This window comes from Deinococcus yavapaiensis KR-236 (assembly GCF_003217515.1).
Classification (GTDB): domain Bacteria; phylum Deinococcota; class Deinococci; order Deinococcales; family Deinococcaceae; genus Deinococcus_A; species Deinococcus_A yavapaiensis.
Genome location: NZ_QJSX01000015.1, coordinates 56,012 through 111,093, shown reverse-complemented (window position 1 = coordinate 111,093; position 55,082 = coordinate 56,012). Strand labels below are relative to the sequence as shown.

Here is a 55,082-nt window from a genome sequence, read left to right as displayed (position 1 = left end):
GAAGCTCAAGAAGAAGGATGTCGAGAGCGCTTCGGCGTTGATCGTGTCGGCTTACAGCCTCATCGGTGGACCTCAACGCGAGTACGCCGTCAAGGCGATCGCGCACGCCAAGAAGGCGGCTGTGCCCGTGTTCATCGATCTTGGAACCGGTGCCGTGAACGCCGCGGGTCAGCGCCTGATGGATTCCGTCGTCAGTGCCGACTACATCCTGCTCAATCAGCACGAACTCTTGCACCTGACAGGCACGCACTCGATCAGCACCGCCCTCGCGGCTTTGCAAGAGCGCGGCGCGGGCAAGGTGATCGTGAAGGTCGGCGCGATGGGAAGCATCGTTTGGACGCCCGACGAAACCGAACTCGTCGAGTCGATCGAGATCGAAGACGTCGTGGACACGACCGGAGCGGGCGACACGTTCGCAGCGGTGTTCGCTCATGCCGTTCTGAGCGGCATGAAGTTGTCGAAGGCCGCGAAGGCAGCCAACGCGGCGGGTGCGCTCGCCGCCACGAAAGTCGGAGCGCAGTCGAGGCCAATTACCGAGGCCGACCTCGCCATGGCTCTCGCTTGACGCTTCGAATGACGCTTCGAATCCGCTGGCTGTAGGCGCCTGGCTCAATTGTGTGCCCGCCGACGGAGTTTTATGCTCCATGGGTTAAGAAGCTGAGGGATTTGTCGTGTGACTTCACACGGCATTCACGTCTCATCTTCACGAGGTCGTGCTTTCGAAAGTCAATTGTCCCTCGCCTTCCAAAAGAAAGCTTGTGATAGTATTTGCCCGAGCTTGACAGACTCTAAGCGTCAGGCTTTCAGCAAATGTGAGCGGGCTTTGCCGAGACGCATCTCACTCCCTCGGGTGGGGTGCCCTTCGCCACGAAGCTTGTGGAAGAACAGGAAAGGAGGAGCAGTTTGGACGCTTCGAGTCGAATCCTAAGTGAACTTGCCAGCCGCGAACTCGCGCTCGACCAACAAATCGAAGCTGCGAAGGCGGAAGCCGACCGTGAAATCGAGGCGGCACGCGCTCGCGCCGCGCACATCGAACAAGAGGCGAACGCGCAATTGGCCGAGATGCAAGCCGAGTTCGAGCAAGTTCTCGCGGCCCGCACGGCGGAAATCCGCGAGCGCGCCCACGTCGACGCACAACGTGAAGTGCAAGCCGCCACCGAGCGCAGCGAACGGAAGCTGGAGCAAGCGGTCGTCATGATCCTGAAGGCGGTGCTGCCGTGATCGACAGAATGCAGCAAGTCGTGATCGTCGGTCGCAAACGCGACAACAAGGCGATCATCTCCGCCCTTCAGGACGCGGGCGTGCTGCACATCGTGCCGATTTCGTCTGGCCCCCTTTCGACGGGCGCGCTCACTGGCCCAGAAGCCGAGGCGCGCAAGACCGCCGAACGCCTCCTCGCCCGCGCTGAAAGCACCTTGTCGGAACTCGGCGCCTACCGGACGTCCACGTCGAACACGCCGAGCCGCGAATCGTTCGCGAGCATCATCGAAGACGCGGCCGCTCCCGCTGGCAACGTCGCGCGCCGCTTGAACGAGCTCAACAGTGACATCGACGCGGCACTCACCTTCGGTGAGGTCGTCAGGACGCTCGCGAACCTCGCCGGCGTCCTCGATCGATCGCGCCGCATCGCCCTGTTGCCTTTCACGGCGCGCGAGGACGATGACCTTAAAGCCCTCGACGCCGTCTTGAGCGATCAGCAAAGCGGCAACCTCGCGGGACGCTACGCGCTCGAAACCCGCAAAGTCAACACGGGCAAGACCGAAGTGTACGCGGGGTTGCTCGCCGTGCTGCGCGAAGACCGCGACAAGGCTCGCGCCGCCCTCGGCAAAGCGCGTCTCGGCGAGTTGCGCCTGCCCGGACGCTTCGACGGGATGCCTTTGTCGGACGCTGCGGCCGAAATGGAGCGCCTCTCGCGTGAAGGCAAGGAGACGCGCGGCGCCCTCGAAGAGGAACGCCGCCGACTCGCCGAGGCGAACGGCCCCACGCTCTTCGCCGTTCGCGACGCGCTCGCCGACGAAGTTGCCGTGTACGACGTTCAGTCGCTCGGTGCGCGAGGCAAGTACAGCCTCGCGCTCGAAGGCTACGTCCCGACGGACCGCGTGCCCGACCTCAAGGCCGCCCTCGACAAGTTCGGCACCGCCGTCAGCTACGAGATGCACGATGTCGACGTTCTTCACGACGAGCGCGTGCCGGTGCAGCTCAAGAACAACTCGTACGTCAAGCCGTTCGAGATGGTGCTCGGCATGCTGAACTTGCCGCGTTACGGCACGTTCGATCCGACGTGGGTCATCGCGCTGTTCTTCCCGTTCTTCTTCGGCTACATCATCGCCGACATCGCGTTCGGCCTGATGTTCCTCGCGGCGGGCATGTGGTTCTTGGGTAAGGCGCGCCGAGGCGAAGGCTGGGACCTCAGCTTCTTCGGAACGTATGTGCAGCCCGACGCGCTGCGCAGCCTCGGCTTCATCACGAACATGATGGCCGCTTGGTCGATCGTCTGGGGTCTTCTCACCGGTGAGTTCCTCGGCACCCTCTTCGAGCACCTGCACATCTTCTACATCAACGACGGCCGTCACAGCGGGCTCATCCCCATCGTGTGGCCTCGCATCGAGACGGAGTTCGCCAACACCGCACTCCTGTTCGCGCTCGCCTTCGGCATTCTGCAAGTGCTGTGGGGCTGGGCAATTCGCGTGAAGCTGAGCCTCGACCACGGCGATCGTCACCACTTGTGGGAAGCGCTGGGCATGCTAGGCGGCCTCGTCGGCCTCATCATGCTGGCCTTCGTGTCGAGCGCAGGCAAGAACCTTGGCGCGGCGACGAACTTCGGCAATCCGCTCGTCCTCGTGATGTACGCGGGCTTCCTCGTGTTCGTCGTCGGGGTGATCGTGTCGAAGGTCTGGCTCATGGTCGTCGAACTCATGTCGCAAGGTGGCGCGATCGTCAGCTACGCTCGTCTCTTCGCCGTCGGCCTCGTGTCCGCGCAGCTCGCCAAGCTGTCCACCGATCTCGGCTGGAGCATCTTCCAAGCGGGCGCCGCGAACAACATCGTCTTCGGCATTCTCGCCGCGATCCTCGGAGCGGCCATCGCGCTCGCCTTGCACGCGCTCGCGCTCGCCTTGACCCTCATCGGGCACATTCTGCAACCGTTGCGTCTTCACTTCGTCGAGTTCCTCAACCCGACCGGGTACCACAACGAAACCAGCCCGAAGTACACTCCCTTCCGCCGCCTCAGCCCTGCTGGGAGCAAAAAATAATCCTCTAGGAGACCGTATGAACAAGAACACCAAACGCATGGCCGCCATCCTCGTCCTCGCCCTCGCTGGTGCCGCCCTCGCTCAAGAAGCGGGTACGGCCGAAGCGGGCTCCACCAACCTCGGCGAAGGCCTCACGGCGATCGGTCAAGGTCTCGCGCTCGGTCTCGGCGCCGTGGGCACGGGCATCGCGCAGTCGCGCATCGGTTCCGCCCTCGTCGGCGCCGTCGCCGAAGATCCCGGCCAAGCAGGCCGCCTCCTCATCTACTTCCTGCTCCCGGAAACCCTCGTCATCTTCGGCTTCCTGGCGCTCTTCCTGATCTGATATGGCGCTCGATCAGCTTCTCGAAAACGAAGCGCGCGCCGAGATCGAACGCATTCGCGCTTCCGGGCGCGAGCAGGCCGAGGCCATCGTGCGCGCTGCGAGCGAGCAGGCCCAAGCCACGCTCGACAGCCGCAAGCGTCTGCTCGACAGCCAACTGCAGGCCGGAGTCGTGCGCGCCCAATCGAGCGCCACGCTCGAAGTCAGCGCCGCGCGCCTCAACGCCTCCGACTCGGGCATGAAGCGCGCCTTCGAAATCGCCGAACAGCAACTGCAAGGCGTGACGGGCTTGCCCGAGTACCGAGAAATCCTCTCGCGACTCATCGCCGAAGCACGTGAAGCGATCGGTGACATCGAAGCGCTCGAAGTGAATCCCGCCGACGTCGCGCTCGCGATGGAACTCGCGCCCGGCTTGGAGGTGCGTCCCAACCCGGCCGTCTCCGGAGGCGTACGCGCGGTGGGCAAGAGCGGCAAAAGCGGCATCACGAACACGCTGCTCGGCCGTCTCGCCCGCGTTCGCGACGCCATCGCGCCGCAAGTCGCCCAGGTCTTCGCCGAGTAAGGACGCCGCATGCCCGACGACTTCAGCTACATTAACGCCCGCGTGAAGGTTATGCGGACCAAGTTGCTCGACGGGCGGCGTCTCGACGCGGCCCTCGAAGCGAGCAGCTTCCAAGAGTTCCTGCGCGTCCTGTCCGAAAGCGAGGTGTCCGCCGATCTCGGCGACGCCACGACCGAAGGCGCGGGACTCACCGAACTCGACGAAGCGCTTTCGCGCAACTTCTTCAACACCGTCAACAAGGTGTACCGCCTTGCCGAAGGTGACTCGAAGACCGAGATCGGCGTCCTGCTCGGACGCTGGGACCTCACCAACCTCAAGACCCTCGCGCGGGGCATCGTGTCGGGTCGTCCTGCCGAGAACATCCTGTCGGGTCTCGTGCCCGGAGGAAGCCTCAAGCGCAGCGCCCTGCAAAGCGCGGCGAACTCCGGCGATCTCGGCAGCGCCGCCCAGGCTATCGGCCTCACGGGACACCCGCTCGCTCGCGCGTTCAGAGACGGCGTCGCCGCGTTCAACTCTACTGGCCGCCTGCTCGACCTCGAGGTGGCGCTCGACCAAGGCTACTACCGTCACGCGCTGCGCGTGTCGCGAGAAACGAGCCTCCGCCGCTACCTCGGCCGCGAAATCGACGTCACCAACGCCCTCACGGCCCGCGCCCTGCGCGGCCAAAGCGTCGACGCGTCGCTGTTCGTGGGCGGCGGCTCGGACCTCGACGCGAGCGGATTCACCCGCGCCGTCGCCGGCGATGCCGGAGCCGCCCCCGGCCTGTCGGCGATTCTCGACGCGCCGACCCTCGAGGACGCCGAGATCGCCGCGCGCCGCATGCAAGACGAAGCGGCCCGCAGCGTCGCCATGGGAGATCCCCTCGGTGTAGGTGTCGTCGTGGACTTCTTGCGTCGTAAGGAAATCGAGATCGCCAAGCTCCGCCTCATCGGGCGCGGCAAGTTCTACGGCGTGCCTGCCGAAGCGCTGCGCCGCGAAGTGAGCATCGAATCATGACCACTCCCACTGCCACCGATCTTCACCGCGTCGCCGTCCTCGCCGACTCCGAGACGGCCACGGGCTACCGTTTGGCGGGCGTCGAAGTCGTGGAAGCCACGCCCGAAACTGCCGCCAAGGAGCTCGAAGCCCTCGTGCTGTCCAACCGCTTCGGACTCGTCGCCGTGGACACGTCGCTGCTGCCCGACCCCGGCAAGGCGGTCGAACGCGCGATGCGCGGACGCGACCTTCCCATCCTCCTGCCGATTCCGAGCCTCAAGGACGCCTTCTCCAACGACGCCGTGGACGCCAAGGCGTACATGGGCAAGCTGGTGCGCGACACCATCGGGTTCGATATCAAGCTGTAAGTTGGTCGAGAGTCCAGAGTCAAGGGTCGAGAGCTTCATGGCTCTTCACGCTCCCTCGTCTCTCGACCCTCAACCTTCTGACCTTTCTCCAAGGAGCACTCTTTCATGACGCAAACCCCCCAGAAGTCAGGCGTCGTCGAGCGCATCTCCGGTCCTGCGGTCATCGCACGCGGGATGTACGGCGCGAAGATGTACGACCTCGTGCGCGTCGGCAACGAGCGCCTCGTGGGCGAAATCATTCGCCTCGAAGGTGACACGGCCTTCGTGCAGGTCTACGAAGACACCTCCGGCCTCACGGTCGGCGAGCCTGTCGTCACCACGGGCTTGCCGCTGTCCGTCGAACTCGGCCCGGGGATGCTCAACGGCATCTACGACGGCATTCAGCGCCCCCTCGACAAGATCAAGGAAGCGTCCGGCGACTTCATCGCGCGCGGCATCGACGTCTCGTCGCTGAACCGCACGCAAAAGTGGCACTTCACGCCGACCGTTCAGGCAGGCGACACGGTTTCCGGCAGCCAAATCCTCGGAACCGTGCCCGAGTTTTCCTTCACGCACAAGATCCTCGTGCCGCCCCAAATCTCGGGCAAGATTCGCGAAATCGTCGGCGAAGGCGACTACACCATCGACGACACGATCGCGACCCTCGAAGACGGCACGAAGCTTCGCCTCGCGCACTACTGGCCCGTGCGCGCGCCCCGTCCCGTCGCTCTCAAGAAGGACCCCAGCGAACCCTTCCTCACCGGCATGCGCATCCTCGACGTGCTGTTTCCCCTCGTGATGGGCGGCTCGGCGGCCATTCCCGGTCCGTTCGGCTCGGGCAAGACGGTGACGCAGCAGTCGGTCGCGAAGTACGGAAACGCGGACGTCGTCGTGTACGTCGGCTGCGGTGAGCGCGGCAACGAGATGACGGACGTGCTCGTCGAGTTCCCCGAGCTCGAAGACCCGAAGACGGGCGGTCCCCTCATGCACCGCACGATCCTCATCGCCAACACCTCCAACATGCCGGTCGCCGCGCGTGAAGCGTCGGTGTACACGGGCATCACGCTCGCCGAGTACTTCCGCGACCAAGGCAACTCGGTGTCGCTCATGGCCGACTCGACGAGCCGCTGGGCCGAAGCGCTCCGCGAAATCTCCTCGCGCCTCGAGGAAATGCCCGCCGAAGAAGGCTACCCCCCGTACCTCTCGGCAAAGCTCGCAGCGTTCTACGAGCGCGCGGGCGCGGTTCGCACGCTCGCCGGTGAAGACGGCGCCGTCTCGGTGATCGGCGCGGTGTCGCCCGCCGGCGGCGACATGTCCGAGCCCGTCACGCAAGCGACGCTGCGCATCACGGGCGCCTTCTGGCGTCTCGACGCGGGCTTGGCGCGCCGCCGCCACTTCCCCGCCATCAACTGGAACGGTTCGTACTCGCTGTTCACGCCGATCCTCGAGGGCTGGTACCGCAAGAACGTCGGCGCCGACTATCCGGAGTTGCGCCAACGCATCGCGAACATCCTGCAACAAGAAGCGTCCCTGCAAGAAGTCGTGCAACTCGTCGGTCCCGACGCGCTGCAGGACAACGAGCGCCTCGTCATCGAGGCGGGCCGCATGCTGCGCCAAGACTTCTTGCAGCAAAACGGCTTCGACCCCGTCGACGCGTCGGCCTCCATGCCCAAGAACTACGGCCTCATGAAGATGATGCTGAAGTTCTACGACTCCGCGTCCGCCGCCCTGCAATCGGGCGCGACGATCGACGACATCATTCAAAGCCCGGTCATCGAGAAGCTCAGCCGCGCGCGTTACACGCCCGAAAGTGAATTCGCGGCGTACAGCGGCAACGTGATGAGCGAACTCGACACCGCCTTCCGTGGAGGCGTTCGCGCATGACGAGCTTGCTGAAGAAGGAATACAACGACGTCTCGTACATCTCCGGCCCCCTCTTGTTCGTGAACAACGCCGCGGACATCGCGTACGGCGCGATCGTGGAAATTCGCGACAGCACGAACCGCGTGCGTGGCGGTCAAGTCATCGAAGTTTCGAACGAGTACGCCATCGTGCAGATCTTCGAAGACACGCGCGGCCTCGACCTCGCCACGGCGTCCGTGAGCCTCGTCGAAGACGTGGCGCGTCTCGGTGTCAGCCGTGACATGATCGGCCGCCGCTTCGACGGCCTCGGCCGTCCCATCGACGGTCTGCCCGCCGTCGTCGCCGAAAAGCGACTCGGCATCAACGGTCAGGCGATGAATCCCGCGTCGCGCGCGAAGCCCGAGGAGTTCATCCAAACGGGCATCTCGACGATCGACATCAACACCAGCCTCATTCGTGGCCAAAAGCTTCCGATCTTCTCCGGCTCGGGTCTGCCGCACAACGAACTCGCCGCGCAGATCGCGCGTCAAGCGAAGGTGCCCGGCCACGAAGGCGACTTCGCCGTCGTCTTCGCCGCGATGGGTCTGACGCAACGCGAAGTGTCGTTCTTCACGCAGGAATTCGAGCGTACCGGCGCCCTCGCGCGCTCGGTCCTCTTCTTGAACAAGGCGGACGACCCGGCCGTCGAGCGTTTGCTGACGCCGCGCATGGCGCTCACGACCGCCGAGTACCTCGCGTTCGAGCACGATTACCACGTCCTCGTGATCCTCACCGACATGACGAACTACTGCGAGGCGCTGCGTGAAATCGGCGGGGCGCGCGAAGAAATTCCGGGTCGCCGCGGCTTCCCCGGCTACATGTACACGGACCTCGCGTCCTTGTACGAGCGCGCGGGCGTCATCGAAGGCAAGAAAGGCTCGGTCACGCAGCTTCCGATCCTCTCGATGCCCGACGACGACATCACGCACCCCATTCCCGACCTCACCGGGTACATCACGGAAGGTCAGATCGTCGTCGACCGCACGCTGCACGGCAAGGGCGTCTACCCGCCCATCAACCCGCTGCCGTCGCTGTCGCGCCTGCAAGGTAACGGCATCGGCAAGGGCAAGACGCGCGCCGACCACAAGAACGTGTCCGACCAGCTGTTCGCGGCGTACGCCAACGGCCTCGACTTGCGCAAACTCGTCGCGATCACCGGTGAAGACGCCCTCACCGAGACGGACAAGCTGTTCTTGCGCTTCGCCGACGCGTTCGAGAGCTACTTCATCGGGCAAGGCAACGCCGACCGCTCCATCGAGGACTCCTTGACGGTCGCGTGGGGCATCTTGTCGCAACTGCCGCAAAGCCAGCTCACCCGAATCGGCAAGGACGCCATCGACAAGTTCTACGGCACCAAGCTCGACGAGATGTGGCGAGGCAACCGGATCTAAGGAAACGAGGATGCTAGGGTGTGAGGGATAGGCTTCCTCGCACCCGTCATCCCCGGAGGTACTCATGGCCGGACAAATCAGCCCCACCCGAACCGCGCTCCTCGCCTCCAAGGCGCAGCTCAAGCTCGCCACGAACGGCGCGGAACTCCTCAAGCGCAAGCGCGACGCCCTCATCGGCGAATTCTTCGCGCTCGTCCGTGACGCCCTCTCTGCCCGAGAGGAACTCACGCGCGTCACGAAGGGCGCGTACACCTCCCTCTTCTCCGCCAAAGCGTGGGATACGCCCGAAGCCGTCGAGAGCCTCAGCCTCGCCAGCACGGGTGAAATGAACGTCCACATGCAGATTCAAAGCGTGTACGGCGTGAAGGTTCCCCGCATCAACTTGCCGGAAGCGAAGAACTCGGCGAACTTCTCGCCGATCACGGTCGGTCCGCGAACGATTCAAGCCGCCGAGGATTTCCAAGGCGTCATGCAGGCGATCATTCGAGTCGCTGCGACGGAGACGAAGCTTCGCCGCATCGGCGAGGAAATTAAGAAGACGTCGCGCCGCGTGAACGCCCTGGAGCAAGTCGTCGTGCCCGGCATTCAAGACGACATCCGCTTCATCCGCGGTGTCTTGGACCAACGCGAACGCGAAGAGTCCTTCCGCCTCAAGAAGATCAAGGCGAAGCTCGAACGCGAAGCCGAAGAAGCCGCGACGATCGGCGTGCAAGCCGGAAGCTACGCGAACACGGCTGCGGACTGATCCGAACGAAAAAAGGCGACCCTCATGTAAGGGTCGCCTTTTTCTCGTGACGATCCGCCTTACGAAACCCCAGCTTCCAGCACGTCCACGGTAGCCTTGGTCGGATCGATGACGACCTTCGCACCGAGCGGAAGCGTGAGTTGCGGAGACGTATGGCCGAAGTCCATGTTCGCGACGATCGGCAAGTCTTCACGCCCGAACTCCCAAGCGACGCGCTTCACCCAGTCGTACAAACGGCTCGTCATATCGGGCGTGTACGCCTTCGGGCGCGACATCAGCAGTCCCGACGCTTTGCCCAAGATGCCTTGCGCTCCGAAGTTCCGCAGCCAGTAGCCGACTTGCGAGGGAGGCGGAACGTCCTCGCTCGTCTCCAGGCACAAGATCGCGCCGTCCCACAGCCGAGCCTCGGGCCAACCGGGCGTGCCGTTGAGCATGTCGAGCACCTCCAGACACCCACCCACGAGGTGGCCCTCGACGCGCTTTCGGCCGCCGAGCCACACCCAACCGTCGCTGGGCTGAAAGGAACGAGGCTGCTCCTGACGTGCCTCGTCGCGCCAGTCCACGTGCTCTTCCGTCCACTCGCTCGCCGCTTCGAGACCGAACGGTCGGGCGTCGAACAAGGCTCGCCTCACGCCTCTCGCCACGAAATCGCGGATGCCGGCGTTCTCGGCGAGGTCGGTCAGAATCGCCGGACCGTAAAAGGCGTGCACACCCGCCCTGAGAAACTGCATCAACGTGATCGTCGTGTCCGAGAAGCCCAGCATGACCTTCGGAAAGCGGCGGATGAGGTCGAGGTCGAGGTGCGGCAGGAGTCGAACCGAGTCGTCCCCGCCGATGACGCTGAAGATGCCGCGCACCTCGGGATTCTCCAAGGCCCAGTGAAGGTCGTCCGCTCGAGCTTGCGGATGACGGTGCAAGTACTCGGCGCCTCGCAACGCGTTCGGAGCTTCGACGACTTGCAATCCGAACGCGTCTCGGAGTTGCCGCTTGCCCGCTTCGTAGCGGTGCGGCACCTCGGTGACGAACCCGCTCGACAAGCTGACGCTCGCGACGGTATCTCCGCGCTGTAACCGGGAAGGCTTGATGAACTCGGGCATGTCGCACTCTACCGACGGCGATGCCCAAGTTCATCGGCACGATGGCGCATGGGCCGTCACGAGGTCAGACGATCGAGGTAATGCCGTACCCAAACGCTCGCCGAACGATCCGAGAGCCACTCGTCGAGCGTCCACCACATGTACCTCAAGGCGGTGTAGCGGGCGGCGACGCGGTAACGCTCCTCGAAGTCCGAGGGCGACACGAGCACGTCGCGGCGCTCCAGAGCGCCGCGGTAACGCGCCGCCAACTCGGGCGTGTGAAACAAGTGGGGAATGTCGAGATACAGCGTTCCCACGTGCGCGGCGCCCCAATCGATGAAGTGGACCTCGCCGTCGCGCAGCAACTCGTTCGACGGGTGCAGGTCCGTGTGCGTGAGGGTGCGCGCGCCCTCCTCGGCGTTCAAGGCCGCCATCTCGTCGACGATCGTCGCGGCGGCGTGTTCCACGACCGGTATGGCGCTCGCGAACTCGGCTCGGAAGTCGTCGTTCGACAACGCACGCTCCCACGCGGGACGCCAGAACCACTCGTGGATGCAGCGTTCGAAGTACGCTCGGTCGATCGTGGGGAGCCAGTCGAGGTCGTTCGTGCGGTCTAGGAAGGCCGCATGAATGCGGGCGAGGCCGCGCGCCTCGCTGTCGAACACGGCGAGGTCGATCGGTGCGAGCGAGTTCGGACGTGTCACGCTGCCCAAGTCCTCCATGCACGTCCACGCCACGTCGTTCGTGGAGAGGTCGAAGGTGTGACTGAAGGGCACGAGGTCGGGAACGACTTCGCCCAGCAAGCGAAGGACACGGCGCTCGGCGAGGGGAGCGCGCTTCGTCACGAGCCCCACGGTCCGAGGAGGCTCGTGCGCGTTCGTTCGAACGAGCAATTCGTGATGCACGACGTCGGAGGTGGACGCTTGAACGGGACGCCTTCGCGTCTCGTGACGAACGATGTCGGCGTGCGGCGAGACGAAGCGGCGCACGGTCGCTTCGAGTAGAGGCCGCGCTTCGTCCGCGTCTTCCGAATTCGGTGGCATGCCGCACTCTAGAGTCCGCCGAGACGATCGCGAATCGGCACGATGGCGAATGCGACTTAAGGACGAGACGCGGGCCGTCCGTCCGGCCGAGGGCGCGGCGCGGCGCACGCACGACAATCGAGGCACAAGGAGATGCTCATGTCACGAACGAACTTCATCGGATTGGCCGCCCTCGGAATGCTCGCCCTCTCTGCCTGCTCTCTCGTCGACGGGTCGGCGGTGCGCACGCAGCGGCAGGCGTTGGACTTCTCGGGCGTGCGGGAAGTCCGCGTCGAGACTTTCAACGGATCCGTGACCGTCACGAGTGGCTCGAAGCGCCCGACCGTCACGGCGGAAGTGCGCGGGGAAGCCGAGATGAGCGTGGCACGCGAAGGCGCCACGCTCGTGGTGCGCGGCGTGAAGAAGAACGTATGGGCGATGAACCGAGGCGTGAGCTTTCGCCTCGCCTTGCCGAAAGACATCGTATTGAACCTCGAGTCGAGCAACGGCGACATCGAAGTCACGGGTCCCGCGAAGGACGTCACGGCGAAGACGAGCAACGGCAGTGTCGACGTGCGCGCCGCGCACGGCGAGCTGCGGGCCGAGACCAGCAACGGACGCGTCACCATCGAGGACGTCGCCCTGGCCGCCGATTCGCAAAACGTCGTCGTGTCCTCGAACGGCAGCGTTCGCATTCGCGGCCTCGAAGCCGAAGGTGGCTTGAACGTGACCGGGAAGACGAGCAACGGCAGCCTCGTCGTGAACCTGCCGACCTTCGAAGTCGACACCGAACGTCACGCTTTCACGGCCCACAAGGTCGGCCGGGGAGCGGCGACGCTGAACGTCGAAACGAGCAACGGCAGCCTCGACGTGGGCTCGTGAGCCTTTCGTCGGACGCGTGAAGGACCGCCGTTCGTTACCCTGAGGTCATGAGTTCTTCCGAGTTCGTCATCAAGACGCGCGCCCTCACGCGGCAATTCGGCGGTAAGGTCGCCGTCGATCATCTCGACCTCACCGTGAAGCGCGGTGAGGTCTTCGGCTTGCTGGGCCACAACGGAGCGGGCAAAACGACGACGGTGCGCCTTCTCAACGGCGTGCTCGCCGCGTCCTCGGGAAGCGTGCGCGTGTTCGGCCTCGACCCCGTCGAGCGCGGTGACGTCGTACGGCGCCGCACGGGCGTCCTGACGGAAACGCCCGCGTTGGAGGAGCGCTTGACGCCCCGCGAGAACCTCGGCATCTTCGCCGACTTGTACGGCGTGCCCATCGGAGAGGTGAAACGCCGGGTGGACGCGGCTCTGCGAACGTTCGACCTCGCCGAGGTGGCCGCCTCACGCGTATCGACGTTCAGCAAGGGCATGAAGCAGCGCCTCGCCATCGCCCGCGCGACCTTGCACGCGCCGGAAGTGCTGTACCTCGACGAGCCGACGTCCGGACTCGATCCGGTGAGCGCCAAGAGCGTGAACGACGCGATCGTGCGCTGGAGCCGCGACGAGGGCCGTACCGTGTTGCTGTGCACGCATGACTTGCGCGACGCCGAGCGGTTGTGCGACCGCGTCGCCGTCCTGTCCCGCGGCAAAGTGGTGCTGAGCGGTGTGCCTGCAGAGCTCAGCGCACGCTACGAAACGCGCCGCGTCGAGATCACCGTGCACCCCGAAGACGTGCAGGGTGCACTCAGAGCGCTCGCTCGCTGGAACGTCGAAGCGACGGGCGCGGCGAACCTCGCCGTGGAGGCGGGCCGCGTGGAGGTGCCCGCCGTGCTGTCGGTCTTGCTCGGGGCGAGCGTGCGCGTGTACGAGGTGCATCCGCACGCGCCGACCTTGGAGGACGTGTACTTCGCGGTGCACGGCGTACGGGAAGCGGTGGTCGCGTGAGCGCGCCTCCGTTCGATTGGCGGGCGGTGCGGGCGATCGTGCGCAAGGACCTTTCGGCGGTCTTGCGCAGCAAGCCCGTCATGTTGCCCCTCGTGCTGCTGCCCGCCTTGCTGTTCGTCGTGATTCCGCTCGCGGTAGTGCTGCTTTCGCCGCTCGTGACGACGCCCGCCCAGGCGAACCTCGGCGATCTGCAAGCCTTTCTCGACCGCTTGCCGAGCGTGCTGCGCAGCGATTTGCTGTCGCGCCCTCCGTCTCAGCAAATCCTGCTGATCGCCACGTCGTATCTGCTTTCACCCCTCATGCTGCTCGTCCCGGTGATGGTCGCGAACGTCATCGCCGCCGACAGCTTCGCGGGCGAAAAGGAGCGTCACACCTTGGAAGCCTTGTTGCACTCGCCCGTGTCCGACCGCGACCTCTTCACGGCGAAGGTGCTCGCCGCGTGGCTTCCGGCGCTCGGTGTGACCTTGCTGGGCTTCGTGCTGTCGACCATCGTCGTGAACGTCGGAGGTTGGCCTGTCATGAAGAGCGTGTTCTACCCCAACGGCACGACCCTGCTCGTCGCGTTGTGGGTCGCGCCGGGCGTGGCGGCCTTGGGACTCGGCGCGACCGTCCTCGTGTCCGCACGCGTGAGCACCTTTCAGGAAGCGTTTCAAACGAGCGGTCTCGTCGTGCTTCCGATCGTGCTGCTGCTCGTCGGACAGTTCGCGGGGATCGTCGCGCTCAGCCCCGTCGTCGCCGCCGTTTTCGGCGCGGTGGTCTGGGCTCTCGGCTTGCTGCTCTTGACGCGGGGCCGCAAGACGTTTCGACGCGAGGAGCTCTTGAGCCGCGGTTGACGACCGTGACGCGACGCGAAGGGGGCCGAGTCCGAGTGACTCGGCCCCCTTCGCCGAACGCTCACACGAGAACGCGAGGACCGACTTCCACGCGCACCAAGGTGCCGCGCCCGAGCGAACTCGTCACGCTGCACGTTCCTCCGACGGCGGTCGCCCGTTCGCGCATAGTCTTCTGGCCGAGGCTGCCTTGTCGCGCGACGCCCGGATCGAAGCCCATGCCGTCGTCGTGCACTTCGAGAACGACGACCGAGCCTTCTTGCCAGAGACGCAACTCCACGCGTGACGCGCCCGCGTGCTTCACGGTGTTGTGCGTCGCTTCCTGCGCGATTCTCAGCAAGGCGACCTTCGCGTCGATGCCGAGGTCGGGCTCGTCCCCGAGATCGAGCGACACTTCCAAACCGTGCCGCGCTTGCAGGGCGGACGCGAGTTTGGCGAGGGCCATCGAGAGTCCTTCTTGCTCCAGCGATTCGGGGCGAAGCTCGAAGATGAGGGCGCGCATCTCGGCGAGAGCCGCTTCGGCGAGCGACAGCATGTACTTCACGGAGTCCGGGGCCTTCTCGGGCGAGCGTTCCAAAAGACGCAGCGTCGTGCGGCCGCCAAGGGCGATGCCGTACAGCGCTTGCGATACCGAGTCGTGCAGTTCGCGCGCCAACTTGTGGCGTTCTTGCAACGCCGCGCGGTCCCCGGCGTCGGCGAACAGGCGGGCGTTTTCCACGGCGACCGCCGCTTGGCCCGCGATGCCCTCCACGAGGTGCATGTCCGCCTCGTTCACGTCGCGGTCCTGCGGGTAGTACGCGGCGAGCGTGCCGAGCAGGCGTCCGCCGTACACGAGCGGAACGCTGACCACGGTGTCCCACGCGGCGTCGCGCATGAACGGATGCAGCGGAGCGTACTCGGGCGTGGCGAGCGCGCTCGCGCGCGTGCCGCGCCACACGACGGTCGCGCCGTCGTGCAGCGTCTGCTGCATCATGCCGCGCCCTTTCATGCGGCGCGCGAGCTCCGCGTCCGCCGCCTCGAAGCCGGGAGGCAAGCCGAACGTACCGCCGTACTTGCTGTCGCCTTGGTCGTCGAGGAGCACGGCCGCCGCCACCGCGCCCGTGACTTCCACGACGCCGCGCGCGAGGTTGTCGAGGGTTTCGCGCAGATTCGCGCCGAACGTGAGGTCCTTCATCACGGCGAGGACGGCTTCGAGTTCGCGTGTGCGCTCGGCGACGCGGCGTTCGAGCAACCGGTAGGCTTCCACGCGCTCGGTGATGTCGGTGTGCGAACCGGCGAAGCGCAAGGCGCGCCCCGCTTCGTCCCGACTCGTCGCGCCTCGAGACAAGACCCAGCGCCACGAACCGTCCTTGTGCCGCAGGCGATGCTCGAACTCCAACAAGTCGCCGCCCGACGCGAGGTGGGCGTCCACGCTGCGCGTGACGTGGTCGCGCTCGTCCGGATGCAATTGGTCCCGCCAACTGCTCAGGGTGTTCGCGAGTTCGTGGTCTTCGTAGCCCAAGATGGCCTTCCAGCGTGGCGAGAAGTACACGTCGTCCGCGCCGAGGTTCCACTCCCACAAGCCGTCGTTCGAGCCGCGCACGGCGAGTTCGTAGCGTTCCTGGCTGCGGCGCAGTTCTCGGCCGCGTGCCTGCAGGCGTTCGAGCATGGTGTTGAACGCGTCGCCGAGCGTGCCAAGCTCGTCTCGCCGTCGGGCGGGCACGCGAACGTCCAAGTTCCCGGCGGTCACGGCGCGCGCCGCCCGCGTGAGGCGAGCGATGGGCCGCAGCAGTCCGACGTGTGCCAGCAGGGCCGTCACGGTGAGGCCCACGACGAAGAATCCCAGCACGAACGCGCCCGTGAGCGTCAAGGTGCGGTCGGCGTCGAGTTCGATGGCCGTCGCGACGTCACGCCGAGTCGCCGTCACCTCCTCCAAGGGCGAGACGAGCACGAGCGTCCATCCGAGGGTCGGCAGGGGCGCGAAGGTCACGACGAGCGACGAGCCGTGCGCGTCGATCACGCGGGCGCCAAGGCCGCCTCGAGCGAAGGTGTCCTTGAGGTCGCGCAGGGCCGATTCCGCGTCGTTCACGAGGGAAAGTCGCAGCAGCTCGCGAGGCGCCTTCGGAGGCGTTCGGCCCAGCAGCAACGTCAAGGCGCCCTCGGGCGCGGCGAGCACGCGCCCTTTTCGGTCGAGCAGCATCGCCGATCCGCCGCGCGTGGGATTCAGGCCGCGCAGGCGCGTCGTGAGGCGGTTCAAGCTGACGTCAACGGCGATCATGCCGCGAAACACGCCGTCTTTGTACAAGGGGGCGCTCGCCGTGACGAGCAGGCCGTGTCCGGCGTCGTCGAGGTAAGGCGGCGACCACACGAGAAGGCGGGCGGGGTCGCGTTCCGGGCGGACGTTCATGAACGGCGCTTGATGCGCGATGTCGAGGTCGGGCGGCAAGACGCGGTGCAAGCCGAGAGGCGGATAGTAGCGCGTCATGGACTGCGCGTTCGTGAAGTAGAGCGCCACGCCGTCCGAGTGTTCGGACAGCAAGGCGGGAAAGAGGGCGTCGAGATTCGCCGTTTCGAGCACGTCACGCCGCGTCGAGGCGTCGAGGGTGACGCCGCGCGGAAGCCACACGTCGGCCGCGCGGTTCGGTCGGGCGTCGTACCAAGCGCCGCTGGCAGCGCGGCGCAGCGTCGGCGCCCGAGAAGCGTCGAGGGGAAGGTTCGCCCACACGTTCGCCGCGAGGCGCGCGGTTTCCCCGACGGCGAGAAGGCGCGTTTCGCTCGCTTGCGCTTCCGACTCGGCTTGCTGCAGCAAACGGCGCGAGATTTCATGTTCCATGCCGACGTTGGCGCGTTCGGCGGCGCGGTCACGCGCGCTCAGAAAGCCGCGCGTCACCGTGTACGCCACGATCGTGCCGAGGGCCAACATCAAGATCGCGACCGTCAGCAGGACGCGCGCGGCAAGCGTCCCGATCCCGACTCGCACGTCGGCGTCAGTCAAGTCCGACCAAACCCTCCTTGAACGCGAAGATCGCCGCTTGCGTGCGGCTCGCGAGGCCGAGCTTGCTCAAAACGTGCGTGACGTGCGTCTTCACCGTGCGCTCCTCGATTGCCAAGTCGCGCGCGATCTCCTTGTTGGCGCGTCCGCGCGCCACGAGCCGTAGGATCTCCGTTTCGCGTGGCGTGAGGGCTTCGCGCATCTCGGGCGTGCGAACTTCGCGCGCGAGGCGCTTGGCGGCTTCCGGATGCAGGCGTACTTCTCCGCGCGCCGCCGCTTGGATGGCTTCCTCCAACGCGTCCGAGTCGGTGTCTTTGAGCAGGTAGCCCGTCGCGCCCGCTTGCACGGCGTCGACGACCTTCTTGTCTTCGAGAACGCTCGTCAAGGCGATGACTTCGACGTCCGGGAAGCGCCGCTTGAGCTCTCGAATGGCCGTGACGCCGTCCATGACGGGCATCAGGAGGTCCATCAGGACGACGTGCGGGGCGAGCTTCTCGACGAGATCGAGGCCTTCTTGGCCGTTGCGCGCCTCGCCCACGACTTCCACGGCGTCCGACGTTCCCAGAAACATTTTGATGCCTTGCCGAACGACCGCGTGATCGTCCACGAGCAAGACGCGAACAGGTGAAAAGTGGGTCACGGCGTACATTCTAAACCGTCGCTGAACGCTCTTCGCACAGAACGAGCACGTTTCCATCCGGTCCTCGCAGGGTCGCGCGCCCTTCGCGCGGTGTTTCGAGCCACGCCACGCCGGGATTTCTCGACAAGGCCTTATAGGTGCTCGCGAGGTCGGTCACGCCGACGTTCACGTCCGTGAACTGCGCGCGCTCGTCGTCGTGAAGCTCCAACTTCGCCTCGCCCGCTTCGAAGCGCATCAAGACGCGCCGATTCGACGTCGATTCGACTTTCAGTCCGAGCGCCTCGTAGTAAGTGACGGCGGCCCGCAAATCCGGAACGTACAGGGTGACGTGATGAAGGAAGCGCAGCATCGAAAACCTCGTCCTCAGCATGAGGGGCGAAGTTCGCGGGCGCGTCGGACGAAAGTCGCACGTGAAACGCCCTCTTCGGGCGCCACGCTAACGTGCGCTTCAGGAAAGACGTGTTAAGGTTGGGGAGTCACAAAGTCTGTGGACGCCGCGCTGATTCGCCAGGCGACCGTTCATGTTCATCGGAGGTGCGTTTCTTGCAACTTTCAGGCAGTCATACCCTCAACGCCACCCGCGAGCAAGTTTGGGCGGCTCTGCAAGACCCGGCGGTGCTCGCGCGCTGCGTCCCGGGCGTCAAAGACCTTTCACCCGACGGTCCCGACCGCTTCAGGGGCTCCGTGGACTTCCAAGTCGGCCCCGTGAAGGGCACGTACCAAGGCTTCCTCACCATGCGCAACGCGACGCCTCCCGAATCCATGACCCTCGACTTGGAGGCGAAGGCGCCCGTCGGCATCATTCGCGCGACCGGGGTCATGCAACTTCAACAGCAAGGAAACGCGACGGTGCTCACGTGGACGGGCTCGCCCCAACTCTCGGGCATGCTCGCCACGCTCGGCGCGCGCTTGCTGCCGAGCGTCGCTCAGCAGATGGCGGGCAAGTTCTTCTCGAAACTCGAAGTCGAAGCGCAACGCAAACCGGGAGGTGTGACGGTATGAGCCAAAAGGTGTCCATCGGCGTGTCCGTGAACGGCGTGATGCACCGCGACGAGGTGGAAGCTCGCCAACTTCTCGTGCACTACCTGCGAGACTCGCTCGGGCTCACGGGCACGCACGTCGGCTGCGACACGTCGCAGTGCGGCGCGTGCACGGTGCACGTGGACGGCCAGGCGATCAAGAGCTGCACGGTGTTCGCCGCGCAAGTCGACGGATGCGCCGTCACGACCGTCGAAGGAATCGGATCGACCACCGACATGCATCCCCTGCAAGAAGGCTTTTGGGAGATGCACGGCTTGCAGTGCGGCTTTTGCACGCCCGGCATGATCATGAGCGCGGCCGACTTGCTTTCGCACAACCCCGATCCCAGCGACGACGACATCCGGCACGCGCTCGAAGGCAACTTCTGCCGCTGCACGGGCTACCACAACATCCTCAAAGCCGTACGCTACGCCGCCGACAAGATGGCCTCCCGGGAGACCAACCCCGAGACGGCCGCCGCCGACGACTGAGAGGAGAGAGGCATGAGCGAGACCGGGAAGTATTTCGGCAAAGCGATGAAGCGCGTGGAGGACCCGCGTTTCGTCACGGGAACGGGACGGTACACGGACGACATGACTTTGCCGGGCATGGCGCACGCGGCGATGCTGCGCAGTCCGTACGCGCACGCGCGCGTCACGCGGCTCGACACGTCGGCCGCCCTCGCGCATCCGGGCGTGCTCGCCGTCATCACAGGCAAGGAGTTGCTGGAGGCGAAAGTCGGCTCGATTCCGACAGGTTGGCTGCTGCCCGACCTCAAGATTCCCGCGCACTACGCCATCGCACCGGAAGTGGCGCACCACGTCGGCGACATCCTCGCGTGCGTGATCGCCGAGGACCGCGCGACCGCCGAGGACGCCGTCGGATTGATCGACGTCGATCTCGAACCGATGGACGCCGTGGCGCTTGGATCGGAGGCCTTGGCGCAAGGAGCGCCGCTCGTGCATCCCGAGGCGCCCGGCAACGTCGCCTTCGAGTGGCAGATCGGCGACCGTGAAGCGGTGGACGCGAACTTCGAGCGGGCGTACAAGACCGTCAAGCTGAACTTGCGCAACCACCGCCTCGTGCCGAACGCGATCGAGCCGAGAGCGTCGATGGCGTCGTATCAACGCGCGGGCGACGAGTACACTCTCTGGACGACCTCGCAAAATCCGCACATCCACCGCCTGCTCATCGCGGCGTTCATCCTCGGGATTCCCGAGCACAAACTGCGCGTGATTTCGCCCGACGTGGGCGGCGGCTTCGGATCGAAGATCTTCCAGTACCAAGAGGAAGTCATCGTTTTGTACGCCGCGAAGAAGGTGAACCGGCCCGTGAAGTGGGCCGCGCGCCGCTCCGAGGCGTTCGTGTCCGACATGCAAGGGCGCGATCACGAAACGGTCGCCGAACTCGCCGTGGACGAGAACCACAAGGTCCTCGGGCTGCGCGTCAAGACCGTGGCGAATCTCGGCGCGTACCTCACCACCTTCGCGCCCGCCGTTCCGACGTACTTGTACGGAACGCTTCTGAACGGCACGTACAAGTTCCCGGCGGTTCACTGCGAGGTGACGGGCGTCTTCACGCACACCGTGCCCGTCGACGCCTACCGTGGGGCGGGCCGTCCCGAGGCGACGTACGTCGTGGAACGCATGATGAGCCGCATGGCGCACGAACTCGGAATCGATCCCGCCGAGTTCCGACGACTGAACTTCATTCAGCCTGACGAGTTTCCGTACCAAACGCCCGTCGCGCTGGTGTACGACTCGGGCAATTACGAGCCCGCCTTGGACCAAGCGCTGGAACGCGTGAAGTACGCCGACTTGCGCCGCGAGCAGGAGGAAGGGCGCAAGCAAGGCCGTTACATCGGCATCGGCTTTTCGTCGTACCTCGAAGCGTGCGGCCTCGCCCCGTCGAAACTCGTGGGGATGCTCGGCGCGCAGGCGGGCCAGTGGGAAAGCGCCGTCGTGCGCGTCATGCCCACCGGCAAAGTCGAGGTGCTCACGGGCTCGCACAGCCACGGTCAAGGCCACGAGACGGCTTTCGCGCAGATCGTCGCCGACGACCTCCAAATTCCCATCGAGGACATCGCCATCATCCACGGCGATACGGGCCGCATTCCCTACGGATGGGGTTCGTACGGCAGTCGAAGCGCGGCGGTCGGCGGCAGCGCTTTGAAGCTCGCGACCAGCAAGATCCTAGACAAGGCGCGCAGAATCGCCGCGCACTTGCTCGAAGCGGCGCCCGAAGACGTTGAGTACGAAGGCGGCAAGTTCTTCGCCAAAGGCGTGCCGAGCAACGCCAAGTCCTTCTTCGACGTGGCGCTCATGGCGCACCTCGCGCACAACTTCCCCGAGGACATGGAGCCGGGCCTCGAAGCGAGCTACTTCTACGACCCGAAGAACTTCGTCTATCCGTTCGGAACCCACATCGCCGTCGTGGAAGTCGACGCGGACACCGGCAAGACGAAGCTGATCAAGTACGTCGCCGTCGACGACTGCGGCCCCATGATCAACCCGCTGATCGCCGAGGGGCAAGTGCACGGCGGCATCGCGCAGGGCGTCGGGCAGGCGCTGCTGGAGAACACGGTCTACGACGAGCAAGGCCAGCTCATTTCCGGCACGTACATGGAGTACGCGATGCCGCGCGCCGACGACCTTCCGTCGTTCGAAATCGGGCACACCGTCACGCCTTCTCCGCACAATCCGCTCGGCGTGAAGGGCATCGGCGAGGCGGGCACCATCGCCTCGACCGCTGCCGTCGCGAACGCCGTCATCGACGCCCTCGCCCCGTTCGGCATCGACCACCTCGACATGCCGTACACGCCCGAGAAGGTGTGGCGAGCCATGCAGGGCGCGCGCGCGGAGCAAGCGGCGGACGACTGACCCCTGTGTCGCTTCGCGCGGAAAGTGGCGCGAAGCGACTCGCGAGCACCAAGTTCCAGAAAGCCTCCCACTCAAGGAGAGGTCCCCCGAACGGGGGGAGGGGTTATGTACACCACCGAATTCGATTACCAACGTGCGAACAGTGTCTCGGAAGCTTTGGCGATGCTCGCGCAAAATCCCGATGCGAAGCTGCTGGCGGGCGGACACAGCCTCGTTCCCGCGATGAAGCTGCGGCTCGCCTCTCCGTCGGCCCTCATCGACGTGTCGCGCATTGCGGACCTTCGCGGTATTCGCGTCGAGGGCGGCACCGTCGTGATCGGCGCGATGACGACGCACCGCGACGTGGAATTCAGCGAGACGCTGGCGGACGTCGTGCCGATTCTGCCGGAAGTGGCTCGGCTCATCGGTGACCCGATGGTGCGCAACAAGGGCACCGTCGGCGGCGCCCTCGCTCACGCGGACCCGGCGGCGGACTACCCGGCGGTGATGCTGGCGCTCGGCGCGTCCATGAAAATCGCGTCCTCGGAAGGCGAACGGGTCGTGCCCGCCGACGAGTTCTTCCTCGGCATGTTTCAAACGGCGGTGGAGCCGGGCGAGATGCTGGTCGAGATTCACGTGCCCGCGCGGTCGTCCGGCGAAGGGCAGGCGTACGCCAAGTTCCCGCATCCCGCGTCTCGGTACGCGATCGCGGGCGTGGCGGCCGTCGTGAAGGCGTCGAGCGGCGCGGTGACGCAAGCGCGTGTGGCCATGACGGGCGCGGGCGAGCAGGCCGTTCGCTTGACGAAGGTGGAGGCCGCCTTGCAAGGGCAACCGCTTTCGGCGGCATCGATCGCGGCGGCCGTGGCGAGCGCCGTGTCCCCCGACGACCTCATCGGCGATTCCTTCGCGTCCGCCGAGTACCGCGCGCACCTCGTGTCCGTGCAAGCGCGAGACGCGCTCACGCGGGCCTTCGAGCGTGCCAACACCTGAACGCCGCTTCGAGACGGCGCGCCCCCTAGGGCGCGCCGTCTTCGCGTCCCGAATTCAAGGGCAGGAGAGGACCGTCGAGTTCGCCACGCCGTCTTGCAAGGCCGCGTACGCCGCGTCGCCGCGCCACAGCGCCCACGTCGAACCGTCCGGGCAAGTCGTCAGCACGCCGGTGTTCCCGTCGGTGAAGCGCACCGTGAAACTCGGCGTGCCGCCCCCGACGATCGGGCGGACGGTGATGCCGTCGATGGCACTGCCGACGCGGTCACCGTACAAGTTGCCGAGCTGGGCCGCGTAGTCGGCGAGGCTCAGGCCGTCCGTGGCAGGCAAGCGCCGCAGCACGAGGCCCGAGAGCACGGCGCGTCCCTTCGAATCGGCCACCGTGAAGCGGTCGTCGTCTCGCGTGGCGCGGTACGCGCTGGGATAGCGGAAGGTGAGGTCATTCGCCACGTACGTCTCGGTCAACTCGCGCGCCGTGAACGTCCGCGTGAAGTCCACGTCCCGTCCGACGCGGGCGTCGCCGCTCGCGATCTGCACCCGAGCTTTCGCGCCGAGCAGCAAGACACTTCCAGCGCGGCTCGGCACGCGAAACGACCAAGACAGGCGTCCTGCCGCGTCCGCCTTCGTCTTTCCGAGCGGGACGCTGTCACCGTTCACGTCCAAGCTGACGTCGAGCGCGGCGTTCGGCGCGAAGCCCACTCCTTTGACGACGGCGCCCGTGTTTGGCACGAGTCGGTTCGGCACCAGGGTGACGCGAGGCGGCGGCGTCTTGTCCCAGCTCGTGACGCGCCACGCGCCCGCGTCGAACGCCAGCAGGACGAACGCGCGGTTCTTGAGCACGAGCGTTCCTTGCGGCACGTCGTACGTGATCTTGTACTCGCGTTCCAAAGGCGTCCAGAAGGTCGGGCGGTACGGTTCGAGCGAGTTGATGCGCAATCCCTTCAGGGCCGTGAGCGTCGTGCGCCACGCCGGCGAGGCGAAGTCGCGCGAGAAGTTGGCGAGCGCTCCGTCGAGGCGACCGGCGGCAAGTTGGGCGAGCGTGCCGCGCAGAACGACGTTGGGCTCCGGCGGCAAGGAAGGCGTTTTGGGTGCTGCTTGCGTGACGCACAACAGCAGCGAGCACGCGAGCGCGAGCCGTTTCATGTCCTTACTCTGCCGTTCGCGTCCGAGTGCTTGTTGAGGCGAGGTGAAGCTTTCCTGAAGGATCCGCGATGCCACGCAGGAATACGCATCCTGGCCTAGTCTCCGCTTTCCTCTGCTACGCTGAAATTCACCGAAGGAGGTGACCAAGATGGAAAACAACCTGAAGATCCTCACCAAGACGGCCCCGAACTTCTCGCCCTCTCGCTTCAGGAGCGTGCCACTTGTTCAACTTCTTCCAACCGTCGCCGTGTAGGCGCCCATGGGGCCCATAGTGCCCCGACTTCAAGACCTCGACTTCGACGGCTTCTCGGACGCCGCCAACGAACGCCGAAGTGTCAAGACGCGTCGCCCCCGTGCCACGCGCCGCTCGGTCCACGCGTTGGAAACGCAAGGAGAGCACGACGACGTCGTCTTCAACGATCCGAGCCTCGCGGCGCTGCACGCCAAGGGTTTGCTGGAGGAACTGCTCGGCGAGCTCAAGAGCGGTAAGGAAGCGGTCGTGTACCTCGCGCGCACACCCTTCGGGCCCGCCGCGCTGAAGTTGTACAAGGACCTCGCCGTCCGCTCGTTCAAGCAAGACGGCGTGTACCGCGCGGGCCGTTACATCGGCGACGACCGCATCGAGAAAGCCATCCGCCAGCGCACCTCCACGGGCGTGGACGTGCAGCAAGCCTTGTGGGTGATGCACGAGTATCGAGAGATGTGGACGTTGTACGAAGCGGGCGTGCGTGTGCCCAAACCGTTCGTCGGGCCGGGACCGAAAGAATGCGCCGAGGCAGGTCGGGCGGTCCTGATGCAACTCGTCGGTACCGACGACCGCCCCGCTCCCCGCTTGTCCGACGCCCGCCTTTCGCGAGAGGACGCCCTCGACGCTTGGCAGCAAAGTCTCGATCTGCTCGCCGCCCTCGTTCGCCTCGGCCGTGCGCACGGCGATTTCAGCACCTACAACCTGCTTTGGCACGACCGACTCGTGTACGTGATCGACTTTCCGCAAGTCGTTCACAAAGCCGAGAATCCCGCCTTCGACGCCTTGCTCGCCCGTGACGTGAAGTCGCTGTGCACGTCCTTCTCGCGCCACGGGCTGCATTTCGATTCCGCTTCCACCTTGCGTGACGTTCTGCGCCGCGCGAAGCGCTGACTTCAGGAGACCGATATGCCGAACTGCTCGACCACCATCCGCCTTCCTCTTCGCTTCGCCGCAGCGCGCGGCCCACCTCGAAAGAGCGACGAGCCTTCAAGTCCTCACGAACTTGGCGAGCTGCCGAATCACGGCGAGGTGATACGCCACGTGCGTGACCTCGGCAATCGCTCCACCGACTTCGTCCACGTCCCAGACTTCGCGTGACGCCACTTGGCGCCGCAACTCGTGGTACTCGTCGTGCAGGGCGCCGCGTAACTCGCGCCATGCCTCCTCGCTCACCTCCTGCACGTCCCAACTCCGCTCCCAATCCAGGGCCATCGTCTCGCCGCGAAGCGCGGCGTTCGTGGCGGCGAGGTGAAAGCGAACGTGTTCCGCGTGCGCCGCGACCGAGCTGCCCAAGGGCGTCGGCTGGGAAGCGCTTCGCGCCGTGAAGTTGTTGAGCGTGGCGAACAGCCCCGCGTTGACGTTCTGGTCGAGGTAGTACGACCATTCCTGCTGCGCGCCCTCGAAGGTTTCGGCGAGGACGTTGAGAAAGCCATCCCAGTAGACGTCGTTCACGGGGAGCATCATAGAGGCCGCTTCGCCCGAACGGCGAATACGACTCACCCTTCGCGGAATCATGATGACTCGCGCGAGCGTAGGGCGTGGCGCATGCCCGGACGTCCTTGGCGCTTCGCGTGTGTACCCACGTCTGCCGGCGCCGCGTTCGAAGCGACCCCAGAAGTCCGTGAGATCCCTTGAAACGTCAAATGCCGAGCCCACCGCGCGGGTGGACGTCCACCCGCACGCGCCCGGCGAAGCGCGTGTCGAGGGCGGAGAGCAGCGTGTCGAGCCGCGCCTCGTCGCGTACACGCAGCAACAAATGGTACGGATAGGCGCCCTTCAACTTCGGAATGGGGGAAGGCGAAGGTCCCAGCACCTCTCCTTCCTGAGCGCCCCCGCCGTATAGCGCCGCCGCGACGGCCTCGGCGGCACCTCGCGCCCGCTCTTGGTCGCGCGCCGTCACCTCGATGTGCGCGAGGCGCGCGTACGGCGGGTACTTCAGCGTTCGGCGCGCGAGTTGCTCCAACGAGGGGTAGTGCGCGGCGTCGTGCCCGTCTACCACGCTCACGAGGGCCGGATGCGTCGCTTGAAAGGTCTGCACCAAGAGCATCGGCGCGCGGCTCGCGTGCCACTCCAGCAGTTGCCGCAAGAGGCGGTGGTACCGCTCGGACGCGCGAAAGTCCGAGACGTTGAGCCACGTGTCGGCGAGCGTCACGCCGATGAGGGCCAAGTCGGGCGGCGCGGCGCGTGTGAGAAGCGCCTGCGTTCCGACGATCACGGCGCTTTCGCCCGCGTCCACCTTGGACAGATCGTCTTGGCGGTCCTTGTCGAAGCGCAGCACCGGAAAGTCAGGCAGCACCTTGCGAACTTCCGAGGCGATCCATTCCGTGCCCGGCCCCTTGGCTTGCCACATGCGTTCTCCGCACGCCTCGCAGCGTTCGTGCAGCCGCTCACGGTAACCGCACTGGTGGCACGTGAGCTGGCGCGTTTCCTGGTGGAAACGCAAGGGGACGTCGCAGTGCTTGCACATCGGGGTGTGCTCGCACGACGGGCAGCGAAGCAACGCCGAGTAGCCTCGCCTCGGCGCGAGGAGAACCGCTTGACGGCCGCGCTCGGCGACTTGCCGCAGCACCTGCACGAGGTCGTGCGACAAGGGATAGCCTTGTCTGCCGGGCCGAAGGTCCGCGCGCGAGAGCGGGCCGAGCTCGGGCGCGGCGATCGGAGCGCCGAAATCCACGACGTGCACGCGCGAAGGTGGCGGCGGCAGCACGACGCCCGGCACGTTCAGCACTTCGGGGCTGGGGACGCAGCCCGTCCACGCGAGAATGCACTCGGCGCTCGCCGCCATGCGCCGCGCGACTTCCGGCACGAAGACGCTTCCACCTCCGCGCAACTTGTGCGCGTCGCTGCCCTCCTCGTCCACGACGATCAAGGCGAGGTCCGTCACGGGCGCGCACAAGGCGGCGTGCGTGCCGATCACCAGACGAGCCGCGCCCGACCGAACGAGCTCCCACGTTCGCTCGCGCTGCTCGCCGCTCAGCGCGCCCGAGAACAGCACGGCTCGCCCGCGCTCCTCGCTCGAAAGGCCCGACAGGTGCGTCCACGCCCGCGAAAGGGTCATGTGGTCGGGCGCTATCACGATGACGGAACGGCCGATGTCCAGCACGCGCGCGATTCTGGCCGCGAGCAGTCGGTACCGCTGCGAAGCGCGGCCTCCGTGAACGCGCCACTCGTCCGCTTCGGGCACCGTGTCGAGGATCGGCTTGGGCGTCTCGCCGATCGGCGGCAAGTCGGGCCACGGGGCGGGAACGTCCACCCGCTCGGCCCATCCGCGGTTCAGCACGCCCGTCACGACGGACGAACTCACCCGCGCGAGTTCAGCCCACTCGCTGAGGGTCGCCACGCTTTCACGTCCGCGCAGCCAATCCCATGCGACCGTCTGCTTCGGCGTGAGAAGCTCGCGGCCCGCCTCCAGCGCGCGAATCACGCTGACGGTGCGTCGTGCGGGCGTCACGCGCTCTTCGAGCAAGCCTTGAGCGCGAATCGCGTCGAGCAAGCCCGAGTCCATGTTCAAGCCGTTCGTCCACGCCGCGCTCGGCACGTCGCCTCCGAACACGTCGAGATTCGCTCCGTCCACGGCCCGCACACGGTGCGCGAGCTTGGCGTCCAGCCCGACGCAGACGAGTTCGCACAGCAGCACTCCCAAGGGCACCCGCGACAGCTTCGACTCGGCGAGCAGGGCCGACACGAAGGCCGAGTGCAGCCAAGGTCCGCCCTCGGCCGCGTCCAGCAGGGTCACGGCGTCGCGCAGGCGGTGCGACGCACCGTGACCCTCCCCGACGACCACGCCGATGCGCAACTCGCCTTGCCACGGCACGACCACTCGGTGCCCCACGGGAGGCTCGCCGACGAAACCGTGCGGTACGCCGAAGTCCAGCGGGCCGAGCGGTAAAGGCAGCGTGACGGACCACGCGGAAGCGTGCATGAATCAGTACGCCCGCGTGTGAACCGTCGCGCCGCGCGCCTCCAGAAGATTCGTCACCGCGCCCACCGCCGCCTTGATGCCGCTGGTGACGATCACGCCGCCGAAACGATCGAGCTTCACGAGCGTCCGCCCGTCTTCCTTGGGAAGAATCGCGACGAGCGCTTCTTGCGTGAGGTCCTCCTCCTCGACGTGCGCGAGAATCGCCCACTCGTCGCGGCGCGCGGCGCGGTAGGCGTCGAGCAGGACGACGGTCGTGCTTCCGTGACGAACGACGGTCTTCTCGAAGTCCTTCAGATCGAAGGTGGACGGCAAGGTCAAGATGGCGTGCGGCAAGTCGTTCGAATCTCCTTCCACGGCGAGGCCCGGCACGACCGGGCGCGAATGGACTTTGAACTTCGCGTGCTGTGCGCCGAGCCCGAGGTCCTTCCACTTCAGCGCGTACTTCGTGCGCAACGTGGCGGGCGGCGGCTCGGTGAGCTCGACGTCGAACCAGCCGCTTTCGCGTCCTTCTCGCACGCCGAACTCGAAGTACTCCTCGTGGTCGGTCGTGAACCACACTTCTCCGCCCGCCGCGAGTCGGCTCGCAGCGAGGCCGAAGAACGGACGGCGTAGCAAGCGGTGCTCCTCGTGCCCTGCCTTCGGCCACGGATCGGGAAAGTTCACGACGATGCGCGCAAGGCTTTGCGGCGGCACGACCGAGCGCAGCAAGGTCATGGCAGGCATCTTCGTGAGGTGCGCGTTCGAAAGGCCGCTCGCCTTCAGGCGGCGCTGCGCTTTGAGCAGGCTCACGCCCGAGAGCTCCACGCCGAGGTAGTTCACGCTTCGCTCGACCGTGCCTTGCTCGGCCCAGAAGCGCCCGTCGCCGAAGCCGATCTCCAGCACCCACGGCCCGTCGGGATTGTCGGGGTAGAGGCGCGCGATGGAATCGGGAAAGCGGAAGTCCGACAACCTCAGGATCACGAAGTCACCTCACGAGCGCCGAGCTGCGCGGCGAGCGCGGCGGCCTCCGCGAGGACGCGTTCGTAGGACGCGTCGCCCGGACGGCAACGGCCCACGGCGTACACGCCTTCGAAGCGCGTGCAGGCGAAGCCCGACAATTCGCTCGAAGCGAAAGTCTCGTACGCCACCGAGTACGGCACGCTGCCGTCCTCGCCGCTCCACATGTCACGCCTCGCCGCGAACGCCACACCCGACGCGGCGAGGTCGCGCCACAAGAAGTCGTACGCGATCTCGCTGAGACGACCGGCCTCTTCGGTGAACTCGCCCACCGACAGCCGCCCGCTGAGAAAGCTTCCGACGGCCAGCACGACGACGTCCGCCTTCAGCGTCGGCCCTTCCCAGGTGTGCAGGACGTGCGGCGAGCCGCTTTCCAGCCTCGTCACGCACGACTGCAAGAGGTGGATGCCGCTCGTGCCCTCCAGGATTCGCTTCACCTCGCGGTGAAGCGCCCAGTTCGTATCGTCGGGCGCGGCGGCGAGGCGCGCGTGTTCGAAAAGCGAGTCGATCGGAAAGGCGCGCGGCACGCGGGCATGGAAGAGGTTGCCGACGCTGTCGAGCGATTGGGTCACGAGCAGGACGTCGAACCGCTCGCGGGCGAGGCGCCACGCGAGTTCCGAACCTGCCAAGCCCGCTCCGACGATCGCGATGTCGTAGCGATGGCCGGGTTGCGGTAGAGAGCGAGAAGACGAGGACGGCAGCATGGGGGAGCAGTCTAACGCCGTGTTTCACGAAGCGGTCATGCCTGGCTCACTTGACAAACTGCCGCGTTTCGGCGCTTGCTCACCCGTCTCGACTGCGCGCGCGTCGTCGCTCACCCAGTCGCTCCACGATCCGGCGTACAAGCGCGTCTCCTTGCCGAGCGACCGTCCCGAGAGTTCGAGCGCCACGAGGTTCACGCACGCCGACACGCCGCTGCCGCAGTACACCGTCACCGGGCCGTCGGGCACGAGTCCCAGGCGTTCACGCTGCTCGTCGGCCCGTCGAAAGCGCCCACGGTCGTCGAGCGCCGTCGCCCAATCGAGGTTGTGCGCGCCCGGAACGTGCCCGGCTTTCTTGTCGATGGGCTCCACGTCTCCGCGAAAGCGAGCGGGCGCCCGCGAGTCCAGCAAGGTGCCCGGCAAGCTCGGCACGTCCTCGGCCCGCACCAGCCACTCCTCGTGCGGCCGAGCGGTGAAGGTCGCGCGAGGATGCTCGACGGTGGAGCGCTCGACGTCGCCGCCGCTTTCCTGCCACGCGGGCCAACCACCGTCGAGCACGGCGACGTCGTCGTGCCCGAGCCAGCGCAGCAACCACCAGGCGCGCGCGGCGAACATGCCGTTGCCGCCGCGCGGATCGTCGTATACGACGACACGGTGTCCGTCGCCGATGCCGAGGGCTTCCAGCCGCTTCGCCAAGGTGAACGGTTCGGGCAGCGGGTGACGTCCTCCCTGACCGGACCTCACCTTCGGGCCGCTCAAGTCGCGCTCCAAGTCCAGGTAGACCGCACCCGGAACGTGACCTTCGCGGTACGCGCCGTGCCCTGCCCCGGAATCGCCGAGGGCGAATCGGCAGTCGCACACTCGCACGTCGGGCTCTTGGAGGTGCTCGGCGAGCCACGCCACGGACACGATCGGTTTCGGCAGCATGCCCTCAGCTTACGAGGCGCGCGGGCAAACTTCCTGAAATCGACTTCACACCTTCTGGCCGACGTGCAGAGCCGCGACGCCGAACGTCAGCAGACGGTAGCGCGCTCGAAAGCCCGACGCGAGCATCATGTCGGCGAGACGAGCGGGCTCCGGAAACGCCATGACGCTGGCAGGCAGATAGGTGTACGCGCCCACGCTGCCCGACACGAGCCGTCCGATGGTCGGAAGCACGTGGCGGAAGTAGAAGCGGAACAGCGCGCCGAACGCTCCTCGCGGCGGCGGCGGGAACTCCAGGATCACGAGGCGACCGTTCGGCCGCAGGACCCGATGAAATTCGGCGAGGCCGCGCTTGTAGTCGGCGAAGTTGCGGAAGCCGAACGCGCACGTCACGACGTCGAACGACGCGTCCTCGTACGGCAGGTTCAGGGCGTCGCCTTCCTCCAACTGCACGTCCAGGCCTCGCGCGGCGGCCTTTTGGCGACCGATTTCCAGCATTTGCGGAACGAAATCGCACCCGATCACCTCGGCGTCGGGCGCGGCCCGCTTGAGTTCGAGCGCGAAGTCCGCCGTGCCCGTCGCGACGTCCAAGACGCGCTTCGGGTGGAGCAGCAACGCTTCGCGGGTCGCCGCGCGCCGCCAGCCTTGATCCACGCCGAGGCTCAGCACGCGGTTGAGAAGGTCGTACTTCGGGGCGATCTCGGCGAACATGTCGCGCACGGGATCGGCTTTGTCGAGGCGTTCGCCGACGGGCGGCGTGGAGGCGCGGAGCCGCATGAGAAGCAGCCTAGCATGTGCGCCAGGTACGCCTAAAGGACGATGAGCGTTCCTCGCCCTTCGGCTGATCCGCTCTCCGCAGCCACTTTGTAGCCTGGAGTCATGAACGCGGCGATCGAACCTCATCATCTCGTCGCCCTGCTCGCGTCGCCTTCCCAGCGCGTGCGGGTCGCCGCCATTCAAGCCTTGAGAACGCGAGGTCAGGAGGCGCTCGACGCCTTGCGTCTCGGAAGCACCCACGACGACGCGAACGTCCGGCATGCCTGCCGCGCCTTGCTGCGCGAAGTGACTCCCCGCTCCTCGTGGCGCGCCGCCTTGCGGTCACGCATCGGGCACGCCCTGCACGTTCCGAACTTCCTCCCACTTCGCTGACAGTGTCGGTGGGAAGTACACTGCGCTCGTGCGCGTTCTCGAAACTTGCCTGTACGTCCACGACCTCGACGAGGCCGAGGCTTTCTACGTGAACGTGCTCGGCTTCCAGGTGTTCGCGCGCTTGGCGGGCCGCCACCTGTTCTTGCGCGCCCAGGACGCCATGCTGCTGCTCTTCGATCCGCGAGAGAGCGTCAAGCCGGGCAGCACGCCGGTACACGCGGGCTCGGTTGGCGGCCACGTCTGCTTCGCCATGGCGCCTCAGGAGGCCGAAACGTGGCACGCACGCCTCGTCGCCGCCGGCTTGTCGGTGACGCGCTACCGTTGGGGCGAGCGTGGCGAGAGCTTGTACTTTCACGATCCGAGCGGCAACCTCCTTGAGCTCGCCCCGCCGCGCATCTGGGGTTTGTAAGCCGGGGCGGTTTGATACAGTCGACGTCGTGCGCCGCCTTCACCTCGTTCGGCACGCTCAAACTCGCCAAGACTCGACCGTCGCCTCGCACGCTTGGCGCCTCACCGACCTCGGCGAGCAGCAAGCCGTCGAACTCGCCGAGCGCGTCGCCACGCTGAGCTTGTCGCGCGTCGTGACGAGCGAGGAACCCAAGGCGGTTCGCACGGGCGCCGTCATCGCCCGAACGCTTCACCTGAAGGCTGAGACTCGTCCGGGCCTCGCCGAGCACGCCCGGACGACCGCGCCGTACTTCGACCGTCCCGAAGACTTCCACGCCGCCATCCGCGCGCTGTTCGCCACGCCCGCCGAGCGTGTCTTCGGAGAGGAAAGCGCGAACGAAGCCCACGACCGCTTCCGAGCCGCTTTGACCGCCTTCATGGCCGAGCGGGAACAAGACGAACTCGTCGTCACGCACGGCACGGTGCTCAGCCTTCTCGTGACGCGGGCCAACGACCTCGACTCCTTCGATTTCTGGCAACGTGAACTCGCCATGCCGATGCTCGTCACGTTGACGTGGCCGTCGTTGAAGCTTGTCTCGATCTTCACGCCTCCGCGCGCGACGAGGAGCGCCGGATGACATGCTTGTCGTCTAGACTGAAGGCATGACGGTCCTCAGCGTGACGGTCGTTCCGCACTTCATCGCGGGGCGACGCGTGGAAGGCGGTCCTTCCGCCCGAGTCTTGGAACCCGCGACTGGCCGCGCCCTCTACGACGTTCCGCAAGGCGGCGCCGAAGAAGTGCGCGCGGCCTTGGACGCCGCCGTGAAGGCATTGACGCAAACGCGGCAACTGCCCGCGCATCGCCGGGCGGATCTCCTGAGGCGAGCGTCCGCCCTGCTCTCGGAGCGCGCCGACGAGTTCGCCCGCGTTATCGCGACCGAGGCGGGTAAGCCTCTCAAGGCGTCTCGGATGGAGGTCGCGCGTTCGGTCGAGAACCTCGCCTTTGCCGCCGACGCCGCCTCGACGCTCGCCGGGCAGACGGTCCCGCTCGACGCGTCGAAGTTCGGCGAAGGCAAGTTCGGCTTCACCGTTCGCGCGCCGAGGGGCGTCGTCGCCGCCATCAGTCCGTTCAACTTCCCGCTCAACCTCGCCTTGCACAAAGTCGGACCGGCCCTCGCGGGCGGCAACACCGTGGTTCTCAAGCCCGCGCCGCAAACGCCCCTCACGGCCTTGATGCTCGCCGAGCTTCTCACCGACGCAGGCTTTCCGGCGGGCGCCGTGAACGTCTTGCACGGCGGCGCGGAACTTGGCGGCGTCCTCGTGAGCGCGCCCGAAGTGGCCATCGTGAGCTTCACGGGCAGTCCCGGCGTGGGCGAAGCCATCAAGAAGGCGTCGGGTCTCAAGCCCGTCGTGCTGGAACTCGGCAACAACGCCGCCAACATCGTCGACGAAAGCGCCGACCTCGACCTCGCCGTGCGCAAGCTCGCCGCTTCGAGCTTCGCGTACCAAGGTCAAGTCTGCATTCACCCGCAACGCCTCATCGTGCACGAGGCGGTGTACGACGCCTTCAAGGAGGCGTTCGTCGCCGCTTCGCGCGCCCTGATCGTCGGCGATCCACTCGATCCTGCCACGGACGTGGGTCCCCTCGTCGACGAACGCGCGGGCGCACGGCTCGCCGAGTGGATTCGAGAAGCCGTCGATCTCGGCGGTCGCGTCGTCTTGGGCGGCACGGCAAACGGGCGTTACCTGCCGCCCACCATCCTCGAGGACGTTCCGCCGCACGCCCGAATCGTGCGCGAGGAAGCTTTCGGGCCCGTCGTCGTGCTGTCGCGCGCCACGACGTTCGATGAAGCGATTCGTCAAGCGAACGACAGTCGGTACGGCTTGCAGACGGGCGTCTTCACGCGCGACCTCGCCAAGGCGCTCGTGGCGGCGCGCGACGTCGAAGCGGGCGGCGTCATCGTGAACGACGCCAGCACCTTCCGCGTGGATCAGATGCCGTACGGCGGCATCAAGGACAGCGGCTTCGGACGCGAAGGCGCCTTGGCGAGCGTCGAGGAGCTCACCTACTTGAAGATCGTCGTGCTCAGCACTTGACCGAAGGCCGCGAGCCCTTCACGACGCGTCCGACGACCCGGGGAGAAGCAACGGCGGCGCTTTCCACAAGTCGCCGTTCTCCAGGGTCGTCGTCGCGTCGTCGTTGTGCATCAGCTGCGGGAAATCCGGGCGCTTCAACAAGGCCAGCGCCGCCCTCACCACGGTCGGGTCGAACTGAGTGCCCGCCTGACGCTGCAATTCCTCGCACGCTTCCTCGTGCGACCACGCCCGTTTGTACGACCGCTGCTGCAACAGTGCGTCGTACACGTCGGCGACCGCCACGATGCGTCCTGCCAAGGGGATGTCCTCTCCGCTGCGCCCGAAGGGGTAGCCGGCGCCGTCCCACCGCTCGTGATGCGTCAAGGCGATCTCCTCGGCGAGTTGCAGCAACTTCGACCTTCCCCCCGACAAAATCCGCGCTCCGATGACGGTGTGCGTCTTCATGTGCTCGTACTCCTCGGGCGTGTACCGCCCGGGCTTGAGCAGCACCGAGTCCGGAATGCCGATCTTGCCGACATCGTGAAGACGCGCCGCGATGCGAAGACGCGTCGCGTCTTCTTGTGACCAGCGCAGTTCTCTCGCGATGAGCCCCGCGAGGTGACCGACGCGCCACGTGTGCTCGCCCGTCAAGTCGTCACGCGACTCGCCTGCGACGGCAAGCCGCGTGACGACTTCCAAGTGCGCCTGCTCCAACTCCTGCGTACGAGCCCGAACGAGCGCCTCGGCTTTCGCCTGCGCTTCTTCGGCCGCCTCGCGCCGAACCCGCTGCACCTCCGCCTCGTGTTTGGCACGCTCCAAATCGAACCGCGCGGTCAACTCGCGGGTGCGCCGATCGCCCTGCTCGTTGAACAGGGCCTTGTCCTGCTCGTGGTACGCCTGGAAGTGGCGCAGCGCGCTGGAGAAATCGCCCGCCCGCTCGAAGACCTCCGCCAAGGCGAGGTGCGCTTCGGCGGCGCTTTTCGGGCTGTCCGCCTCGCCCGCCAACGTCAAGGCCATCGTGAACGACGCGACGGCCGATTCGAAGTGCTCGCGCCGCGCCTGAGCCTTTCCGAGAGCGATCGTCGCCTCGAGCTTGACTTCGAGGTCGCCGATCTCCTCGGCGATCTGCGCGGCTTCCAAGTGGGCGCGCTCCGCCGCGTCGAAGTGAGCTCGAAGGGCCAAGATGCTTCCCAGTCCGTTGAGGGCGTTCGCTTCGCCCCAACGCGAATTGATGGCGTGAAAGAGGCGCTGGGCGTTCTCGAACGATTGCTGCGCCTCCTCGAGATCTTGAAGGCGCACGAGAGCTTCACCGATGTTGAGGGTGACGACGGCCTCGACGTAGTTGTCCTGCCGACTTCGAGCCAGTTCCAAGGCGCTGCGAAGATACTCGTAAGCTTTGCTCGGCTCGTTCAATTGCAAGTAGAGATGCCCGAGATTGGTGAGGACGTTGTTCTCGGTTCGCGCGTCACTGACTTCCTGCCGAAGCAGGTCGTAGGCGCCGATCAAGTACTCCAAGGCGTCGGAGTACTGACCTCGGCTTACATACAGCAAACCGATGTTGCTCGCGATCTTGGCTTCCGCGCTCTTGTCTTCGAGGTCTCGGTACAATTGCAGCGCGCTTCGCAGGCGCGACAAGGCCTCGTCGAACAAGCCGCTGCGGTGATCTACGCCCGCCAGCAAATTCAAAGCGGTCGCCTTGACGGCCCGCAGATCGTTCTCGTCGGCGAGGGTCAGGGCCGCTTGCAACTGTTCTTGTGCCAGCGGAAGTTCGCCGATCGCCAAGAACAAGCGCCCCAAGGTGATCAAGGCTTCGCAACGTCCCTCGTCGTCGTGCAGCGCTTCGAAGTCTTGCACCGCCGAGGTGAGGACGGGAACCGCCCGTTGACTGTCCTCGCTCGTGGCGTACACACGTCCCCTCAACAAGTTCGCGCGCGCCGCTCCGTCGGGTCGTCCGTTGGCGACGGCAAAAGCATGAGCTCGGTCGGCAAGTTCGAGACCGCTTTCCTCTTGTGCCGACACGGCTGCCTCGGCGGCAGCGAGCAGGGCTGCCATCGTGTCATGCGGCCCGAGGTCGGGGAGAGAGGACGAAACGGGATCGGTCATGCAGGCTAAGCTCCTAAAGACGAAGCGAACGATGGCGGGATTTTCCCGTCGTTCGCTTCACCATGATAAGTCGTTCGAGCCGCGTCAGTAAGAGATGGTGCTGGCCAGGAACTGCTGCAAATCGACGCGGCCTTTTCCGAGCATGTCCTTGTACAGGCTGTTCTGCCCGTTGGCGTACACGTCGTCACTCTTGTCCAGAAGGTTTTTGACGAGCTCTTCGGGCTTGACCGTTCGATTCTGCCCGAGGGCCAAGGCCAACGCGCCCGAGATGATGGGCGCCGACATGGACGTTCCGCTCCAAGCGGCCTGAAGGGTGCCCGGGTAGGTCGAGTAGATCCCCTCGCCGGGCGCGACGATCTCCAAGCGGTCCTTCATGAAGTTTGAGAACGACGACTTGGTGTCGAATCGGTTGATGCTGCCCACGCTGACGCCATACGCGTCGAGGCCTTTGAGCGACATCAACTGAGCGGGGTAGGTGATGGCCGCTCGATTGTCGTTGCCCGCCGACGCGATGACGAAACGCCCCGCCTTCGTGGCGCGCTCGACCGCGAGTTGTACCACCTCGTAGTTTTGGGGGCTGCCAAGGCTGAGATTGATGACTTGGGCGTTCATGGCGACGGCGTGATCGATGGCGAGCGCGACGCTGAGGGCGTCGCCACCTCCGTCGGGCCCGAGGACGCGAAGCGGCAGAATCGTCGCGTTCGGCGCGATTTGCAGCACGATGCCCGCCACCGCCGTTCCGTGGCCGTATCCGGCGTTGCCCCGCGTTCCCGCTTCCTGAGGTGACGCGTCGCCGTCGACGAAGTCCTTCCACTCGGAAGCGGGCGCGAGCGAGTACGCGAACGCGGAGTGGGTAAGATCGATGCCCGTGTCGATCACGGCGACTTTCACGCCCGCCCCGAGATTCTTGGCGAGGCTCGATTGGGCGCGTTCCAACTCGATTTGGTTGAACGAGGCCGAGTTTTCCGGCACGGGCGTGAAATTGCCGCCCGACCAGATGCCGACCGAGCCGCCCGACCAAATGCCGACCGAGCCGCCCGACCAGATGCCGACCGAACCTTGCGCGACCATCGTCGCGCTGGCTTCGAAGGTGTTGATGTTTGGCTGCGGCACGTCGGACGTCCCGAGCGCCCGAACGCGCCGCTGCGCCTCGTCTCGTTGCGAGGACGTGAAGCCCACGATGGCGTAGCCTTGGGACGCGTCGAACGTGTAGACCTGACCGCCGAATTTCGCGGCGATGCCTTCAGGGGTGTCGCTTGGCCGAACGGCGACTTGCATGACGTACGCCGGTCGAGCCGAGATCTCGGCACGAGGCACGTCGACCTGAGCGCATCCCGCGATCAACCCGAAGGTCAGCGCGGCGGCAAGGGGACGTGTAAGCGCACTCAATTTCATGAATTCCAGCCTCCAGGCGTCGAAAAGAAGGCAAGCCGAAAGTCCGACTTCTGAACCTCGACATGCTCTACCCTCGAAGTCCTTCTTATAACGATCTTACACGCCTCTTACGCCTCTTTGCAATCAGGCTCATAGAGAGGGGGGCTGCGGGCGTTTCGTCGTAATCTAACTTTTATTTTCCTCGTTTCACGCTCATGAAGCCCTCGGTCGCGCGCTGCGTGAAGCCTCGTTCACGCGACGGTCCGTCGCCGTCCATACCGCCCTCCTACGGTGAGGCATGCCGAACTCCACGACATCGTTGCTGCGCACCGTCGTCGCCACCGGCGCGCTCGCCCTCGCGTCCGCCGCCGCTCGTGAGCTGGTGCGCAAAAAGCCTGCCAAGACGCTCGACGGTAAAATCGTCGTCGTGACGGGCGCTTCTCAAGGCATCGGTCGCGCGATCGCGCTCGCGTGTGCTCAGCGCGGCGCGACCGTCGTTCTGGCCGCCCGGCACCGAGACGACCTCGAAACGGTCGCGCGAGAAGTTCGTGAACTCGCCGCGACGGCGCTCGTCGTGCCGACAGACGTGCGTGACCGCGCGCAAGTGCAGCGGCTCGTGTCGGAGACCGTTCGCGCCTTCGGCCGAATCGACGTCATGGTCAACGATCCCGGCGAAGCTTTCGTCGACTCGATCGAACACTCGGAGGAGACGCGCGTTCGTGACCTCTTCGAACTCAACGTGATGGGAATGCTGTACGCAGTGCAGGCCGCCGTGCCCGTCATGCGCGCACAGGGAAGCGGGCACATCGTCAACCTCGCGTCGGTCGCGGGCCGCGTGGCCTTTCCTTACCAGGGAATCTACTGCGGCACGAAGGGATTCGTGGAGCTCATGACGCAAGCGCTGCGTCAAGAGCTCATGCACGTCGAGAAGACCGGCGTGAAGGTGACGGCGGTGTTGCCGGTGGCGGTGCGCACGCCCTTTTTCGACAAGGCGACGAACGTGAAGGAGGGCGGACGCGGCGCGCACCTCGTGCGGCCCGTGCTGGAGGCGAGCCAAGTCGGGGAGGCCGTCGCGAATGCGATCGAGCACTACCGCCCCGTCGTGTACCCCTACCCGGCCGCGAAGCAGTTCGCGGTGCTGTACGACCTTCTGCCCGGAGTCACGGACAAGTTGATGAGCTTCATGCGCCCCGACGAGCACACGAGCTTCGTCAACTACAAGGAGCGCGGCAGTTTGGCCGACCGCAAGCCGCACACGCCGGTCGTGGAGGGCGGCGGCCTGCACAACTGACGCTCGTCAATCGAATTTCACACGGCCCGCGTCGACGTGAAGCGCGTTCGTCACGAAGTCCGGAAGGTCGCTCGGGTGATGCACGACGAGCGCGACGTGCACGCCTTGAGCGACCCGCTCTCGAAGCAGGACGCCGAGGGCCGTCTTCGTGGTCGCGTCGAGCGACTCGAACGGTTCGTCGAGCAGCAGCAGGCGAGCTTGCCCGACGAGGGCGCGCGCGAGCAGGAGACGTTTGAGCTGCCCGTACGACAGCCCTTCGATCTCACGTTCCAGCAACGCGGCCACGCCGAGCCGCTTCGCGATGTCCTCGATGCGCGCGGCTTGCGACGGCTCGGCGACGGGCGTCCAGCCGACCGTGCCGAACAAACCGGAGGCGATCACGTCTGCACCCGTGACGCGCTCTCGTAACTGAGCGGCCCGCAGCAATTCCGTCTGCGTCTCGGCGGACACGAAGGCGATGTGACGGCGGCGTTCTTCGAGCGACGCGTTTGCCGGCAAGTCGAGCCGCCGCGCCGTCCCGCTCGCCGGGTAAAGCTCGCCCGCCAAAAGGCGCGCGAAGGTGCTCTTGCCCGCTCCGTTCGGCCCGAAGATCGCCCAATGCTGCCCCGCTCGCCACTCGAAGTTCACGCTTTGAAGGACGAGCGTTTCGCCGCGGTACACGTCGGCGTTCTCCACGGCCAGCAGCACGGCGCCGCCTGGCACCGCCCGCATGCCGAGCGGACGTGACGAGGCGCTCGACGGCATCCCTCGTCGCTCGCGCACCGCTTCGCCGCCCACCTCGACGAACCGCGTCGCCGTGCGCGGCACGTCCTCTGCTCGGTGCGTCGTCGCGACGACGGTGAGGCCGAGCCCTTCGACCGCTTCGCGCAAAGCCGCGCGACCCTCGGCGTCCACGCCTTCGAAGAACTCGTCGAGCAGCAACGCTTCGGGACGCGACACGAGCGCCCGTCCCAGCAGAACTCGGCGACGCTGTCCTTGCGACAAGGTGCGCACGTCCCGCTCGGCGAGATGCGAGATTCCAAGTCGGTCGATCGTGCGGCGAGCGGCCTCCTCGTGCAAGGCGAGGCGCGGAAAAGGCGGCAACTTCTCGCCCGTCAAGCCGCTCAAGACGACGTCCAAGGCGCTCAAGACCCACTCGCTCTTGCCGTACCAGTCGGCGAGTTCGGGTGACACGAGGGCGACGCGCTCCCGCGCGATCAAGGGACTCCTCGTGCTCTTGCCGTCGAACGCGTAGGTCCTCGTGCCGCCGCTCGGCCAAAGGTCGCCGCGCAGAAGCTTCAAGAAGGTGCTCTTTCCCGCTCCGTTGGGCCCGGTGACGACCACGACGTCACCTCGCTGCAAACTCCACGTCACGTTGCTCAGCACGTTGCGCCCGTCCAAGGCGACGTTCACGTTCTCCAGCCGCACGAGGCTCGACACGCGCGCCAGTCTACGCTCTACGCTGAATTCATGCACCGCTCCGCTCTGTACGTGCCCGCCGACAACACCCGCGCGCTCGAGAAGGCGCGCATCCTCACGCCCGACGTCCTGATTCTCGACTTGGAGGACGGGGTCGCGCCCGAGCACAAGACGAGGGCGCGCGAGAACGTGCGCGAGGCGCTCGCCTCGCTGCACGGTCGCCGCGTCGTCGTGAGAATGAACGGTCTCGACACGCCGTGGGGCGACGACGATTTGCAACTCCTTTTGGAGCTCGGGCCGCACGCGATCATGTTGCCGAAAGCCGAGAAGGTCGAGGACGTGCGCTCGTTGTCCGTCTCGGTGCCCGTGTGGCTCACCATCGAGACGCCGCTCGGCGTCTTGCGCGCCGAGGAGCTCGCTCGCGAGCGTGGTGTGGCGTGCCTCGTGATGGGCACGTCCGATCTCGTGACGGACTTGCGTGCGAAGGCCGCGCCGAACCGCGAGGCCCTTCTGTACGCCTTGTCGCACGTCGTGCTGGTCGCCCGCGCGTACGGCCGCGTCGTTCTCGACGGCGTGTCCCTCGACGTGCAGGACATGCAGGGCTTCGAGGCGCAGTGCCAGCAAGGCCGCGCGCTCGGCTTCGACGGCAAGACCCTCATCCATCCGTCGCAGATCGAACCGTGTCACCGCGTGTTCGGCCCGACTGAGGACGACGTGGGCCGAGCGCACGAACTGCTCGCCGTGTGGAAGGAGGCTCGGGCGGGCGGAAAGAGCGTTGCCGTGCTGCACGGCCGCCTCGTCGAGAACTTGCACGCCGCCGAGGCGCGCGAGGTCTTGAGGCTCGCCGAGGAATTGGAACGAAACTGACCATTTCTTCACCGTGCTGTCATCACGCCGCCCCGCGCCGTTGCTCTACTGCGGGCAATTCAACACAACGAGGGGGACGTATGACACAGCGCAACGACCACGAGACCCACGACGGCACCGTCGACGACTTCGAGACGACGACGCCGAACCCCGCTGCGCCTGCCAAGTCCGAGACGACGCCGAATTCGTACGAGCGTGGCCTCGGCGGCGAGGAAGGCGGCGCCGGAAGCGGTTGGCACGACAACGGGTCCGGGCAAGATCAGGACCGCTCATGATCCTCCACACCATCAAGACCGAGGGCCTCAGCGCCTTGTCGTACTTCATCGCCGACGAAGAGGCGGGCTGCGCGGCGGTCGTCGATCCGCGCCGCGACGTGGACGTCTACCTCGACTTCGCCAAGAAGCACGGCGTTCGCATCACCCACGTCATCGAGACGCACATCCACGCCGACTTCGTGTCCGGCGCCCGCGAACTTTGCACCCTCACGAGCGCCACCGTGTACGGCGGTCCGGGCGACTACGGCTTCGACGTGCACAAGCTGCAAGACGGCGAGGAACTCACGCTCGGCAAGCTCGAACTGCGCGCCCTGCACACGCCCGGCCACTCTCCCGACGCCATCAGCCTCGTGCTGTCGGGCGGCGGGCTCGGCGCGGAAGGCGAGTGGGCGCTGCTCAGCGGCGATACCCTCTTCAACGCGGAAGTGGGCCGCCCCGACCTCGCGTCGGGCGTCTCCGCCGAGGACGGCGCGCGCCAACTGCACCACTCTCTCACCGAGAAGTTCGGCGCGCTCGACGACGGACTGCTCGTCTTGCCCGCGCACGGTCACGGCAGCCCTTGCGGCGGACGGATCGGCATTCGTGACTGCACCACGCTGGGCTACGAACGGCAGCACAACCCGCACTTCAAAGCGACCGACGAGGCGTCCTTCGTCACGAACCTCACCTCGGACCTTCCGCCGCAACCCTCGTACTACGGGCGCGTCAAGAAGCTCAACGCCTCAGGACCGGGCTACCTCGGCGTGCGGCCCGCCACCCCGTGGCTCTCGCCGCAAGACTTCCGCGAAGCGATGGAAGATCCTGACAGCGTCGTCCTCGACGCGCGCGAAATCGAAGCGTACGCGTCCGCGCACCTCGACGGCAGCCTCAACATCGCCTTGCGAGACGCGTTCCCCATCCACGCGGGCTGGATGCTCGCGCCGCACCACCGCCTGCTGATCGTCCTCGATTCGCCCGACCACGAGGAGATCGTCGAGCGCCACTTGCTGCGGCTCGGCCTCGAAAGCATCTTGGGCTTCTTGCGGCACGGAATGCGCGGCTGGATCGAAGCGGGCTTGCCGTGGCGCCAAGGCGGGCAGATGAGCGTGCAGGAACTGCGCGCCTGCCTCGACGCGAACGACGACGTGCAAGTCCTCGACGTGCGCCGCCCGGACGAGTGGCGTACAGGGCACGTGCCCACCGCGAAGCACGCCTTCCTCGGGACGCTGTGGGAAGACTTGCCGAAGCTCGGCCTCGACCCGGAGCGTCCCGTCGCGGTGTACTGCGGCAGCGGCTACCGGTCCTCCATGGCGGTCTCCATTTTGGAGCGCCACGGCTTCAAAGACGCCCGCAACGTCCTGGGCTCGGTGAGCGCGTGGAAGGCGGCGGGCTTCGACCTCAGCTTGCCGAGCGAAGTAAGCCGCGCCTGAGAAGCGTCGACGCGCACGGCGCCTTGCAAAGCCGACACTCTTGCCGACAACGGAAGAACGACGCCCCATCGGGCGTCGTTCTTCTTCAAGCTCCTCGTTCGCCTTGCGGCACAGGCGTCGGAGGCGACGCATTCGTCTCCTCGTACGGCGTGCCGTCGTTCGCGTCGGCGATCCTCGCGATCCACAAGAAGAGCTGCCCGATCGCGACGGCCATGGCGGGAATCCCGGCGATCATCATCACCCAACCCGAAATCTGCTGATTTTGCAGGGGCGTGAGGTTCCACAAGCACGGCACGTTGACGTACGGCGAGTACAGGACGGCGGGCGAGTACAGCCACACGGCGGCGACGCCCATCATCGGTAAACTCGCGAGAAAGCCGAACCAGCCTCGCCCGCCCACGCCGAGCGGGCTGAGCCGAGGGAGGGGATTGAGGGTGACCGCCCAGGCGAGCGTGCCGCCGAACAGGTACAGCAAGGGCAGCAAGCCGCTCGCCGTGGCGCTCACGAGCGAGGCGTTGAAGCCCACCGGAAGGTTCCAGAACACGATGATCGTGATCCACAGCGCGGCGGCGACGAACGGGTCGAGCAGGAACGCGAGCGTGCGTCCGAGCGGACCGTCCTTCGCGCCGAGTCGAACGAGGTGGCGCGGCACGCCGAGAATCAAGAGGGGTGGGGCGAGTTCGGCGAGCAGCATGAGGCGGCCCATGTAAAGCGCCATGGAGTTGAGGGTGTACGAGGACGCCTCGGATTGCAGCGCGAACAGCGCGACGAAGGCTCCGAGGCCGAACGAGACGGCGCGCCAAGGTCGCCACTGCTGCCTTGCTTGGAGGTCGCGGCGGCTTTTGGCGAATTGCCAGAAGTACGTGCCGATCAGCGCGGCGGCGATTAGCCACACGAGCGGATCGAAGCGCCACGACAGCAAAAGCTGGGCGGCCGTCGGGTTGAGATTGTCGGCATTCATCGCTTGAGTACCTCGCGCAAGTCGTTCACGACCTTGTCGACTTGCGGCATCTGGGTGTAGTCGTACTTCACGCGCAAGCGCCCCGTGCGGTCAATGACGTACGTGGCCGTCGTGTGGTTGATGAAGTAGTTGCTCGTTCCCTCCACGGGCGCCTTGGCGTAGCGAACTTGGTAGTCGTTCGCGACGGCCTTCAAATCGCCCGCCGGAATGTAAAGGCCCGTGACGTCCTTGCCGAAGTAGTCCACGTACTGCTTGATCAGGGCGGGCTTGTCACGCTCGGGGTCGAGCGTGACGAAGACGACGCGCACGTCGTCTCGAACGTCGGCGGGCAGTTGCTGCCGCGCCCGCTCCAGGTACGACAGCGTCAACGGGCAGATGTTGGGGCAATGCGTGAATCCGAAAAAGAGAGCGACGACCTGACCTCGCGTGGACGCGAAGTCGAACGCTCGCCCGTCTTGGTCGGTGGCCGTGAAGGTCGCAGCGACCGGACGCCCCTCGTAAGGCGTGCCGAAGTAAGGAAAGGGGTTTTGCAAGCGGGCGTACACCCACACCAAGCTCAGCAGCAGCGCCACGGCGAGCAGGGCGCGCGTCAGGCTCGTCGCGACGTCGAGCTTCGGCGCGTCACCCGTTGAAGCGGTGTTCACGCTCACACGGGCCTCCGAACGGGCAACGAGACGATCAAGGTGCCCGTCGAGAACGTGAAGGTGACGTTGACACGTTCGCCTTCCTTGGGAACGCGCTTCAAGTCCATCAGCATGACGTGGTTGCCGTCTGGCTTCATCACGAGTTGCCCCTTGGCGGGAATCACGAGCGCGGCGACTTTGCGCATGCCGATCATGCCGTCCGCTTCGTGACCGGGATGCGTCGTCTGCATCAGCAGGGCGTGTCCGGCGAGGGTGGTCTTGACGGCCGTGAGGCGAACAGCTTGATTCGAGGTGTTCTTGAGGGTGACGTACGCGGCGCTCGTGGTACTCCCGGGCGGAACCGCCGCCACGAATCCGGTCGCAAGCCGCACGGACGGCGCGCCCGTCGTGGCGGCGAGCGCGATGCCGGCGAAGGCGAGCGAGACGGCGAGCGGACGAAGATTCATGAAGTCAGACTACTCTGGCACGCTCAGACGAATGCCCCCGCGAGCACCTTACGAAGTCGCGGGGGCGAAGCGCGAGAAGTCACAGCCAGCGCAGCTTTCGGAACAGCAGGCCCACCCCGACGGAGATGCCGAAGGCGAGAACCAGCACGACCCAAACGGCCCACTCCCGTCCTTGAGCGGGCAGGGGGACGTTCATGCCGAAGATGCTGGTGACGAGTGTCGGAATCGCCACGAGGATCGTCGTGACCGTCAAAATGCGCACCACGCCGTTCACGTTGTTGTTGATGACGGCGGCGAACGTGTTCATCGTGACGCCGAGAATGCTTTGCGCGATGTCCGTCATCTCGACCGCCTGCTGATTCTCGATGATGACGTCGTTGAGAAGGTCCTGGTCGTCTTCGTACATGTCGAAGAGGCGCTCTCGCTTGAGCCGCTCCATCATCACCTCGTTGGCCTTGAGGGCCGTCTTGAAGTACACGAGGCTCTTTTCGATGTTGAGAAGGTCGAGCAACTCCTGGTTGCGCGTGGCGCTTTCCAAGCGGTCCTCGGCCGCGTCGATCATCTTGTCGATGCGCCTCAAATCGATCAGGAAGCGCTGCGCGGCCCGCAGGAAGATCTGCAGGGTGAGGCGATTTTTCTTGGCCGTGCGAATTTGCCGTACGAGGCCCGCCGTGACGTCTTGAATGGCCGGGTTGTCCTGCGAGCACACCGTGACGATGCAGTGGTCGGTGTGGAGGATGCCAAGCGGCACCGTGTCGTAGGGAATCCCGCCTTCCTCGTTGAGGCGCTTGGACGTCTGCAACACGACGAGGACGTGTCCGTCGTCACGCTCGAAGCGGGCGCGCTCGTCGGGATCGAGCGGGTATTGCAGCAGGTCGAGGGGCAGCCCCGTCTCGCGGCTCACGTCCAGCAGTTCTTGGGGGGTGGGCGCGATGGCGCTGATCCAGCATCCGTCGATGTACTCGTCGATGAGGTTGAGCTTGCCGCCGATGCTGCGGTAGTAAGTCAGCATGGGGTGACCTCCGCTGCTTGGAGGATGTCGGATTCAGAGAAGATGGCGTGACGCATGAAGCCTCCCGAAAAGGATGGAAACGTGAGGAAGCGGACTCGGGGGCTCTATTTCGCTTGTCACATCCACCACCTCCTTCGGCCTTTAACGGCGCTTCATCTTCAGCCCTCCAATGCTACCCGTTTCGCCGCCGGGCGGCAATCGTACCGAGGTCGCAATTCGGCGAGCTTCGAGCGGATCGCAAGTTCCGCTCAAGGAAAAGGTGAGCGAACACATCGGACGCCTCGCTACCGTAAGAACTTGGAGGACGTGGCATGCGAACGTTTCGGGCGGCTTTTCGGTCGGAGGCGAGACAGCGAATCGGCAGCCTCGGCACGGCGGCGTTCGTCGTGGCGCTTCTCGACGCGTTCATCGCGTGGCAAGTGCGCGCGCCGAACTTGCAAGCGCTCGTCGCGTCGCTCGTCGCGGGGTCGCTCGCACTGTACTGGGTGTTTGGCGGCCTCGGCGTCTTTCCGGCGCGCACGCCGACTCGGGCGCGCGGCGCGACGCTCGTGCTCGTGAAGTACGCTTGGCTGCTCGTGGAACTCGTCGCGCTGACGTTCTTGCTGCTCGGTTCGGCCGCGTACTTCCTGTCGGGCGTCGTGCCGCTCGGCGAGGTGAGCCTGGCGCCGCGCACGCTGCTGCTGCTGGGCGTCACGCTCGCGTGCGCTTTGCTCGTTCCGCCTGCCATCGGCCTCGCGGCGTCCGCGATCGGCCGCAGTTCGCGCTGGTCGCTGCTCAGCGCGTTCTTGGCGTTCGTGCTGCTGTGGTGGGCGTTTTGGCTGCTGCTCGACGCGGCGAGCACGGTCGAATCGCTCGGTTGGATGACGTTTCACTTCGCGCAACTGCCGTTCGAGGTGTGCGCCGCCGAGACGGGCTGCTTCGTACGCGTCAACGCGGCCCTGGTGCTGTTGCAGCCCGTGTTCGCCGTCGCGCTGCTGTGGCTGGCCAGCCGCTCGCTGAATCCGAGGCCCGAGAACCTCGAGGCGCACGCTTGAGCGTCTCACGCGCGGCCTGTATCATGACGTGTTACGAAGCGCGCCAAGCTCGCTGGCGCGCTCGCTGATCGGAAGGTGCGACATGGCAGAAAAAGACATCGACAAATTGCTCGGCATGACGGACAGCAAGTACCGCCTCTCGGTCGTCACGGCCAAACGCGCCTTGCAACTGCGCTCGGGCGCGCAAAGCGTGCTGGCTCCGGAACAGCGGGCCAGGACGCGCAATCTCGTCACGCAGGCGATGCGTGAACTCGCGACGGGCAAGCTCGTCGTCGGGGAAGGCCTCATCGACGAGGACCGCATGACGACGGATTACCAGCGCGCGCGTCAAGCGCAACTGCAAGCGCAACTCAACGCCGAGCGCGACCGCGACCGGGATTGACGTGGCAGGGGAGACCGTGCCTTCCGAGGCGGCTCCTCGCGCGACGGTCATCGTGTCCGGTTCCATGGCGGCCGTGAAGGCGCCGATGGTGCTGCGCCGCTTGAGAGAAGCGGGCTTCGAGACGAGGGTCGTCGCCACGCGCGCGGCCCTCGCGTTCGTCACGCCCCTGTCGCTCGCGACGGCGGCCGATCATGAAATCGCGACGGACGAGACTTGGTTCGAGGCTCGGCCCGACGCGCAGCACCTTCGACTCGCGAAAGCGGACGTCGTCGTGGTCGTCTCGGCGGGCGCCGACTTGATGTCGCGCCACGCGTCGGGCCGAGCGGACGACCTCGCGTCGGCGATCTTGCTCTCGACGCGCGCCCCGATTTTGTGGGCGCCCGCCATGAACCCGACGATGTGGTTTCACGACGCGACGATTCGCAACGTCGCTCAGCTGCGCGCGTGGGGGCACGCGTTCGTAGGACCGCACTTCGGCGCGCTGGGAAGCTCCGGGGAAGGGGAAGGCTTCGGCCGCATGGCGGAACCCGAGGACGTCGCGCGGGCCGCGCGCGACGTCCTGACGCCGAAGGACCTCGCAGGCAGGCACGTGCTCGTCACGGCGGGCCCGACGCGCGAGTATCTCGATCCCGTGCGTTTCGTCTCCAATCCCTCCAGCGGCAAGATGGGCTTCGCCGTCGCCGAGCGCGCCGTCGCGCGAGGAGCGCTCGTCACCTTGGTGAGCGGTCCCGTCTCGCTGCCCGCTCCGAGCGGCGTCACGCTGATGAACGTCGAAAGCGCCGTGCAGATGCGTGACGCGGCGATGAGCGTCTTCGGCGCCGCCGATCTCGTCGTCGCGACGGCGGCCGTCGCCGATTACCGCGCGGCCGAGCCGTCGAACGAGAAGCAGGCCAAGACGCAGGGAGACGCCGTCATTCACCTCGTGCCGAATCCCGACATCCTCGCCGAGATGGGCGCGAGCAAGGAACGCCGCGTGCTCGTGGGGTTCGCGATGGAAACGCACGCGGGCGTGGAGCGCGCCGCCGGAAAGGCGCGCCGCAAGAACGCCGACTTTATTTTGTTGAATTATCCGGCGCGCGAGGGAAGCGGATTCGGCGGTGACGACAACGAGGTGACGCTCGTGCGCCCTTCCGGCGAAAGCGAGGCGTGGCCGAGGATGAGCAAGCGCGCGGTCGCCGAGCGTCTTTTGACGGCCGCGCTTGAGGCGTATATTCAACGAAATAGTGTATAATTATTCGGATCGATGCGAACCGCCCACGCTCGGTGGGCGGTCTTTTCGACCGCGTCACAGGACCGACATGCTCAGCAAAGAACAACGACAAAAGCGCATCCAAGAAATCATCAGCCGCGAGAACATCAGCACCCAAAGCGAACTCGTCGACCGTTTGCGCGCCGAAGGCATCCGCGTCACGCAAGCCACCGTGTCCCGCGACATCAACGAACTGCGCCTCGTCCGCCTTCCCATCGGCAAGAGCAAGCACCGCTACAGCCTCGCTTCCGTACAAACCGAGTTGGACGTCATGGACGAACTCGGCCGTCTCTTTCGTACCTTCGTCACCGACGTCGACCGAGGCGAGAACCTGCTCATCGTCAAGACGGCCGAAGGGCACGCCAACGGCGTCGCCTACGTTCTCGACAAGTTACGCCGCGACGACATCGTGGGTACGCTGGCAGGCCAAGACACCATCTTGCTCGTCGCACGCACGACCTCCGAAGGCGAAGCGCTTCTCGAAGAACTCCACGGCCTCATGCTGGGCTGATCTCATGATGAGTTAAGCTTCGGTCAACCCGCGCGTGATTCTGAAAATCGCGTTGCTAGACTGCGGGCGACTCAAGGAGGAACCCATGGAACTCAAAGCCATTCCCCGTTCGCACAAGGACAAACTTCCGCAAGGCTACATTCCCGCCGTCGCGTACAACAAGGAACGCAGCGTTCCCATCGCGATCGAAGCCCGAGCCTTCGACGTCGTGTTCCGCAGTCAAAGCACGCACGGCCTCGTCGAACTGACGCTCGAAGGCCAAGAGCCCTTGCCCGCCATCGTCAAGTCCGTCCAGATGGACAAGCGCAAGCGTACCGTGGCCCACGCCGACTTCTACCTCGCCACGTACGGCCAAGAGATCGAAGCGCGCGTGCCCGTGCATACCGGCGGCAAGCCTCGCGGCGTCACGGACCAAGGCGGGATTCTGGACGTGCTCGTCCATAACCTCGCCATCATCGCTCCCGGTCCGCGCCGCATTCCCGACGAAATCGTCGTGGACGTGACGAGTCTGGGCATCGGCGACGTCATTCGCGCCGGCGACCTGCAACTTCCCGAGGGCTGCCGCATCGCCATCGACGCGGACGTCGCCATCTTGGCGGTCGTGCAGCCGCAGAAGATGGTCAGCGCCGAGGAAGTGGACCTTGGTGACGCCGTAGAAGGCGGCGGGGACGCGTAAACCGCGACGCCTCGCGCCGAGCCCCCGCTTCCTTCGTGGAAGCGGGGTGTTTCATTGCGCTTCGGAAAGCTGCCAAGGCGTGACGCGTCGTTCCACTGCCCGAACCGTCCAGTCTGTGAGGATGGCGAGAAGCGCCACGGGAACCGCGCCTTGCAAGACGAGCGCGAGGTTCCCGACGCTGAGGCCGGCGATGATCGGCACGCCCAGACCCCCTGTCCCGACGAGAGGCGCGATGGTCGCGGTCGAGATCAGCAAGACGAGCGACGCGCGAAGTCCGGCGAGCATGGCGGGCAAGGCGAGGGGCAAGTCGAGCCTCGTCAGGAGTTGCAAGCCGTTCATGCCCATGCCCCGAGCGGCGTCGCGCGCACTGTCCGACACGCTTTCCAAGCCGGTCAGCGTCCCCCGCACGACCGGCAGCAACCCGTAGAGGAACAACGCGAGCACGGCCGCCGTCGGACCGAAGCCGAAGATGGGAAGCGCGAGGAACAGCACGGCGGTCGGCGGAAACGTCTGGCCGACGGCGACGACGTTGGACGCGAGCGGCAAGAAGGCTCGCCCGGCGCCGCGCGTCACGAGGATGGCGAGCGGCAGGCCGATCAGCACCACGAGCCCGAAGGCGCCGAGCGAGAGGCCGAGGTGCTGCCAAACGAGCGTGAGGAGCGTCGCGCGCTCGAACACGGGCGTCGTGACGTCGTGAAAGAGAGCGTGCAGCGCGGTTCGCCAAAAGTCCTGCCAAGCGAAGAGGGCCCAAGTCAGCGCCCACGACGCGATCAACCACGGCGTCGACGCGGCGCGGCTCATGCGCGCTGTCCGAAGTCGGTGAGCTGCAACGAGCCGATGACCCGACCGTGCTCGTCGGTCACGCCGAGTTCGCCGTCCGCGCCGAGCAACTTGCTGAGAGCGAGGTGCGCGGCGAGCGTCGCGGGCACGGTTCGCTCGAAGGAGCCGCTCGTCGAGCGCATCACGTCGCGCGCCGTCAACTTCGAGAGCCGCTTGAGCTCGCGGTCCTCTCCGACGAAGCTCGCCACGAACGAATTGGCGGGTCGGTGCAGCAAGACCTGCGGAGTGTCGTACTGCTGCACGCGCCCCTCGCCGAGCACGCACACACGGTCGCCGAGCTTCACGGCCTCGTCGATGTCGTGCGTGACGAACACGATCGTCTTGCCGATCGTGCGCTTGAGGTGCAAGAACTGCTCTTGCAGCGCGTCGCGCGTGAGGGGATCGACGGCGCTGAACGGCTCGTCCATCAAGAGCACGGCGGGATCGGCGGCGAGCGCCCGCGCGATTCCGACGCGCTGCTGCTGCCCGCCGGAAAGTTCACGCGGATAGCGTCCTCCGAAGGTGTCGGGCTCCAAGCCGACTCGACTCAGCAGTTCGCGCGCACCTTCGCGCCGCTTCGCCTTCGAGACGCCCGTGATGCTCGGCACGACCTCCACGTTCTCGAAGATCGTGAGGTGCGGAAACAAACCGATGCTTTGAATGACGTAGCCGATGCCGCGCCGCAATTCCACGGGATCGACGCTCGCCGTGTCCTGCCCACCGATCAGGATGGTGCCCGACGTCGGCTCGATCAGGCGGTTCACGAGGCGCAGCAGCGTACTCTTTCCGCAACCGCTCGGCCCGATCAGAATCACGAGCTCGCCTTGGGCGACGTGCAAATCGATGTTCTCCAGAACGGGCGGGCTCGTCCCGTAGCGTTTGGTAACGTTGCGAAGCTCGATCAAGTTCTCCTCCTACGTCCTCAGGCCTTTGGGCGTGGCGAGGCGCGCGATGAACTTCAAGGCCGCGTCGAGGGCGAGGGCGAGGACGACGATCGGCACGGCGCCGAGCAGCACGAGGTCGGACGTGCCGCTTTCCACGCCGCGCAAGATGAAGAAGCCCAGTCCGCCCGCTCCAATCAAGGCCGCGATCGTCGTGAGGCCGAACGTCAAGACGAGGCTGCCGCGCAACCCGTCGAGAATGAACGGCCAGGCGAGCGGCACCTCGGCGCGCATCAAAACTTGGCGAGGCGTCATGCCCATTCCTCGCGCGGCGTCCCGCACACCCTCGGGAACGGAACGCAAGCCCACGAAGGTGTTCGTGACGATCGGCAGCAGCGCGTACAGCGTGAGGGCGACGAGCGCGGGCGCCGAGCCGATGCCGCGCAGTCCCGCGTCTGCGAGCGGAGCGCCGAGCGCGAGCGTCACTCCTTGGCCCGCGACGGCATTGAGCGCCCCGATTCCGAGCAAGAAGGCCGCGCCGAGGCTTCCGAGCGAGGCGAGGAAGGCGCCGAGAACCCGCGCCCTTTTCATCCGCGTGAGCGCGAAGCCGACGAGCGCCGCGCCGAGCGTCACGAGAAGATACGTCCCGACGTTCACGCCGCGTCCCAGCACCGCGAGAATCGGCAGCAGCACTCCGAACAGCGCGAGGCTCGGCACCGTTTGGAAAAAACCCGTCGTGGCGAGAACGGCGCCTTCCAAGCGGCGGTTTCGGGCGGCGGCCACTCCGAGCGGCAGTCCGACGAGCGTGGCGAGCAGGACCGCGACGACGCTGAGCGCCGCGTGCTGCACGAGTTGCTGGCCGAAGGTGTCGGCGACGTTGCGAAGCTCCAGCATAGGCCCCAGGTCGCGCCACGCGCCGAGCAGGGGAGGCGCGATCACCGCCAGCAATGTCGGCACGCCGCCGAAGCGGACGTCACGCGCCGCGCCGAAGCTCACCACGTACACGGCGAGCAGCGACAGCCACGTTCCGGCCGACGGCGAGACCCGAGCGAACGGAGTCGACTCGCTCATCAGCCGGGCGGCTTCGACACCGATCAGCAAGGTCGCCGCGAGGGCCGCGAGCGCCGCCAGAAGCACGGTGGGCCACGCCCTCGTCCGCTTCGGCGTCCACGCGAAGCACAGCGCGAGCAGCCAACTTCCCAACACGATCCACTTCAAGGGCGACGCGAACGCCCAGAACGCCACGCCTTCGCCCGGAACGAGCCGGTTCGCTCGAAACGACAGCCAAGGCGCGAAGACCGCGAAAAGCCCGACGAGCGCTCCGAGCGCGACGATGAAGTTCACGCTTGCGGCCCGCGTCACTTCACGAAGCCGCCCCGCTTCAGAAAGTCGCGCGCGACGTTCGCGGGGCTCTCCCCACCGACGGCGATGCGTCCGTTGAGCGTTTGCAGCGTCGGCGCGGTGAGGCGCGCGAAGACGGGATTGACGATTCGCGCGATTTCGGGGAAGCGCTGCGCGACTTGCTGCCGCATCGTGATGGCAGGCTCGTAGACGGCGACCGCGCCCTTGGGATCGGAGAGAGACACGAGGCCGAGCGCGGCGATCGAGCCGTCCGTACCGTACGCCATCGCCGCGTTCACGCCGCTCGTGCCTTGAGCGGCCGCCTGCTGCGTCTGCGTGGTGTTGCCGCCCGGCACGATCACGAGTTGCTCGGGCTTGAGGGCGAAGCCGTACGTCTTCTCGAAGGCTTTGAGGGCGTCGTCACGGTCCACGAATTCCTGCGAGGCGGCGAGCTTGATCACGCCGCCACCGTTGACGTACTTCGCGAGGTCGGCCATCGTGCGCAACTTGTTCTTGTCGGCGACGGACTTCGTGACGGCGATCGCCCAGGTGTTGTTGGCGGGAGCGCGTCCGAGCCACACGACGCGGTTGACCTTCAAGTCGAGTTGTTTGGCGGTGCTGTACGCGCGCGCGGCGCTTCTCGACACGTTCGGATCGATCTTTTGGCCTTGCTCTCCGAGCAAAAAGAGCGCGGTGCCCGTGTACTCGGGGTACATGTCGATCTCGCCTTGCAGCAGGGCGCGACGCACGACCGCCGTGGGACCCGTGGAGCAGCGGTCGTTCACCTTGAAGTCGTTCGCTTCGAGAAGTTGCTTCGTGATTTGGCACAGCAAGGCGCCCTCGGTGTCGATTTTGGAGCCGATGGTGATAGGGCCTTTGGAGCCTTGCGCGGAGGCGAGCGAGCCGAGAAGCAGGACGGTCAGAAGGGCATGTTTCATAAATTCCTCTCCTAGAGATTCAAAGGTGGGATGAAAGCCTGTGTCGATATCCGATGGTACACCCCGGCGGTCCCGAGAGGATGGCGGCGTGAGACATGGTACGCTCCGCGCATGAACGCCGTTGTGTGCGAATCGTTCGGCCCGATCGACGCGCTCGCCCTGCGCGCCCTTCCCGACCCCACGCCCGGTCCCGACGAGGTCGTGATCGACGTGAAGGCGGCGGGCGTGAACTACCCCGACGCCCTGATGGTGCAAGGGCAGTATCAAGTGAAGCCGTCCTTGCCGTTCGTTCCCGGGGCGGAAGCGGCCGGGGTCGTCTCGGCGGTCGGGGAGAACGTGCGGCACGTCCGGGTCGGACAACGGGTCGCGGCCTTCACGGGCGCGGGCACCTTCGCCGAGAAGCTTCTCGCGCCCGCCGCCAACGTCCTGCCAATTCCGGACACCTTGACGTTCGAGGTCGCGGCGAGCCTCAGCCTCGCGTACGGAACGTCCATGCACGCTCTTTGCGACCGCGCGAAGCTTCAGTCCGGCGAGACGATGCTCGTTCTCGGCGCGGCGGGCGGCGTGGGGCTCGCCGCCGTGATGATCGGCAAGGCGATGGGCGCGCGGGTGATCGCGGCGGCCAGCACGCCCGAGAAACTCGCCGTCGCCGAGGCGCACGGCGCGGACGACGTCCTCGATTACTCCAAGGAAGACTTGCGAGCGAGACTCAAGGACCTCACGAACGGCCTCGGCCCGGACGTCATCTACGATCCCGTCGGCGCCGCGTACGCCGAACCCGCCTTCCGCTCCATCGCGTGGGGTGGGCGCTACCTCGTCGTGGGATTCGCGGGCGGCGACATTCCGAAGCTGCCCCTCAACTTGCCCCTGCTCAAAGGCGCGTCGCTCGTCGGCGTGTTTTGGGGTGAATTCGCGCGGCGCGATCCCGGCGGCAACGCGCGCAACATCACGCGGCTCGCCTCTTGGATCGCCGAGGGCAAGGTGCGTCCCGTCATCAGCGAGCGTTACCCGCTGGACAAGACGCCCGAGGCGCTGAGAGCCTTGCTGGAGCGCCGCGTCGTCGGCAAGGTCGTCGTGACGCCCTGACGCGTCGCATTGCGCGCTGATCTTCAGTTTCCCCTCAAGCGCAAGCGCTATTTTTCACTCATGCACGTGCCTG

56 protein-coding genes (2 of these 56 running past the window's edge) are annotated in these 55,082 nt (G+C 66.1%); 33 read left to right on the top strand and 23 right to left on the bottom strand.

Annotated features, from left to right (window positions below):
- The 10 genes from DES52_RS17335 to DES52_RS17290 form a co-directional block, all read left to right on the top strand.
- Positions 1 to 565, top strand: partial view of a carbohydrate kinase family protein gene (locus tag DES52_RS17335; RefSeq protein WP_110888126.1) — the 3' portion only. Its footprint begins 356 nt before the window's first position; the window shows 565 of its 921 coding nt (coding positions 357-921); its start codon lies beyond the left edge, outside the window; it ends in the stop codon at positions 563 to 565.
- A 338-nt stretch (positions 566 to 903) separates the two neighbouring features.
- Positions 904 to 1,221 carry a V-type ATPase subunit subunit G family protein gene (locus DES52_RS17330; protein WP_110888088.1) on the top strand — a complete coding sequence of 106 codons (318 nt, stop codon included), beginning with the start codon at positions 904 to 906 and terminating at the stop codon, positions 1,219 to 1,221.
- Positions 1,218 to 3,251: a V-type ATP synthase subunit I gene (locus DES52_RS17325; protein WP_110888087.1), complete on the top strand. Its 2,034-nt coding sequence runs from the start codon at positions 1,218 to 1,220 to the stop codon at positions 3,249 to 3,251. The genes DES52_RS17330 and DES52_RS17325 overlap by 4 nt, the downstream gene beginning before the upstream one ends.
- A 16-nt stretch (positions 3,252 to 3,267) precedes the next feature.
- Positions 3,268 to 3,573, top strand: a complete 306-nt coding sequence (locus DES52_RS17320) for a V-type ATP synthase subunit K (protein WP_110888086.1) — start codon at positions 3,268 to 3,270, stop codon at positions 3,571 to 3,573.
- 1 nt (position 3,574) lies between these two features.
- A complete protein-coding gene (locus DES52_RS17315) occupies positions 3,575 to 4,132 on the top strand; it encodes a V-type ATP synthase subunit E (protein WP_110888085.1) in 558 nt (185 codons plus the stop codon).
- Positions 4,133 to 4,141: 9 nt separating this feature from the next.
- Positions 4,142 to 5,128, top strand: coding sequence for a V0D/AC39 family V-type ATPase subunit (locus tag DES52_RS17310; RefSeq protein WP_110888084.1), 987 nt, complete (start codon positions 4,142 to 4,144; stop codon positions 5,126 to 5,128).
- Positions 5,125 to 5,475: a V-type ATP synthase subunit F gene (locus DES52_RS17305; RefSeq protein ID WP_110888083.1), complete on the top strand. Its 351-nt coding sequence runs from the start codon at positions 5,125 to 5,127 to the stop codon at positions 5,473 to 5,475. The genes DES52_RS17310 and DES52_RS17305 overlap by 4 nt, the downstream gene beginning before the upstream one ends.
- 105 nt (positions 5,476 to 5,580) lie before the next feature.
- Entirely contained in the window at positions 5,581 to 7,338 is a 1,758-nt protein-coding gene (locus DES52_RS17300; protein WP_110888082.1) for a V-type ATP synthase subunit A, read from the top strand.
- Positions 7,335 to 8,747 (top strand): V-type ATP synthase subunit B, encoded by a 1,413-nt coding sequence (locus tag DES52_RS17295; RefSeq protein ID WP_110888081.1) that lies wholly within the window; start codon positions 7,335 to 7,337, stop codon positions 8,745 to 8,747. The genes DES52_RS17300 and DES52_RS17295 overlap by 4 nt, the downstream gene beginning before the upstream one ends.
- Positions 8,748 to 8,811: 64 nt before the next feature.
- Positions 8,812 to 9,492: a V-type ATP synthase subunit D gene (locus DES52_RS17290; RefSeq protein ID WP_110888080.1), complete on the top strand. Its 681-nt coding sequence runs from the start codon at positions 8,812 to 8,814 to the stop codon at positions 9,490 to 9,492.
- A 59-nt stretch (positions 9,493 to 9,551) separates the two neighbouring features.
- Here DES52_RS17290 and DES52_RS17285 read toward each other — a convergent pair whose 3' ends face one another.
- Positions 9,552 to 10,589 carry a S66 family peptidase gene (locus DES52_RS17285; protein ID WP_110888079.1) on the bottom strand — a complete coding sequence of 346 codons (1,038 nt, stop codon included), beginning with the start codon at positions 10,587 to 10,589 and terminating at the stop codon, positions 9,552 to 9,554.
- 56 nt (positions 10,590 to 10,645) lie between these two features.
- Entirely contained in the window at positions 10,646 to 11,611 is a 966-nt protein-coding gene (locus tag DES52_RS17280; protein WP_110888078.1) for a phosphotransferase, read from the bottom strand.
- 138 nt (positions 11,612 to 11,749) lie between these two features.
- Between DES52_RS17280 and DES52_RS17275 the strand changes: the two genes are divergently transcribed.
- From DES52_RS17275 to DES52_RS17265, 3 genes are read left to right on the top strand one after another with little or no spacing between them, the layout of a single operon-like run.
- Entirely contained in the window at positions 11,750 to 12,472 is a 723-nt protein-coding gene (locus tag DES52_RS17275; RefSeq protein ID WP_146237346.1) for a DUF4097 family beta strand repeat-containing protein, read from the top strand.
- 47 nt (positions 12,473 to 12,519) lie between these two features.
- The gene (locus tag DES52_RS17270) at positions 12,520 to 13,461 is read left to right on the top strand and encodes an ABC transporter ATP-binding protein (RefSeq protein ID WP_110888076.1); all 942 of its coding nucleotides are present in this window, start codon (positions 12,520 to 12,522) and stop codon (positions 13,459 to 13,461) included.
- A complete protein-coding gene (locus DES52_RS17265; protein WP_110888075.1) occupies positions 13,458 to 14,294 on the top strand; it encodes an ABC transporter permease subunit in 837 nt (278 codons plus the stop codon). The genes DES52_RS17270 and DES52_RS17265 overlap by 4 nt, the downstream gene beginning before the upstream one ends.
- 61 nt (positions 14,295 to 14,355) lie before the next feature.
- Here the strand turns inward: DES52_RS17265 and DES52_RS17260 are convergent, their stop codons facing one another.
- From DES52_RS17260 to DES52_RS17250, 3 genes are read right to left on the bottom strand one after another with little or no spacing between them, the layout of a single operon-like run.
- Positions 14,356 to 17,265: a PAS domain-containing protein gene (locus DES52_RS17260; protein ID WP_110888074.1), complete on the bottom strand. Its 2,910-nt coding sequence runs from the start codon at positions 17,263 to 17,265 to the stop codon at positions 14,356 to 14,358.
- The gene (locus DES52_RS17255) at positions 17,258 to 17,902 is read right to left on the bottom strand and encodes a response regulator (protein WP_281268582.1); all 645 of its coding nucleotides are present in this window, start codon (positions 17,900 to 17,902) and stop codon (positions 17,258 to 17,260) included. Before DES52_RS17255 ends, DES52_RS17260 begins: the two co-directional genes overlap by 8 nt.
- 10 nt (positions 17,903 to 17,912) lie before the next feature.
- Positions 17,913 to 18,251: a VOC family protein gene (locus DES52_RS17250; RefSeq protein WP_170131110.1), complete on the bottom strand. Its 339-nt coding sequence runs from the start codon at positions 18,249 to 18,251 to the stop codon at positions 17,913 to 17,915.
- A 194-nt stretch (positions 18,252 to 18,445) separates the two neighbouring features.
- Between DES52_RS17250 and DES52_RS17245 the strand changes: the two genes are divergently transcribed.
- The 4 genes from DES52_RS17245 to DES52_RS17230 all read left to right on the top strand — a co-directional run bounded on the left by DES52_RS17245 (position 18,446) and on the right by DES52_RS17230 (position 22,770).
- Complete coding sequence (locus DES52_RS17245; RefSeq protein ID WP_170131109.1) at positions 18,446 to 18,904, top strand: SRPBCC family protein; 459 nt, start codon at positions 18,446 to 18,448, stop codon at positions 18,902 to 18,904.
- A complete protein-coding gene (locus DES52_RS17240) occupies positions 18,901 to 19,413 on the top strand; it encodes a (2Fe-2S)-binding protein (RefSeq protein WP_110888070.1) in 513 nt (170 codons plus the stop codon). The genes DES52_RS17245 and DES52_RS17240 overlap by 4 nt, the downstream gene beginning before the upstream one ends.
- Before the next feature lie 12 nt (positions 19,414 to 19,425).
- Positions 19,426 to 21,801 (top strand): xanthine dehydrogenase family protein molybdopterin-binding subunit, encoded by a 2,376-nt coding sequence (locus DES52_RS17235; protein WP_110888069.1) that lies wholly within the window; start codon positions 19,426 to 19,428, stop codon positions 21,799 to 21,801.
- A gap of 105 nt (positions 21,802 to 21,906) precedes the next feature.
- Positions 21,907 to 22,770: an FAD binding domain-containing protein gene (locus DES52_RS17230; protein ID WP_110888068.1), complete on the top strand. Its 864-nt coding sequence runs from the start codon at positions 21,907 to 21,909 to the stop codon at positions 22,768 to 22,770.
- A 54-nt stretch (positions 22,771 to 22,824) separates the two neighbouring features.
- Here the strand turns inward: DES52_RS17230 and DES52_RS17225 are convergent, their stop codons facing one another.
- Positions 22,825 to 23,910: a hypothetical protein gene (locus tag DES52_RS17225; RefSeq protein ID WP_146237345.1), complete on the bottom strand. Its 1,086-nt coding sequence runs from the start codon at positions 23,908 to 23,910 to the stop codon at positions 22,825 to 22,827.
- A gap of 271 nt (positions 23,911 to 24,181) precedes the next feature.
- On the opposite strand from DES52_RS17225, the gene DES52_RS17220 reads away from it, so the two are divergent.
- Positions 24,182 to 25,048: an RIO1 family regulatory kinase/ATPase domain-containing protein gene (locus DES52_RS17220; protein ID WP_245901095.1), complete on the top strand. Its 867-nt coding sequence runs from the start codon at positions 24,182 to 24,184 to the stop codon at positions 25,046 to 25,048.
- A gap of 96 nt (positions 25,049 to 25,144) precedes the next feature.
- Here the strand turns inward: DES52_RS17220 and DES52_RS17215 are convergent, their stop codons facing one another.
- From DES52_RS17215 to ubiE, 6 genes are all read right to left on the bottom strand, one after another.
- Complete coding sequence (locus tag DES52_RS17215) at positions 25,145 to 25,609, bottom strand: hypothetical protein (protein ID WP_146237344.1); 465 nt, start codon at positions 25,607 to 25,609, stop codon at positions 25,145 to 25,147.
- Positions 25,610 to 25,796: 187 nt separating this feature from the next.
- A complete protein-coding gene (gene priA / locus DES52_RS17210) occupies positions 25,797 to 28,079 on the bottom strand; it encodes a replication restart helicase PriA (protein WP_110888064.1) in 2,283 nt (760 codons plus the stop codon).
- A 3-nt stretch (positions 28,080 to 28,082) separates the two neighbouring features.
- A complete protein-coding gene (locus DES52_RS17205; RefSeq protein WP_110888063.1) occupies positions 28,083 to 29,039 on the bottom strand; it encodes a class I SAM-dependent methyltransferase in 957 nt (318 codons plus the stop codon).
- Positions 29,036 to 29,779 carry an FAD-dependent oxidoreductase gene (locus tag DES52_RS17200; protein WP_110888062.1) on the bottom strand — a complete coding sequence of 248 codons (744 nt, stop codon included), beginning with the start codon at positions 29,777 to 29,779 and terminating at the stop codon, positions 29,036 to 29,038. Before DES52_RS17200 ends, DES52_RS17205 begins: the two co-directional genes overlap by 4 nt.
- Positions 29,780 to 29,803: 24 nt before the next feature.
- Positions 29,804 to 30,703 (bottom strand): sulfurtransferase, encoded by a 900-nt coding sequence (locus tag DES52_RS17195; protein WP_110888061.1) that lies wholly within the window; start codon positions 30,701 to 30,703, stop codon positions 29,804 to 29,806.
- 45 nt (positions 30,704 to 30,748) lie between these two features.
- Positions 30,749 to 31,477 carry a bifunctional demethylmenaquinone methyltransferase/2-methoxy-6-polyprenyl-1,4-benzoquinol methylase UbiE gene (gene ubiE / locus DES52_RS17190; protein WP_110888060.1) on the bottom strand — a complete coding sequence of 243 codons (729 nt, stop codon included), beginning with the start codon at positions 31,475 to 31,477 and terminating at the stop codon, positions 30,749 to 30,751.
- A 102-nt stretch (positions 31,478 to 31,579) separates the two neighbouring features.
- Between ubiE and DES52_RS17185 the strand changes: the two genes are divergently transcribed.
- The 4 genes from DES52_RS17185 to DES52_RS17170 are packed head-to-tail and all read left to right on the top strand — an operon-like array spanning position 31,580 to position 34,333.
- Positions 31,580 to 31,849, top strand: coding sequence for a hypothetical protein (locus tag DES52_RS17185; RefSeq protein WP_110888059.1), 270 nt, complete (start codon positions 31,580 to 31,582; stop codon positions 31,847 to 31,849).
- A gap of 28 nt (positions 31,850 to 31,877) precedes the next feature.
- A complete protein-coding gene (locus DES52_RS17180) occupies positions 31,878 to 32,258 on the top strand; it encodes a VOC family protein (RefSeq protein ID WP_110888058.1) in 381 nt (126 codons plus the stop codon).
- Positions 32,259 to 32,286: 28 nt separating this feature from the next.
- Positions 32,287 to 32,874 carry a histidine phosphatase family protein gene (locus DES52_RS17175; protein ID WP_170131108.1) on the top strand — a complete coding sequence of 196 codons (588 nt, stop codon included), beginning with the start codon at positions 32,287 to 32,289 and terminating at the stop codon, positions 32,872 to 32,874.
- Between the two features lie 25 nt (positions 32,875 to 32,899).
- Positions 32,900 to 34,333 carry an aldehyde dehydrogenase family protein gene (locus DES52_RS17170; protein ID WP_110888056.1) on the top strand — a complete coding sequence of 478 codons (1,434 nt, stop codon included), beginning with the start codon at positions 32,900 to 32,902 and terminating at the stop codon, positions 34,331 to 34,333.
- An 18-nt stretch (positions 34,334 to 34,351) separates the two neighbouring features.
- On the opposite strand, the gene DES52_RS17165 is transcribed toward DES52_RS17170, so the two are convergent.
- Together DES52_RS17165 and DES52_RS17160 are read right to left on the bottom strand one after the other, a co-directional pair.
- Positions 34,352 to 36,415 (bottom strand): HD domain-containing phosphohydrolase, encoded by a 2,064-nt coding sequence (locus DES52_RS17165; protein ID WP_110888055.1) that lies wholly within the window; start codon positions 36,413 to 36,415, stop codon positions 34,352 to 34,354.
- An 84-nt stretch (positions 36,416 to 36,499) separates the two neighbouring features.
- Positions 36,500 to 37,810 carry a S8 family peptidase gene (locus tag DES52_RS17160; protein ID WP_110888054.1) on the bottom strand — a complete coding sequence of 437 codons (1,311 nt, stop codon included), beginning with the start codon at positions 37,808 to 37,810 and terminating at the stop codon, positions 36,500 to 36,502.
- 277 nt (positions 37,811 to 38,087) lie between these two features.
- On the opposite strand from DES52_RS17160, the gene DES52_RS17155 reads away from it, so the two are divergent.
- On the top strand, positions 38,088 to 39,080 hold the full coding sequence (locus DES52_RS17155; RefSeq protein WP_110888053.1) for an SDR family NAD(P)-dependent oxidoreductase: 993 nt from the start codon (positions 38,088 to 38,090) through the stop codon (positions 39,078 to 39,080).
- A 6-nt stretch (positions 39,081 to 39,086) separates the two neighbouring features.
- Here DES52_RS17155 and DES52_RS17150 read toward each other — a convergent pair whose 3' ends face one another.
- Positions 39,087 to 40,499: an ATP-binding cassette domain-containing protein gene (locus DES52_RS17150; RefSeq protein WP_170131107.1), complete on the bottom strand. Its 1,413-nt coding sequence runs from the start codon at positions 40,497 to 40,499 to the stop codon at positions 39,087 to 39,089.
- 30 nt (positions 40,500 to 40,529) lie between these two features.
- Here DES52_RS17150 and DES52_RS17145 point away from each other — a divergent pair, with 30 nt between their 5' ends.
- The 3 genes from DES52_RS17145 (at position 40,530) to DES52_RS17135 (ending at position 43,029) form a co-directional block, all read left to right on the top strand.
- A complete protein-coding gene (locus DES52_RS17145) occupies positions 40,530 to 41,345 on the top strand; it encodes an HpcH/HpaI aldolase/citrate lyase family protein (protein WP_110888051.1) in 816 nt (271 codons plus the stop codon).
- Positions 41,346 to 41,425: 80 nt separating this feature from the next.
- Positions 41,426 to 41,620 carry a hypothetical protein gene (locus tag DES52_RS17140; RefSeq protein WP_110888050.1) on the top strand — a complete coding sequence of 65 codons (195 nt, stop codon included), beginning with the start codon at positions 41,426 to 41,428 and terminating at the stop codon, positions 41,618 to 41,620.
- Complete coding sequence (locus DES52_RS17135) at positions 41,617 to 43,029, top strand: MBL fold metallo-hydrolase (protein ID WP_110888049.1); 1,413 nt, start codon at positions 41,617 to 41,619, stop codon at positions 43,027 to 43,029. The genes DES52_RS17140 and DES52_RS17135 overlap by 4 nt, the downstream gene beginning before the upstream one ends.
- An 85-nt stretch (positions 43,030 to 43,114) precedes the next feature.
- On the opposite strand, the gene DES52_RS17130 is transcribed toward DES52_RS17135, so the two are convergent.
- The 4 genes from DES52_RS17130 to DES52_RS17115 all read right to left on the bottom strand — a co-directional run bounded on the left by DES52_RS17130 (position 43,115) and on the right by DES52_RS17115 (position 46,092).
- On the bottom strand, positions 43,115 to 43,990 hold the full coding sequence (locus DES52_RS17130) for a cytochrome c oxidase assembly protein (protein WP_110888048.1): 876 nt from the start codon (positions 43,988 to 43,990) through the stop codon (positions 43,115 to 43,117).
- A complete protein-coding gene (locus tag DES52_RS17125) occupies positions 43,987 to 44,634 on the bottom strand; it encodes an SCO family protein (protein WP_110888125.1) in 648 nt (215 codons plus the stop codon). The genes DES52_RS17130 and DES52_RS17125 overlap by 4 nt, the downstream gene beginning before the upstream one ends.
- A 2-nt stretch (positions 44,635 to 44,636) precedes the next feature.
- Positions 44,637 to 45,080: a copper chaperone PCu(A)C gene (locus DES52_RS17120; RefSeq protein WP_110888047.1), complete on the bottom strand. Its 444-nt coding sequence runs from the start codon at positions 45,078 to 45,080 to the stop codon at positions 44,637 to 44,639.
- 79 nt (positions 45,081 to 45,159) lie between these two features.
- A complete protein-coding gene (locus tag DES52_RS17115; protein WP_110888046.1) occupies positions 45,160 to 46,092 on the bottom strand; it encodes a magnesium transporter CorA family protein in 933 nt (310 codons plus the stop codon).
- 311 nt (positions 46,093 to 46,403) lie between these two features.
- On the opposite strand from DES52_RS17115, the gene DES52_RS17110 reads away from it, so the two are divergent.
- The 5 genes from DES52_RS17110 (at position 46,404) to DES52_RS17090 (ending at position 49,944) form a co-directional block, all read left to right on the top strand.
- On the top strand, positions 46,404 to 47,126 hold the full coding sequence (locus DES52_RS17110) for a hypothetical protein (protein WP_110888045.1): 723 nt from the start codon (positions 46,404 to 46,406) through the stop codon (positions 47,124 to 47,126).
- Positions 47,127 to 47,208: 82 nt separating this feature from the next.
- On the top strand, positions 47,209 to 47,508 hold the full coding sequence (gene rpoZ / locus DES52_RS17105; RefSeq protein WP_110888044.1) for a DNA-directed RNA polymerase subunit omega: 300 nt from the start codon (positions 47,209 to 47,211) through the stop codon (positions 47,506 to 47,508).
- A gap of 64 nt (positions 47,509 to 47,572) precedes the next feature.
- Positions 47,573 to 48,739, top strand: a complete 1,167-nt coding sequence (coaBC, locus tag DES52_RS17100) for a bifunctional phosphopantothenoylcysteine decarboxylase/phosphopantothenate--cysteine ligase CoaBC (RefSeq protein WP_110888124.1) — start codon at positions 47,573 to 47,575, stop codon at positions 48,737 to 48,739.
- 67 nt (positions 48,740 to 48,806) lie between these two features.
- Positions 48,807 to 49,268, top strand: a complete 462-nt coding sequence (gene argR / locus DES52_RS17095) for an arginine repressor (RefSeq protein ID WP_110888043.1) — start codon at positions 48,807 to 48,809, stop codon at positions 49,266 to 49,268.
- Between the two features lie 85 nt (positions 49,269 to 49,353).
- On the top strand, positions 49,354 to 49,944 hold the full coding sequence (locus DES52_RS17090) for a 50S ribosomal protein L25 (RefSeq protein ID WP_110888042.1): 591 nt from the start codon (positions 49,354 to 49,356) through the stop codon (positions 49,942 to 49,944).
- Positions 49,945 to 49,995: 51 nt separating this feature from the next.
- On the opposite strand, the gene DES52_RS17085 is transcribed toward DES52_RS17090, so the two are convergent.
- Genes DES52_RS17085 through DES52_RS17070 form a run of 4 tightly spaced genes read right to left on the bottom strand, consistent with a single transcriptional unit; the run spans position 49,996 to position 53,923 of the window.
- Positions 49,996 to 50,745 (bottom strand): ABC transporter permease, encoded by a 750-nt coding sequence (locus DES52_RS17085; RefSeq protein ID WP_110888041.1) that lies wholly within the window; start codon positions 50,743 to 50,745, stop codon positions 49,996 to 49,998.
- Entirely contained in the window at positions 50,742 to 51,668 is a 927-nt protein-coding gene (locus DES52_RS17080; protein ID WP_110888040.1) for an ABC transporter ATP-binding protein, read from the bottom strand. The genes DES52_RS17085 and DES52_RS17080 overlap by 4 nt, the downstream gene beginning before the upstream one ends.
- Positions 51,669 to 51,677: 9 nt before the next feature.
- Positions 51,678 to 52,988, bottom strand: a complete 1,311-nt coding sequence (locus DES52_RS17075) for an ABC transporter permease (protein ID WP_146237342.1) — start codon at positions 52,986 to 52,988, stop codon at positions 51,678 to 51,680.
- Between the two features lie 14 nt (positions 52,989 to 53,002).
- The gene (locus DES52_RS17070; RefSeq protein ID WP_110888039.1) at positions 53,003 to 53,923 is read right to left on the bottom strand and encodes an ABC transporter substrate-binding protein; all 921 of its coding nucleotides are present in this window, start codon (positions 53,921 to 53,923) and stop codon (positions 53,003 to 53,005) included.
- A gap of 111 nt (positions 53,924 to 54,034) precedes the next feature.
- On the opposite strand from DES52_RS17070, the gene DES52_RS17065 reads away from it, so the two are divergent.
- Together DES52_RS17065 and DES52_RS17060 are read left to right on the top strand one after the other, a co-directional pair.
- Complete coding sequence (locus DES52_RS17065) at positions 54,035 to 55,009, top strand: NADPH:quinone oxidoreductase family protein (RefSeq protein ID WP_110888038.1); 975 nt, start codon at positions 54,035 to 54,037, stop codon at positions 55,007 to 55,009.
- 60 nt (positions 55,010 to 55,069) lie between these two features.
- Positions 55,070 to 55,082 carry the 5' portion of a cytochrome c biogenesis protein CcdC gene (locus DES52_RS17060; protein ID WP_146237341.1) on the top strand. 491 nt of this gene lie beyond the right edge of the window, so only the first 13 of its 504 coding nucleotides appear in the window; it begins with the start codon at positions 55,070 to 55,072; its stop codon lies beyond the right edge, outside the window.

What these genes read in the sequence shown, in the direction of transcription:
- DES52_RS17200 (WP_110888062.1), bottom strand. Translation starts at nt 29,779, where the DNA reads ATGCTGCCGTCCTCGTCTTCTCGCTCTCTACCGCAACCCGGCCATCGC.
- DES52_RS17145 (WP_110888051.1), top strand. Translation starts at nt 40,530, where the DNA reads ATGCACCGCTCCGCTCTGTACGTGCCCGCCGACAACACCCGCGCGCTC.
- DES52_RS17155 (WP_110888053.1), top strand. Translation starts at nt 38,088, where the DNA reads ATGCCGAACTCCACGACATCGTTGCTGCGCACCGTCGTCGCCACCGGC.
- DES52_RS17295 (WP_110888081.1), top strand. Translation starts at nt 7,335, where the DNA reads ATGACGAGCTTGCTGAAGAAGGAATACAACGACGTCTCGTACATCTCC.
- DES52_RS17120 (WP_110888047.1), bottom strand. Translation starts at nt 45,080, where the DNA reads ATGAATCTTCGTCCGCTCGCCGTCTCGCTCGCCTTCGCCGGCATCGCG.
- priA (WP_110888064.1), bottom strand. Translation starts at nt 28,079, where the DNA reads ATGCACGCTTCCGCGTGGTCCGTCACGCTGCCTTTACCGCTCGGCCCG.
- DES52_RS17275 (WP_146237346.1), top strand. Translation starts at nt 11,750, where the DNA reads ATGTCACGAACGAACTTCATCGGATTGGCCGCCCTCGGAATGCTCGCC.
- DES52_RS17085 (WP_110888041.1), bottom strand. Translation starts at nt 50,745, where the DNA reads ATGAGCCGCGCCGCGTCGACGCCGTGGTTGATCGCGTCGTGGGCGCTG.
- DES52_RS17225 (WP_146237345.1), bottom strand. Translation starts at nt 23,910, where the DNA reads ATGAAACGGCTCGCGCTCGCGTGCTCGCTGCTGTTGTGCGTCACGCAA.
- DES52_RS17185 (WP_110888059.1), top strand. Translation starts at nt 31,580, where the DNA reads ATGAACGCGGCGATCGAACCTCATCATCTCGTCGCCCTGCTCGCGTCG.
- coaBC (WP_110888124.1), top strand. Translation starts at nt 47,573, where the DNA reads ATGGCGGCCGTGAAGGCGCCGATGGTGCTGCGCCGCTTGAGAGAAGCG.
- DES52_RS17170 (WP_110888056.1), top strand. Translation starts at nt 32,900, where the DNA reads ATGACGGTCCTCAGCGTGACGGTCGTTCCGCACTTCATCGCGGGGCGA.
- DES52_RS17300 (WP_110888082.1), top strand. Translation starts at nt 5,581, where the DNA reads ATGACGCAAACCCCCCAGAAGTCAGGCGTCGTCGAGCGCATCTCCGGT.
- rpoZ (WP_110888044.1), top strand. Translation starts at nt 47,209, where the DNA reads ATGGCAGAAAAAGACATCGACAAATTGCTCGGCATGACGGACAGCAAG.
- DES52_RS17240 (WP_110888070.1), top strand. Translation starts at nt 18,901, where the DNA reads ATGAGCCAAAAGGTGTCCATCGGCGTGTCCGTGAACGGCGTGATGCAC.
- DES52_RS17140 (WP_110888050.1), top strand. Translation starts at nt 41,426, where the DNA reads ATGACACAGCGCAACGACCACGAGACCCACGACGGCACCGTCGACGAC.
- DES52_RS17285 (WP_110888079.1), bottom strand. Translation starts at nt 10,589, where the DNA reads ATGCCCGAGTTCATCAAGCCTTCCCGGTTACAGCGCGGAGATACCGTC.
- DES52_RS17065 (WP_110888038.1), top strand. Translation starts at nt 54,035, where the DNA reads ATGAACGCCGTTGTGTGCGAATCGTTCGGCCCGATCGACGCGCTCGCC.
- DES52_RS17165 (WP_110888055.1), bottom strand. Translation starts at nt 36,415, where the DNA reads ATGACCGATCCCGTTTCGTCCTCTCTCCCCGACCTCGGGCCGCATGAC.
- DES52_RS17235 (WP_110888069.1), top strand. Translation starts at nt 19,426, where the DNA reads ATGAGCGAGACCGGGAAGTATTTCGGCAAAGCGATGAAGCGCGTGGAG.
- DES52_RS17115 (WP_110888046.1), bottom strand. Translation starts at nt 46,092, where the DNA reads ATGCTGACTTACTACCGCAGCATCGGCGGCAAGCTCAACCTCATCGAC.
- DES52_RS17160 (WP_110888054.1), bottom strand. Translation starts at nt 37,810, where the DNA reads ATGAAATTGAGTGCGCTTACACGTCCCCTTGCCGCCGCGCTGACCTTC.
- DES52_RS17090 (WP_110888042.1), top strand. Translation starts at nt 49,354, where the DNA reads ATGGAACTCAAAGCCATTCCCCGTTCGCACAAGGACAAACTTCCGCAA.
- DES52_RS17290 (WP_110888080.1), top strand. Translation starts at nt 8,812, where the DNA reads ATGGCCGGACAAATCAGCCCCACCCGAACCGCGCTCCTCGCCTCCAAG.
- ubiE (WP_110888060.1), bottom strand. Translation starts at nt 31,477, where the DNA reads ATGCGGCTCCGCGCCTCCACGCCGCCCGTCGGCGAACGCCTCGACAAA.
- DES52_RS17270 (WP_110888076.1), top strand. Translation starts at nt 12,520, where the DNA reads ATGAGTTCTTCCGAGTTCGTCATCAAGACGCGCGCCCTCACGCGGCAA.
- DES52_RS17070 (WP_110888039.1), bottom strand. Translation starts at nt 53,923, where the DNA reads ATGAAACATGCCCTTCTGACCGTCCTGCTTCTCGGCTCGCTCGCCTCC.
- DES52_RS17135 (WP_110888049.1), top strand. Translation starts at nt 41,617, where the DNA reads ATGATCCTCCACACCATCAAGACCGAGGGCCTCAGCGCCTTGTCGTAC.
- DES52_RS17320 (WP_110888086.1), top strand. Translation starts at nt 3,268, where the DNA reads ATGAACAAGAACACCAAACGCATGGCCGCCATCCTCGTCCTCGCCCTC.
- DES52_RS17310 (WP_110888084.1), top strand. Translation starts at nt 4,142, where the DNA reads ATGCCCGACGACTTCAGCTACATTAACGCCCGCGTGAAGGTTATGCGG.
- DES52_RS17110 (WP_110888045.1), top strand. Translation starts at nt 46,404, where the DNA reads ATGCGAACGTTTCGGGCGGCTTTTCGGTCGGAGGCGAGACAGCGAATC.
- DES52_RS17280 (WP_110888078.1), bottom strand. Translation starts at nt 11,611, where the DNA reads ATGCCACCGAATTCGGAAGACGCGGACGAAGCGCGGCCTCTACTCGAA.
- DES52_RS17195 (WP_110888061.1), bottom strand. Translation starts at nt 30,703, where the DNA reads ATGCTGCCGAAACCGATCGTGTCCGTGGCGTGGCTCGCCGAGCACCTC.
- argR (WP_110888043.1), top strand. Translation starts at nt 48,807, where the DNA reads ATGCTCAGCAAAGAACAACGACAAAAGCGCATCCAAGAAATCATCAGC.
- DES52_RS17315 (WP_110888085.1), top strand. Translation starts at nt 3,575, where the DNA reads ATGGCGCTCGATCAGCTTCTCGAAAACGAAGCGCGCGCCGAGATCGAA.
- DES52_RS17230 (WP_110888068.1), top strand. Translation starts at nt 21,907, where the DNA reads ATGTACACCACCGAATTCGATTACCAACGTGCGAACAGTGTCTCGGAA.
- DES52_RS17250 (WP_170131110.1), bottom strand. Translation starts at nt 18,251, where the DNA reads ATGCTGCGCTTCCTTCATCACGTCACCCTGTACGTTCCGGATTTGCGG.
- DES52_RS17305 (WP_110888083.1), top strand. Translation starts at nt 5,125, where the DNA reads ATGACCACTCCCACTGCCACCGATCTTCACCGCGTCGCCGTCCTCGCC.
- DES52_RS17130 (WP_110888048.1), bottom strand. Translation starts at nt 43,990, where the DNA reads ATGAATGCCGACAATCTCAACCCGACGGCCGCCCAGCTTTTGCTGTCG.